At 61.6% G+C, this 43,213-nt stretch carries 38 protein-coding genes and 7 pseudogenes; 29 read left to right on the plus strand and 16 right to left on the minus strand.

Annotated features, from left to right (window positions below):
- Positions 1 to 120 precede the first annotated feature (120 nt).
- The 3 genes and pseudogenes from BN2476_RS39395 to BN2476_RS39410 all read left to right on the plus strand — a co-directional run bounded on the left by BN2476_RS39395 (position 121) and on the right by BN2476_RS39410 (position 2,968).
- Positions 121 to 1,598: pseudogene (locus BN2476_RS39395) on the plus strand (ISNCY family transposase).
- A 695-nt stretch (positions 1,599 to 2,293) separates the two neighbouring features.
- Positions 2,294 to 2,380, plus strand: a pseudogene (locus BN2476_RS47515) (2-hydroxycarboxylate transporter family protein); the annotation flags it as partial.
- 258 nt (positions 2,381 to 2,638) lie between these two features.
- Positions 2,639 to 2,968: a DUF3579 domain-containing protein gene (locus tag BN2476_RS39410; protein WP_087739590.1), complete on the plus strand. Its 330-nt coding sequence runs from the start codon at positions 2,639 to 2,641 to the stop codon at positions 2,966 to 2,968.
- Between the two features lie 302 nt (positions 2,969 to 3,270).
- Here the strand turns inward: BN2476_RS39410 and BN2476_RS39415 are convergent, their stop codons facing one another.
- A complete protein-coding gene (locus tag BN2476_RS39415) occupies positions 3,271 to 3,510 on the minus strand; it encodes a YncE family protein (protein WP_143811153.1) in 240 nt (79 codons plus the stop codon).
- Positions 3,511 to 3,727: 217 nt separating this feature from the next.
- A complete protein-coding gene (locus BN2476_RS46820) occupies positions 3,728 to 3,892 on the minus strand; it encodes a hypothetical protein (protein ID WP_218274589.1) in 165 nt (54 codons plus the stop codon).
- A 65-nt stretch (positions 3,893 to 3,957) separates the two neighbouring features.
- Here BN2476_RS46820 and BN2476_RS46020 point away from each other — a divergent pair, with 65 nt between their 5' ends.
- Complete coding sequence (locus BN2476_RS46020) at positions 3,958 to 4,314, plus strand: hypothetical protein (RefSeq protein ID WP_143811154.1); 357 nt, start codon at positions 3,958 to 3,960, stop codon at positions 4,312 to 4,314.
- 69 nt (positions 4,315 to 4,383) lie between these two features.
- On the opposite strand, the gene BN2476_RS39420 is transcribed toward BN2476_RS46020, so the two are convergent.
- From BN2476_RS39420 to tnpA, 3 genes and pseudogenes are all read right to left on the minus strand, one after another.
- Positions 4,384 to 5,196 (minus strand): EAL domain-containing protein, encoded by an 813-nt coding sequence (locus BN2476_RS39420; protein WP_087739592.1) that lies wholly within the window; start codon positions 5,194 to 5,196, stop codon positions 4,384 to 4,386.
- Positions 5,197 to 5,295: 99 nt separating this feature from the next.
- Positions 5,296 to 5,649, minus strand: a pseudogene (locus tag BN2476_RS39425) (acetyl-CoA C-acetyltransferase); the annotation flags it as partial.
- A 5-nt stretch (positions 5,650 to 5,654) separates the two neighbouring features.
- Positions 5,655 to 6,110 (minus strand): annotated as a pseudogene (gene tnpA, locus BN2476_RS39430) (IS66-like element accessory protein TnpA); the annotation flags it as partial.
- An 841-nt stretch (positions 6,111 to 6,951) separates the two neighbouring features.
- Between tnpA and BN2476_RS46825 the strand changes: the two are divergent.
- Positions 6,952 to 7,152: a hypothetical protein gene (locus BN2476_RS46825; RefSeq protein ID WP_160111839.1), complete on the plus strand. Its 201-nt coding sequence runs from the start codon at positions 6,952 to 6,954 to the stop codon at positions 7,150 to 7,152.
- Positions 7,149 to 7,739, plus strand: a complete 591-nt coding sequence (locus BN2476_RS39445; RefSeq protein ID WP_087739594.1) for a MarR family winged helix-turn-helix transcriptional regulator — start codon at positions 7,149 to 7,151, stop codon at positions 7,737 to 7,739. Before BN2476_RS46825 ends, BN2476_RS39445 begins: the two co-directional genes overlap by 4 nt.
- A gap of 76 nt (positions 7,740 to 7,815) precedes the next feature.
- Here the strand turns inward: BN2476_RS39445 and BN2476_RS39450 are convergent, their stop codons facing one another.
- From BN2476_RS39450 to BN2476_RS39465, 4 genes are all read right to left on the minus strand, one after another.
- Positions 7,816 to 8,784, minus strand: coding sequence for a PDR/VanB family oxidoreductase (locus BN2476_RS39450; protein WP_087739595.1), 969 nt, complete (start codon positions 8,782 to 8,784; stop codon positions 7,816 to 7,818).
- Positions 8,785 to 8,984: 200 nt separating this feature from the next.
- On the minus strand, positions 8,985 to 10,805 hold the full coding sequence (locus BN2476_RS39455; protein ID WP_087739596.1) for an acyl-CoA dehydrogenase C-terminal domain-containing protein: 1,821 nt from the start codon (positions 10,803 to 10,805) through the stop codon (positions 8,985 to 8,987).
- 2 nt (positions 10,806 to 10,807) lie between these two features.
- On the minus strand, positions 10,808 to 12,481 hold the full coding sequence (locus BN2476_RS39460) for a 3-hydroxyacyl-CoA dehydrogenase NAD-binding domain-containing protein (RefSeq protein ID WP_087739597.1): 1,674 nt from the start codon (positions 12,479 to 12,481) through the stop codon (positions 10,808 to 10,810).
- Positions 12,482 to 12,486: 5 nt separating this feature from the next.
- Positions 12,487 to 13,656, minus strand: a complete 1,170-nt coding sequence (locus tag BN2476_RS39465; protein WP_087739598.1) for a thiolase domain-containing protein — start codon at positions 13,654 to 13,656, stop codon at positions 12,487 to 12,489.
- Positions 13,657 to 13,898: 242 nt separating this feature from the next.
- On the opposite strand from BN2476_RS39465, the gene BN2476_RS39470 reads away from it, so the two are divergent.
- The 17 genes from BN2476_RS39470 to BN2476_RS39550 all read left to right on the plus strand — a co-directional run bounded on the left by BN2476_RS39470 (position 13,899) and on the right by BN2476_RS39550 (position 34,972).
- On the plus strand, positions 13,899 to 15,746 hold the full coding sequence (locus tag BN2476_RS39470) for an AMP-binding protein (protein ID WP_087739599.1): 1,848 nt from the start codon (positions 13,899 to 13,901) through the stop codon (positions 15,744 to 15,746).
- 33 nt (positions 15,747 to 15,779) lie between these two features.
- Positions 15,780 to 16,592, plus strand: a complete 813-nt coding sequence (locus tag BN2476_RS39475) for a crotonase/enoyl-CoA hydratase family protein (protein WP_087739600.1) — start codon at positions 15,780 to 15,782, stop codon at positions 16,590 to 16,592.
- Between the two features lie 56 nt (positions 16,593 to 16,648).
- Entirely contained in the window at positions 16,649 to 17,866 is a 1,218-nt protein-coding gene (locus BN2476_RS39480) for a Rieske 2Fe-2S domain-containing protein (protein WP_235851162.1), read from the plus strand.
- Positions 17,863 to 18,546, plus strand: a complete 684-nt coding sequence (locus BN2476_RS39485; RefSeq protein WP_087739602.1) for an RraA family protein — start codon at positions 17,863 to 17,865, stop codon at positions 18,544 to 18,546. The genes BN2476_RS39480 and BN2476_RS39485 overlap by 4 nt, the downstream gene beginning before the upstream one ends.
- A 3-nt stretch (positions 18,547 to 18,549) precedes the next feature.
- The gene (locus BN2476_RS39490) at positions 18,550 to 19,206 is read left to right on the plus strand and encodes an RraA family protein (RefSeq protein WP_087739603.1); all 657 of its coding nucleotides are present in this window, start codon (positions 18,550 to 18,552) and stop codon (positions 19,204 to 19,206) included.
- Positions 19,203 to 19,877 carry a 4-carboxy-4-hydroxy-2-oxoadipate aldolase/oxaloacetate decarboxylase gene (locus BN2476_RS39495; RefSeq protein ID WP_087739604.1) on the plus strand — a complete coding sequence of 225 codons (675 nt, stop codon included), beginning with the start codon at positions 19,203 to 19,205 and terminating at the stop codon, positions 19,875 to 19,877. Before BN2476_RS39490 ends, BN2476_RS39495 begins: the two co-directional genes overlap by 4 nt.
- A 39-nt stretch (positions 19,878 to 19,916) precedes the next feature.
- Positions 19,917 to 20,912 (plus strand): DODA-type extradiol aromatic ring-opening family dioxygenase, encoded by a 996-nt coding sequence (locus tag BN2476_RS39500; RefSeq protein WP_087739605.1) that lies wholly within the window; start codon positions 19,917 to 19,919, stop codon positions 20,910 to 20,912.
- A gap of 59 nt (positions 20,913 to 20,971) precedes the next feature.
- Positions 20,972 to 21,970 carry an amidohydrolase family protein gene (locus tag BN2476_RS39505; protein WP_087739606.1) on the plus strand — a complete coding sequence of 333 codons (999 nt, stop codon included), beginning with the start codon at positions 20,972 to 20,974 and terminating at the stop codon, positions 21,968 to 21,970.
- A 224-nt stretch (positions 21,971 to 22,194) separates the two neighbouring features.
- On the plus strand, positions 22,195 to 23,349 hold the full coding sequence (locus BN2476_RS39510) for a porin (protein ID WP_087739607.1): 1,155 nt from the start codon (positions 22,195 to 22,197) through the stop codon (positions 23,347 to 23,349).
- 227 nt (positions 23,350 to 23,576) lie between these two features.
- Entirely contained in the window at positions 23,577 to 24,968 is a 1,392-nt protein-coding gene (locus BN2476_RS39515) for a spinster family MFS transporter (protein ID WP_160111840.1), read from the plus strand.
- Between the two features lie 93 nt (positions 24,969 to 25,061).
- Complete coding sequence (locus tag BN2476_RS39520; protein WP_162849294.1) at positions 25,062 to 25,955, plus strand: fumarylacetoacetate hydrolase family protein; 894 nt, start codon at positions 25,062 to 25,064, stop codon at positions 25,953 to 25,955.
- Complete coding sequence (locus BN2476_RS39525) at positions 25,952 to 26,902, plus strand: cupin domain-containing protein (RefSeq protein ID WP_087739609.1); 951 nt, start codon at positions 25,952 to 25,954, stop codon at positions 26,900 to 26,902. Before BN2476_RS39520 ends, BN2476_RS39525 begins: the two co-directional genes overlap by 4 nt.
- A gap of 24 nt (positions 26,903 to 26,926) precedes the next feature.
- Entirely contained in the window at positions 26,927 to 28,117 is a 1,191-nt protein-coding gene (locus BN2476_RS39530) for an FAD-dependent monooxygenase (RefSeq protein ID WP_087739610.1), read from the plus strand.
- An 11-nt stretch (positions 28,118 to 28,128) separates the two neighbouring features.
- Positions 28,129 to 29,334, plus strand: a complete 1,206-nt coding sequence (locus tag BN2476_RS39535; protein WP_087739611.1) for a CaiB/BaiF CoA transferase family protein — start codon at positions 28,129 to 28,131, stop codon at positions 29,332 to 29,334.
- A gap of 10 nt (positions 29,335 to 29,344) precedes the next feature.
- Positions 29,345 to 30,163: a citryl-CoA lyase gene (locus BN2476_RS39540; protein ID WP_087739612.1), complete on the plus strand. Its 819-nt coding sequence runs from the start codon at positions 29,345 to 29,347 to the stop codon at positions 30,161 to 30,163.
- Positions 30,164 to 30,188: 25 nt separating this feature from the next.
- Positions 30,189 to 32,819, plus strand: a complete 2,631-nt coding sequence (locus BN2476_RS39545) for an aconitate hydratase (protein WP_160111841.1) — start codon at positions 30,189 to 30,191, stop codon at positions 32,817 to 32,819.
- Positions 32,820 to 33,013: 194 nt separating this feature from the next.
- On the plus strand, positions 33,014 to 34,972 hold the full coding sequence (locus tag BN2476_RS39550) for a methyl-accepting chemotaxis protein (protein WP_087739614.1): 1,959 nt from the start codon (positions 33,014 to 33,016) through the stop codon (positions 34,970 to 34,972).
- Between the two features lie 67 nt (positions 34,973 to 35,039).
- Here the strand turns inward: BN2476_RS39550 and BN2476_RS47070 are convergent, their stop codons facing one another.
- Complete coding sequence (locus tag BN2476_RS47070) at positions 35,040 to 35,183, minus strand: hypothetical protein (RefSeq protein WP_162497907.1); 144 nt, start codon at positions 35,181 to 35,183, stop codon at positions 35,040 to 35,042.
- 21 nt (positions 35,184 to 35,204) lie between these two features.
- Between BN2476_RS47070 and BN2476_RS47075 the strand changes: the two genes are divergently transcribed.
- Together BN2476_RS47075 and BN2476_RS39560 are read left to right on the plus strand one after the other, a co-directional pair.
- Complete coding sequence (locus BN2476_RS47075; RefSeq protein ID WP_162497908.1) at positions 35,205 to 35,363, plus strand: hypothetical protein; 159 nt, start codon at positions 35,205 to 35,207, stop codon at positions 35,361 to 35,363.
- Positions 35,364 to 35,616: 253 nt separating this feature from the next.
- Positions 35,617 to 35,934 (plus strand): hypothetical protein, encoded by a 318-nt coding sequence (locus BN2476_RS39560; protein WP_087739615.1) that lies wholly within the window; start codon positions 35,617 to 35,619, stop codon positions 35,932 to 35,934.
- Positions 35,935 to 36,098: 164 nt separating this feature from the next.
- Here the strand turns inward: BN2476_RS39560 and BN2476_RS46025 are convergent.
- Positions 36,099 to 36,271 (minus strand): annotated as a pseudogene (locus tag BN2476_RS46025) (IS30 family transposase); the annotation flags it as partial.
- A 69-nt stretch (positions 36,272 to 36,340) separates the two neighbouring features.
- On the opposite strand from BN2476_RS46025, the gene BN2476_RS47805 reads away from it, so the two are divergent.
- Complete coding sequence (locus tag BN2476_RS47805) at positions 36,341 to 36,778, plus strand: type II toxin-antitoxin system RelE/ParE family toxin (protein WP_218274590.1); 438 nt, start codon at positions 36,341 to 36,343, stop codon at positions 36,776 to 36,778.
- Positions 36,779 to 36,869: 91 nt separating this feature from the next.
- On the plus strand, positions 36,870 to 37,211 hold the full coding sequence (locus tag BN2476_RS39575) for a hypothetical protein (RefSeq protein ID WP_087739617.1): 342 nt from the start codon (positions 36,870 to 36,872) through the stop codon (positions 37,209 to 37,211).
- A gap of 385 nt (positions 37,212 to 37,596) precedes the next feature.
- Here BN2476_RS39575 and BN2476_RS39580 read toward each other — a convergent pair whose 3' ends face one another.
- Positions 37,597 to 37,812 (minus strand): hypothetical protein, encoded by a 216-nt coding sequence (locus BN2476_RS39580; RefSeq protein WP_087739618.1) that lies wholly within the window; start codon positions 37,810 to 37,812, stop codon positions 37,597 to 37,599.
- Positions 37,813 to 38,560: 748 nt separating this feature from the next.
- On the opposite strand from BN2476_RS39580, the gene BN2476_RS39585 reads away from it, so the two are divergent.
- Positions 38,561 to 38,998 carry a hypothetical protein gene (locus BN2476_RS39585; RefSeq protein WP_235851163.1) on the plus strand — a complete coding sequence of 146 codons (438 nt, stop codon included), beginning with the start codon at positions 38,561 to 38,563 and terminating at the stop codon, positions 38,996 to 38,998.
- Positions 38,999 to 39,237: 239 nt separating this feature from the next.
- A pseudogene (locus tag BN2476_RS46830) lies at positions 39,238 to 39,399 on the plus strand (Tn3 family transposase); the annotation flags it as partial.
- Positions 39,400 to 39,869: 470 nt separating this feature from the next.
- On the opposite strand, the gene BN2476_RS39595 reads toward BN2476_RS46830, so the two are convergent.
- The 4 genes and pseudogenes from BN2476_RS39595 to BN2476_RS39610 all read right to left on the minus strand — a co-directional run bounded on the left by BN2476_RS39595 (position 39,870) and on the right by BN2476_RS39610 (position 43,050).
- Entirely contained in the window at positions 39,870 to 40,196 is a 327-nt protein-coding gene (locus BN2476_RS39595) for a hypothetical protein (RefSeq protein ID WP_087739623.1), read from the minus strand.
- 245 nt (positions 40,197 to 40,441) lie between these two features.
- Positions 40,442 to 40,684: a hypothetical protein gene (locus BN2476_RS39600; RefSeq protein WP_087739620.1), complete on the minus strand. Its 243-nt coding sequence runs from the start codon at positions 40,682 to 40,684 to the stop codon at positions 40,442 to 40,444.
- A gap of 145 nt (positions 40,685 to 40,829) precedes the next feature.
- Positions 40,830 to 41,632: pseudogene (locus BN2476_RS49815) on the minus strand (DUF29 domain-containing protein).
- A 398-nt stretch (positions 41,633 to 42,030) separates the two neighbouring features.
- On the minus strand, positions 42,031 to 43,050 hold the full coding sequence (locus tag BN2476_RS39610) for a TGS domain-containing protein (protein WP_087739621.1): 1,020 nt from the start codon (positions 43,048 to 43,050) through the stop codon (positions 42,031 to 42,033).
- Between the last annotated feature and the right edge of the window lie 163 nt (positions 43,051 to 43,213).

Genomic DNA, 43,213 nt, shown 5'->3' on the forward strand with positions numbered 1-43,213 from the left:
CGAAAAGGACGGATACCCCAAATGGGAGGCGACCATATAAGAAATGTCGGGTTTCCGCTAAATAGAAATGTCGTGTTCCGGGTAGGTTGAGCGCCGGACAGCCATCAGGGAGCGCCGGCGATGAACGCGACTGGGACGATCACGATGACGATGCGCGAGCTGGACCGGTACAAGGTGATTCAGGCCGTGGCCGATGGTGTGCTCAGGCCGTGGCGTGCCGCCGAACGGCTCGGACTGACGACACGACAGATCCGGCGGCTGGTGGGCCGGCTGCAGGAGCACGGCCCAGGTGGTCTCGTATCCGGCCGGCGCTCGAAGCCGAGCAACAACCGGCTGGACGCAGCGACGGCCGACCGGGTGCTGGCGATCATCGTGAGCGCTACGCCGATTTCGGGCCGACGCTGGCCTGCGAGAAGCTGTACGAGTGCCACGGCATCCGCCTCGCGAAGGAAACGGTGCGCCGGCTGATGACGGATGCCGGGCTGTGGGTGCCGCGCCGGCAGCGTCCGCCGAAGGTGTACCAGCCGCGCGCGAGGCGCGCATGCCTGGGCGAACTGGTCCAGATCGACGGCAGCGAGCATGCGTGGTTCGAGCAGCACGCACCGCAATGCACCCTGTTGGTGTACGTCGATGATGCGACGAGCCGGCTGATGCACCTGCACTTCACGGCGAGCGAATCGACGTTCAGCTACTTCGAGGCCACGCGCGCGTATATCGAGCGTTACGGCAAGCCCGGCGCGTTCTACAGCGACAAGGCGAGCGTGTTCCGCAATACATCGTCTGGCAGGACGGGCAACCGTGTGACGCACTTCGGCCGGGCGATGTATGAACTGAACATCGACACGTTCTGCGCGAACTCGAGTTCGGCCAAGGGGCGCGTGGAGCGCGCGCACCTGACGCTGCAGGATCGCCTCGTGAAGGAGCTGCGCCTGCGCGGGATCTGCACGGTGATCGACGCCAACGCGTACGCACCCTGCTTCATCGCTGCCTATAACGCGCGCTTCGCGAAGCCGCCCAGGAGCACGTTCGACGCACACCGGCCGCTGCGTGACGATGAGGATCTCGATCTGCTGCTGACGTGGCGCGAGCCGCGCCGTGTCACAAAGTCGCTCACGGTGCAGTACGACCGGGTCATGTACCTGCTGGAGGACACGCCGGATAACCGCAGGCTGGTTCACCGTTATATCGACGTGTGGGAGTACCCGGACGGGCGCATCGAAATCCGGGCGGATGGCCGGGTATTGCCCTGCCGGCAGTACGACCGGCTGGCGGAAACCGATCAGGGCGCGGTGGTCGAGCACAAGCGCCTGGCTCACGTGCTGCAGGTCGCGCAGGCGGTTCAGGCACAGCGCGACAACCGGCGGGCATCCGGCTCCCCTTCGCGCACGAACCAGGGCATCGAAGTGCGCAAGCCCGGGCGCCCACCGGGTACAAGGAAACAGCGCGAGGTCACGCAGGCCGACGTCGAGCACGTGGTCGTGGAACTCTCGCAACGCAGAACGGCGCCGCCGCACAAACCTGGCCGGCGGTCTGCAAGGGACAGCGGAACAGGCGTAAGCGCCTTGCCGGTTCAGGCGCCATCCTTCGACACTGCGTGAGCTGAAACCCTGAGAGACAGATTTCCAACCTCGCAAAAGCGGACATTTGAACTTGGCTGGAACCCGGGCATCGAAATCTGGCGAATTTGAATGGCCAGTTGCGTTGGAGCGCTAATGAAAAGGCATTTATTTTCCTCACCGTATTCTCGCGCACCAGTGTGCCGAGAGAATGTTCAACGTGGCTCGACGTTCCTTGAAGCATTCGCGGAACATCTTGGTCTTACGGCACCTCCGTTTCAGCAAATTTTGTCCGAATCCAAATCCCGCCAAGCCCTGGGTACGCGAGGCGCTGCGCGATCGGTCAGGGTTTAGACCATCGTCGGGGTCCGGGTGGTGCCATCTGGTGAGCTTGCATTTCAACGACACATGGGGAGGCAAACCGGACGATGGTAGTGAATGGCTGGAATGTCAGCCAAGTCTCGGCGCAGATGCTGAATTCTCAGAACAACGCGGGCCGCCCATATTCGCTCAATCGATAAAACGTCCATTAAATCAGCATATTAGCTGTGATGTGCGCGGCTTTGAATTCTGGCATAGCCCTTGCTCAAGAGGTGTCCACTGGCCGCCAAGGCCATCAAATGCGCGACGCCTCGATGCAGTCCGCGCACGCAAATCAAGGAGACATGCGCTTTGCAAACCATTTCGCACGCCCTGACCCATTCGAGGCGAGATATCGATGGCGATCGCCGTGCTCGCTGATGCCGTTCGCGCAGATCACCCCGCGTATTGGCGGCGCGATCGTCGTCACGCTGACGCTGATCCTGCTTGCGCATTTCGGTTGATGCTGTCACGCCCCAAGTGAGGCGACAGCGTGGCGCCATCCGTCATTGGGTACCAATGAGATTGAACGCGCGCGTAGGACCGCGCTCTCGATGAGATCGACGAGGCCGGCGCCCACCGGCCGGAGCTTCACGCGGCGAGCCTCAACAGCGAACTCGACCGCTTCGAGATGATGCAGATTGCCGCGCGGGATGCGCAAGACGAAGAGATTGACAAGTAACGACTCGACAGATAATCGGCAACGGGAGCGCAGCGCAAGCATGGATCGCATCAGACTGACCAGGCAAGACGATATCGAAGGCTATTTGATCAGGGGCATCACGCATCGACGGAATGTGTTCCGGCCCGGCGACTGGACAGAGCGGCTGATGGGCGTCATCACGCTGTTCGTCGGTGAAAAGCGGCCGGGTTTTCACGTTGCATCGACGCACCTCGCGATGCCCGTCATCGATGCCGGCATCCGATGCCTTTTCGTTTGCGCCGAATTGCGTGATATCTGTCCGGGCGCATTCGACTTCGTTATTCGCTTTGCGGAAGACAACGAGTTGCCCGTGAACTTTTGCACCGCGCCTTTGTTCTCCGCGCGCTGAGCCTGGCGCCCTGCACTAACGCCTTTCTTGTCTCTTTCTATTTACGCGCAGAAGCGAGTCCGTCTGGCGCAGGAAGCGGAGCAGACCGATCTCGCCGACGTTCTCGTCATGCGCGTCGCGCAGCGGCAGTTTCCCCAAAAGTTTTTTTAACGAGGTCGTCCTAACCTAACGATGCGTGCGCAGATCGACGAGCGTGTGCTGCAGCTCCTCGTCGACGATGTCATTGCGTCCCGCGCTGATCGGAATGCCTTGCTCGTAGAGTGGTGCTCTCGGATCAGTCCTGGCTGCGCTCGCCGCGCAAATCAGATCACTTTCGAGACGTCTGGCTCGCGCTGCGTACGGATGTACGCCTCGAAGCGCCTCGTTTGCGTATCGAACAATCCCACGCGGTCATCGTCCTGCAACACGAATGCGATGCCTCTCGCGTGATCGAACGACAAGGCGATCGCTCGCGCGGACATCGGGACATGGTCGGTCTCTTCGAGGGTGTCTGGATTGACGAGGGACAGGCTGCGCTCGCCGTAATTCGTGACGATGAGCATGTCGTCGCTCCAGCGGTGAATGCGCGTGAGGTCGTCACGCGAAGCCGCTGAGTGGCGCGTTTGCATTGTCCCCGTATCAATTGCGCTCAGCGCGTGTTGCTCCAGCGGTTGCTGACAAACAGTGTGCGCTCGTCGCTACTGAGACAGCAGCCCTCCGGCTTCTCCCCTGGATGACATGCCACAGGAAGCGCCAGAGGATCCCATGGGCGGACTTTTCTCACAGTAACGGCCCCAGCAGGTTGCGGATGCGGTGATTATCGTCGGTGAGCGTTTCACATACGCTGGCTGGGTGACTTGCCGGCGGCCTGTCTGTGACGCGCAGGAAGAAGGTCAGCTCGATGGTACGGGTCGACGCCTTGAGTTTGCAGACCCGAACGATCATCGTCACTCTCACCGCATCGTACTTCCCCAGCTCCTGCGCGTACCGTATCCCTGGTTCGTCGCCTTGTGATCATCGAAGAAGGCTTGTTCGCCGCCTCGCCTGCTGCAATCACAAGCGCTTCATCGTTCCGTACTGCTTTCCACGTTTTCTTTTCGGTGGATCGGACGCTGCCGGTACTGCTGCATCTCTACTTCTGCGGCATTTGTCCGACCTCACTCGAGGGTATCAACCTGCGCGACACCTTCGACTTTCCGATTGCCGACTGCGCGGAGCGACTCATGCCAAGCCTGAATCCCAGCATGCTATTCCTTTCTAAGCGCACCGGCTCCAGGCGATGCCCGGGATGCGCATTTCTTCCCTTGCTGGACAGCGTTAAAGAGAATTCACGTTCAGCTGATTGTCAACGTGTATTGTCATCCTGATGAGTTGACGCTTTATTGTATAGACACCGTCTCCTCGAGACACGCCTGCCTGCTCCAGAGCCACGAATGTTAAGCCGACTGGGTATCGATCAATGCCGCGGCCTTCTCCAACAACATAGGGCGGGCAAACAAATAGCCTTGCACCATTTTGATGTCCAAAGACCGCAGCATGGCCAGTTCGGCGGCAGTCTCAACGCCCTCAGCGATGAGGACGCTATCCGTCTCCCTGGCAAAGACGAACATTGCCGATGTCAGGGCACGCTTGCTCGAGTCGTCTTCGATGCCACGAATCAGACTTGCGTCAAGCTTGATGAGATCGGGATGCAGGCGCAGGACATGACGCATGCTGGCGAAACCCGCACCGGCGTCATCAACCGCGACGCGTACTGACGCCGCCCTGAGCGGCGCAAGGGCTTCGATTAACGCCCCATAGTCCGCCACATGACTATGTTCCGTGAGTTCCAGCACCACACGCCCGCCCGGCATTCCTCTCAAAACCCTGGTGAGCTCGCCGCACAAAATGGTGTCAGGGGAAACATTGACGGCCACGTAAGCCGGTTGAAGTCGTGGTAACCCTTCCAGTGCCTGGCGAATTGCAGCGAGCTCAAGCTCTTTTCCCAGACCGACTTTCGCGGCGCTCGCAAACCATTCGTCTGGCGACCCATGACGGAAGCGGGCAAGCGCTTCGAAGCCGATCACGTGTTCATCGTCCAGCGAATAGACAGGCTGATACACGACCGACAGTTCATGGTTGGTCAGGACCTGGCGTATGCGTGCGACCATTTCGTCATGCTCGTGGGTGGCGTCCCACTCACGCTCGACAGCGGCGGCCACTTCCTTCAGAGCTTCGACTGCCTCCTGCTGACCGGCTGCTAGACGCAACGATTCGCGCCTCTTGCGGGCGCGTAAGACACTGCGAGTAAGTCACGACGCGTTCGCCGGCGCAGACGCGTGAAGTTTCGAACAATGCGTAATGACGAATCAGGGCCGCTCGAGCGCGAGCGCCACGCCCATGCCGCCGTCGATACACAGCGAGGCCAGACCCCGCTTCGCGTCGCGCTTCTGCATTTCGTGCAGCAGCGTGACGAGAATACGGCAGCCCGATGCGCCGATCGGATGGCCGATCGCGATTGCGCCGCCGTTCACGTTGACCTTCGACGTGTCCCAGCCCATCTGCTTGTGCACAGCCAGCGCCTGCGCGGCGAACGCCTCGTTGATTTCCATCAGGTCGAGATCGTTCACGCTCCAGACAGCGGCGCGATGCCTGCCCGGAAGTCGATTGGCTCGCGGTACAGGAACACCTTCAGATCGGCCTCGAAGTGAAACATCAGTGCCCGTCTCAATGCCGCGATCATGGCGAACATGAGGGCGGCGTCGTGCTCCGAGCATTCAAGCTCCAGCTTCACGCCATTGGGCAACTGGGCCGACAGCCATGCTGATGTCGGCGACCGCGAAGACAGATGCGACGACTGATGTTGTTGCTGCGCGCGTGCAGAGAGCATCGAAGCAGGCGCCGGTGCGGGATTGGCGATCGCGACGACCGGCACAAACGCCGACGCTGAAGCGGCCATGTCGTTGTTGCTCACGGGCATTTCCGCCTGCCGATGCAGCCGAACCCATTTACGCAGCTGGTTGGCGTTCACCCCTGCCTTCAGCGCCAGACCAGACAATGACGCACCCGGCTGCTGGCAAGCCTCGATCAGTCGCCGCTTGTCCATAGGATGGAAGCTGCGCTTGCCATCCACCCCAACGCGTGTCACCCGCAAAGGCAAAAATGAAAGGGCATCCTGGGTCATAAATTGCGTCCGCAAGTTGTTTGCGGACGCAATCGTGGATCTTGCTCGACGCAAAAGCTAGGTGGGGGAAATCGCACGCTTACGCCGCTTTATGTCATGGCCGGGGTATAGCGGTAGTGTTCCGTTTGCTTCGCAGTTCATTTTGGGCTTCTCATCGTAATTGAGACCCTGTATATCTTCGTCTGTTCACGACCACTGGTCGTGCTGCTGAAATTGACTCCGACCCAGGATGGTCCCTTAAAGTTCTATCCCTTACAGGCAAACCAGTCAGAGGGCTGATTCGGTCTTTAGCCTCCGAGTGCTTCGGCCAGACCCTCGTCGATCTTCGAGACGTCGATTGTCAGGCGTGTGCTATCGGGCGGAAATACACACCACGAGCCGTCGTCGTGCCTAAAGAAATCAAAGTCGAAGTTCCTTGATGAACCTCTCGCCTGGTCGCAGACATATCGCCACTGCTTGCGACGGGTATGGCTAAACCGCGTCACCCGCGCGCATGCAGCTAACTCGGCGCCTAGCCATTTTTCCACTAGGGATCGCAAGGAAGCCTCGCGAAAACTCATCGTGCATCACCATTCATACGCTCTTGACGCATTGGACACGCCAACGCCGCGGTCTTTGAAGCCTTTCGCATTGTGTGGGTGTTTCGATAGCTGCTCGCAAAAGAGCCGCGAAACCCCTGCATCTGACAAGGACGCGCTGTCGTGGGCGATCCTCCAGCGCGTTTCGCCCCCGCGCAGATGTATGTCAACTCAAACTCCGCTATACGATGCGTCATATCGGAAGCTCGTCGTTCGACTTTTCGTCGGCGCCTCGACTGCGGCCGTCTGGCGGTCCGAATTGCGTGATCGAAGGTTTCATCTGTGGCGACGTGACGGTGGTCGACGCTTACAAACCAGCTACCATCCGCAAAACACCACCGAATGCGTCGTTCCTCCACCAGGCCACCAAACCATCTCCAGATATCCTCATCCTCGGCATTGGCCGCGTTCGCAGCGCTTTGCCGGACATGTTTTGCGAAATCCAACAGTTCCTCCATCAATGAAAGTGACCGGCCATTCCGGAGTTCAAACGCTTTCCATGCTCGTTATCGTCACCAAAACGACGTTATACTCACCACATCCAACGCTCGGGCTGAGCCCGAACCGCAAGACAACACGTGGGAATCCGATGTCCGTTAGCGCTCGCACCTTCTTCTATATCCAGCAAGTCGAGCAATTGATTCGTCGTAGACTCGACGAATGTCTGCTGGCCATCGACATTACGGCTGGTCAATACATGGTCCTGAACCTGATTGCGCACCACGAGCCCATATCGTCGGCCGATCTGGCGCGCAAGACGATGATGACGGCGCAGTCGATGGGCGAGTTCATTCGGGCGCTTGAGGCTAAAAAACTCGTCGAACGGCAATCGACCCAGCTCAACAAGCGCACCATGCTGATTTCGTCGACTGCAGCTGGACGTAAGGTTCTCATCCGGTGCGAATCGAAAATCGACGAAGCCGAACGTGACTTCTTCAGTTGCCTCAGCGGTGAAGACGTCGCCAGCCTGCGCATCCTGATGAGCCGGGTGCGCAGCGCACAACTCGGAAAGCACGCCAAGGAAATCGACTCAACAACGCCTTCCATCTGACAATGCACCAGACTGACGGTGTCTGCGCGCAGCACGTCAGTCAATCCGTCTTCGGCCTTTCTAATCGATGTGACGTTTACGCATCCAACGTCAACACGGGCGTCGCGCTGCGCGAGCAGCAGATGAGCATGCTTTGCCCGGCAGTTCGAGCTTCAGTGGACAACAGGCTGTCTCGATGATCCGGCGTCCCGCCCAGAACACGCGTCTCGCAGAGCCCGCAGGCACCCTGCATGCAGCCAAACGGCACGTCGATGCCATTTTCAAGCAGCACGTCGAGAATCGAGCTGTCAGGCGGAACTTCGAATGACTGACCTGATTTCGCCAACACAACCGTGAACTCCTGACTGGCACCCTCATGTTGCGCAGGCGCGAACCGCTCCAGATGTACGGTTTCCACGGGCCGGCCTGCAGTTGCCGCCTCGAACGCGCCGAGCATCGACTGAGGGCCGCAGCAGTATACGTGTGCGTTGCTCGGGATTTCGCGAAGGACCGTGGCGATATCCAATCGTTGTCCGCCAGGTTCGTTGTCGAAATAAGCATGGAGTTCGCCATTAGGCGAAGCCTCAGAAAATCGTTCGATATCCGATATATAGGCTGCGCGGCCGTGGTCACGCGCCGCGTAGTGCAGCACCCACGAGCGTCCCAGTGTTTCGAGCCGTTGCACCATAGACCAGAGCGGCGTAATACCAATGCCACCTGCGATTAGTACGCTCAGGCTCGCGTCCTCTACGAGCGGGAACAAATTGCGAGGCACGCCAATCTGCAAAACGTCGCCGACGCGCAGCGTTTCGTGAATATGCCGCGACCCGCCGCGGCTGCTGGCGTCCTTCGCGACTGCTATTTCATAGCGTTTCGGCGTGCCGTCCCAGCGTACGACGGAGTAGCTGCGCGAGAGCTTCCCGTTCAGGTTGACATCGATATGCGACCCGGCGTCTGCAGCGGGCAAGTCGCGTCCGTCCAGCGCTTCCAGCACGACGCTAACGACGCTGTCCGCCAGCAAGGCCATCGATTTGACGCGGACATTGGTCAGCGGTAATTCGCTCATAAAATACCTGATTCGTTCATAGGGTAAACAAAATCATCGACTCGGCGACGAGTGCGCACCGCGCGCCCTGACTGCAGCCCGGTGTTCGCTGATCCAAACCGATGCTGCGTTCGCCAAGCTCACGCCGCGCCCAAGACGCGAACCCCGGCGTGCTCGGCACGCAACATGCCGAGGTTCGCGAACGCAGATAGACCGCGTTATCAAATCCAGTCGTCGGGCATGGAAAGAAGACTGTCGTTGCCACATTCGATGCGCCGACACATAGCTTCCAGCAGCGGCATCTGTCTCTGCATCCACGCCTTTGCCAATGCCAGCTTGGTCGCGCGTGTGGTCTCGTCGACGTACCGGCATCTCGTGCCGTCGAGTACTATCGCGGCGATTTCACCCCAGGTCCAACCGACGTACAAGATACCCATTGCGGTGAGAACATCGTATGAAGCGGCGTCGACGCGGCCGTAGTTCGCGGAGCCGTCTGTATTCAGCCATGCAAAGGACTTGCTCAGGCGTTGCAGTCCGTCGTCCAGCGGCACTGTATACGGCTTGAGTTGCACATCATCTGAGTGACGTTCGATGAAATCGGAGATCGCTCGCGCAAAGTGTTTCCATGGGCGACCTTCGTGCGAGAACAGCTTGCGGTGTACAAGGTCAGTGGCCTGAATTCCGTTTGCGCCTTCGTAAAGCTGACCGACTCTGGCATTACGCACGAACTGTTCGATGCCGTAGTCCTTGATATAGCCGTGTCCGCCGAGCACCTGCTGGCACGCGACTGCGGCGTCGAAGCCGCGGTCAGTAAAGAATGCTTTCATCACGGGAGTCAGGATGTCGAGCATGTCGGCGGCTGCCTGTCGTTCCTCCGCGTCGGGTGCCGACTGGGCAATCGACTGCCACATCGCCGCTCGCATGGCGCCAGCGCGCGCGCCCTCGGCGAAAGAGCGTGCTTCGAGCAACAGGCGCCGCACGTCGGCATGCGCGATGATCGGGTCCGCCACTTTCAGCGGGTCGCGCAGCTTCGGGCCCGCACGCCCCGAGCGCCGTTCGCGCGCATAGTCCGCCGCGTTTTGCCGCGCAATTTCTGCGTAACCGACCCCGGACACAGCTGTGCCCACGCGGGCGTAGTTCATCAGGTGAAACATCGGCGCCATGTTGGCCGCCGTGCCGCGGCCGCCCGTCTCGCCAATGCGCCATGCCACCGCACTTTCGAAATCGAGTGCACAGGTCGCGCTGCCCTCGATGCCCATCTTGTGCTCGATGGAGCGTGCAAAGACGTTGTTGAGCTCGCCCGGATCGCCGGTGTGCGGATCGATGATCCGCTTGGACACCATAAAGACGTGCACCGACGAAAGGTCGGCCGGTACGCGTCCTTCCGCGTCAGGCACCTTGGCGAGCACGATGTGAACGATGTTGTCAGCCATGTCGTGATCGCCACCGGATATGAAAATCTTGCGTCCGGTGATCCGCCACGTCCCGTCAGGCTGGCATGTCGCGCGTGTCGAAATCTGTCGCAGATCGGTGCCCGCTTGCGGTTCCGTCATGCACATCGTCGCGGTCCAGTCGCCGTCCGAGAGGCGCGGCACGACATGACGCTTGATCCATTCCGGCGCAAGCGCGGCCAGCATGCTGGCCGCCGGCGCACAAAAACTGCTGTACATCGAGAACGATTGGCCAGTGGATGCCCGCATCTCCGACAATGGCACCGACATCACGGGCGGCAGTCCGGCCCCGCCCAACGCTTCTGCGAGGCTCAGTCGGTGCCAGCCCGCTTCGCGATACGCATCCCAGGCGGCCTTGAAGCCGTTGGGCGTGCGAACCTGTCCATCGTGAAACTGGGCGCCCTGGCTGTCGCCGGGTTGATTGAGCGGATGCAGCACCTCCTCGTGAAATTGAGCGGCGGCTTCGAGGACGGCCGAAGTCAGATCGGGAGTGAGCTCGGCAAAGCCGGGCACCTGCTTGCGTTCCTCCACCCGCAGGAAGTCGTGAAGAATGAAGAGCCAGTCTTTGACTGGCGCGCGATAAGTCGGCATGGTTAGCGTGATGTTCTGACGTTGGAGATGCGTTCCGAAGCCTCGGCGAGCTGCACGAGCAGTTCCGCCGGCCGGAAAAGGTCGCCATGGCGAGCGCGAAGCGCGGTGAGTTTCGTAACGACGGATTGGAGTTCGAGCATGTCGGCGTAGTACATGGGGCCGCCTTTCCAGTCCGGCCAACCATAGCCGAGCTGCCAGATGAGATCGATGTCGCTGGCACGCTCGACGATGCCTTCGGCGAGCAGTTTTGCGCCCTCGTTGATCATCAGCAGGATCAGGCGGTCGTGAACTTCTTCGTCCGAAATCACACGTCGCTCGATGCCCTCGACGCGCGAAGCTTCCTCGATCAACGCCGTCACCTCCGGATCCACGAGCGGCCGCCGCTTTCCTGGCTCATAGCGGTAATAGCCGCGCCCGGCGCGCTGCCCGGTACGGCCGCGCGCATGCAGCTGCTCGATGAGCCAGTCTTTCTCCCCTGCCCGCTGGCGCGCGCGGAAAGTCAGCTCTATCCCGCCAGCCATGTCCTGCAGCTCGAACGTTCCCATCGGCAGGCCGAGCTTGCGTAGCACACGATCGATCTGGTCAGGCAGCGCACCTTCGAGCAGCAGACGGGCGGCCTGGCGCTCGCGGGCGATCATCATGCGATTACCCGCGAAACCGTCGCACACGCCAACCACGATCGCGACCTTGCCGATCGACGAGGCGAGATTCCGCGCGGCATCCAGTGTCTCAATCGATGTCGACGATGTGCGGACCACCTCGATGAGTCGCATTACGTTCGCGGGATTGAAGAAATGAAGCCCGACGACGGAATGCGGACGTTGCGTCGCGGCCGCAATCAGGTTGATGTCGAGAGTGGATGTATTGGTCGCAAGCAACGCCTCGGGCGCCGCGTGTCGATCGATTTGAGCAAACAGTTGCTGCTTGAGCGCCAGGTCTTCCCATACGGCTTCGATTACCACGTCGGCCGTTGCGATCTCCGCCATGTCCTGACCGGACGTCAAGCGTGCGAGCCGGGCATCGCGCTCGACTGGGGCAAGACGCCCGCGCTCTACATCGCGCCCGTACGACTCGCGGACCCGCTCCATCGCGACGGCAAGCGACGCTTCCGACTGATCGATCAGGTGCACCGAAAGGCCGCCCGCCAACACGGCCATTGCAATGCCGACACCCATGTTGCCGGCGCCGATCACCACGGCGCGACGGAACACACGCTCGCTGCGTAGCGCCTGCGCTTCCAGCTCCGCGCGTGCCGCTTGCGAATACGTCCTCGCGGCCTCGGCGCGAGGTGTGGTGAAGACGGGCACGTGCTGCCCATCGTGCGTCGGCACGAAATGCAGCGTAACCGGGTCGCCAATGTTCAGAGAGTTAACGTCCGCGTCGAGGATCACGGAATTCAGACGCAACCCTTCTTCCGTTTCGATAATGACCGGCGCCGTCGGCCGGGGGCTACGCTCGACGATCGAATACGAATAGATCGTGCCGCGCCCCGACAAACGCCGCCACGACAATTCCCGGCTGCCGCAGAACGGGCAATGCATTCTTGGGTAGTAGTGCAGCGTGTCACAGGCATTGCAATGCTTCGCTTGCAGGATTCCTAAACGTGTCGCCTCCCAGAAAGGTTCGTCGCCGGGAAACAAGACGGGTGCCGGAGGAAATCCCCGATTCTGTTTCATGTTGTTTACTCCGCTGCCAGAATTAAGGTGCCCGCCGCGTGCGTGCCAGCCAGATTGCCGCCCGTGCCGTGCGCCAGCACGAACTCGTGGCGCGCCACCTGGACAGCCGGATGCGCCTCGCCTCGACATTGCCGCACGGCTTCGAGGATCTTCGTCATTCCGCCTTTGTTGCCCGGGTGGTTGTTGCACAAGCCGCCGCCATCCGTGTTGAATGGCAGGCGGCCCTCGCCTGCGATCAGGTTGCCATCGGCGGCGAACCACCCGCCCTTCCCTTTGGCGCAAAACCCGAGGTCTTCGAGCTGCACGATCACCGTAATCGTGAAGCTGTCGTACAACGACGCATAGCCGATGTCCGCCGGAGTGATGCCGGCCTCGGCAAACGCGGCCGCCCCGGAACGTGCGCCGGCCGAGGTCAGTAGATCGATACGTCCGCCATCGGGGTGTTTCACCGCCGTGCCCGTCCCGATGACCTTGACCTTGGGGCGCGCCAGTCGCTTCGCGATTTCCGGGCGCGTGACGACCACGGCGCCACCGCCATCCGTCACGACACAACAATCGAGACGGTGCAGCGGATCGGCGACGAGCGGCGAATCGAGCACATCCCGCACCGACACGACTTCGCGGTGCACGGCGTTCGGGTTGTGCCGGGCATGATGCGAGGCTGCGACGCGGACCCAGGCGAGCTGCTCAGGCGTCGTGCCGAATTCATGCATATGGCGCCGTGCCACCATCGCGTACCCATACATCGGATGCGGTGGCACTGCGGCCTGGAACGGCAGGTTCGGCATCGTGTCGCGATCGACGCCGGCGAGCTTCGTGCCCGCACCTGCCGCGAGCGGACGATCAGCCATCGTGATCAGCGCCACATTGCAATGCCCGGCCGCGATTGCCTCCACCGCGTGCGCGACGTGCAAGAGATACGCCGAGCCGCCCGATTCCGTGGTGTCGACATGACGCAGATTGCGCAGGCCGATGTATTCGGCCATCGTGAGGGCCCCGAGCCCGGGCGCGTCGGCGCCGCAAAAATAGCCGTCGACGTCATCAAGCGACAATCCAGCGTCTTCCAGTGCGCCGAGCGCGACGTCCGCATGCATCTGGGCGGTCGACAGGCCCTCGGCCCGGCGAACAGGATGTTCGTAGATCCCCGCGATATATGCGGCGCCTTGGATACTCATGGTGAAGAATCCCTCCGTGGTAAGCGCGCGACATCGAACCAGTGTTAGCCGGCGTGTCGCGCTTTGAGGTGCAATACATCCGATATAGTAAGGCTACCTTATATCATGCATCGCGAAGGAACTCCAAAAAACGAGGTAGTAGGGTTTGTACCATGTGGATTCAGCCCTGAAACATATATAAGGTAGCCTTATTACGTGATCCGGTCGTGCGGTTGCTCGATCTCTGAGATGCTTTCTTGAACATGATTGCCAAGTTCCCTTTCATCAATCTGCCCTTCCTCGAGCGCAACCTCGAGGTCGTCGAGCGAGACGACGGCGCGGTGCTTATGCGCAGCAAGGTGCCGCTCGGTCCCGTCGAGGCGCATCTGCCAGCCGTGCTGAGGCGTCGTGCGCTGGAACGTCCCGAGCGGCCATGGCTGAAACAGCGCTGCCCGCAGACGGGCGACTGGCGCACGCTCAGCTACGGCGAGGCCGCCCGCCAGGTCGACGCCGCGACCCAATGGTTGCTGTCGCAACGTCTCGACGGACGCAACCTGATGGTGCTGAGCGGCAACACCCTGGAACATGCGGTCATCGAACTCGCCGCCATGCAGGCGCGCATGCCTTATGTGCCGGTGACCCCCGCCTATTCGCTGCTGAGCACCGATTACGCCAAGCTCAAGGCGATGGTCGCCTTGATCAAGCCCGCAGTGATCTTCGTGCAGAGCGCGAGCCAGTTCCGTGCGGCGCTGCACGCCGTCGATTCATGTGACGCGCGCGTCATTTACGTCGACGATCCGGCGGATGACGTCGACGCCACGGCGTGGCAAGCGGTTCTCGCCACGCCAGTCGGCCCGGAGGTGCAGGCGTCGATCGACATCATTACGCACGATACGGTCGGCAAGTACCTGTTCACATCGGGCTCGACGGGCGAGCCCAAGGCCGTGCCCGTCACGCAGCGCATGCTTTGCGTATCGATGGCCATGCACGCGCAGACTGTGGGCCACGATCCCGTCGCTCCGGAACCAGTGCTGCTCGAATGGCTACCGTGGAGCCACGTGGCCGGCGGCACGGCGATCTTCAACAGCATCCTGAACGATGGCGGGACGATGTACATCGACGACGGACGCCCCGTGCCCGGCGAGTTCGCGAAGACGCTGCGCAACCTCGAGGAGGTTTCGCCGACCCGCTTCAGCAGCGTGCCCGCAGGCTACGCCATGCTTGCGGATGCGCTGGAAGCGGACGAGACGCTCGGCCAGCAGTTTTTCCGGCGCCTGCGCCGCCTCACCTCGTCCGGCGCCAAGCTACCTGACAGTCTCTACGAACGTCTGCAAACCCAGGCCGTCCGCCACCTTGGGCACCGCATTCCGTTCGTGGCCAGCTATGGCTCGACCGAGACGTGCGCCGCCACCACGGTGGTGCATTGGCCTACCGGGCAGGCCGGGCTGGTTGGCCTTCCGCAGCCTGGCGTCGAGCTGAAGCTGGTGCCGCTCGATGAAGAACGCTATGAAATCCGCGCGCGTGCCGCCTCTGTCATGGCGGGCTATCTGCAACAGCCGGAGCTGACACGACTCGCCTTCGACGACGAAGGTTATTACCGTCTGGGCGACGCTGTGACCTTCGTGGACCGGACAAAACCGGAGGAAGGACTCGCCTTTGCCGGTCGCGTCGCTGAAGAATTCAAACTGCAGTCGGGCATCTTCGTGCGTGTCGGCACGCTGCGCGTCGAGGTGATCAGCAGCACCGCCCCCCTGCTGCGCGACGTGGTCGTCGCGGGCGCCGATCTGCCTTATGTGGCGCTTCTCGCATGGCCGAATCCGGAAGCATGTCAGGAACGTTTCGGCCTGCGCGACGCGCAGGCTCTTTCCTGCCACGCGCCATTTCACGACGCGCTGCGTGAATCGCTGCTGCGGCACAACGGACGTCACACCGGTAGCAGCATGCGCATACGCCGTGTGATGCTGTTGAGCGAACCGCCGTCGAGCGATGGCAGTGAGATCACCGACAAGGGCTATATCAATCAGCGGGCCGTGCTCGCGCGGCGGGCGAGCGCAGTCGCAGCGCTATACGCGGACAAGCCCGACGCCAACGTCGTGACAATCGAAGCGTAGTGTCCTGAAGAGATTTTTTTCCAACAAAGATCCATGACCACCGATATTTCCACCGCAGCCGAGCGGCTGATCGAGATCCAACGCGAAGATGAGATCGCGCTCGTCAAACTGAATCGTGCTGACAAGCGCAACGCCATCAACGACGCGCTACTCGCCGAACTCGCGGCCGTGTTCTCCGATGGACTCGAGGGCGCGCGCGCCGTCATTCTCCACGGTGACGGCGAGCACTTCTGCGCAGGCCTGGACCTTTTCGAGCTCATGAGCAAGCGCAGCCCCGATGTGCTCGCAGGCATGCGTCGCTCCCGGGCATGGCACCGTACCTTCGACCTGATCCAGTATGGTGAGCTACCCGTCATCAGCGTTCTGAAGGGCGGCGTTATCGGCGGCGGCTTCGAGCTTGCCGCGGCGACGCACGTTCGCGTCGTCGAACGATCGGCGTTCTTTCAGTTGCCCGAAGGCCAGCGCGGCATTTTCCTCGGCGGCAGCGGCTCCGTGCGGATTCCGAGGCTCATTGGCGCCTCGCGGGTAACCGAAATGATGCTCACGGGCAGCGTGCTCAATGTGAACGAGGCGCATCAGATCGGCCTTGCGCATTATGTCGTCGACGATGGTGCAGGCCTTGCAAAGGCGCGCGAGCTGGCGCAGCGCATCGCCGGCAACGCGGCGGCCACGAACTACGCAATCATCAACGGCATCAACCGGATCTCGGAGATGCCAGTCGGCGAGGGACTGTTCGCCGAAACCATGATCACGGCGATGACCCGGTCCGCCAACACGGACGCAGCAAAACGGATTGCCGAATTCTTCGACGGCCGCCGCAACCAGTCTGCCCCCTCGGCAACCTGACGAACCTTACTCTTCGGGATATCTGGTTAAGCAAGCCACGTTATAAGGACACCGAAATGCTATCTAAAGAAGACAACGAGCTACTGACCCGCGTCAGCAATGGCGCGCCGATGGGGCAGATGCTCAAGCAAAACTGGTGGATTCCGGCGGCCTTGTCGGACAAGCTGGAAGCCGGCGGCAAACCACTGCGAGTGCAACTGTTCGGAGAGCAATACGTCGCCTTTCGCGCAACCAATGGCAAGGTCGGTTTCTTCGATGAAGCCTGCCCGCATCGGCGCGCTTCGCTCGCGTTGGGGCGCAACGAAGACAACGCACTGCGCTGCATTTTTCACGGCTGGAAATTTAACGTCGACGGCGTGACGGTGGCCGTGCCGACACAGCCGAACAATGAAGCGGAGTACTGCAAGCACGTACCGCTCAAGCACTATCCGGTGCGGGAGGAAGGCGGCATTGTCTGGGTGTGGCTGGGCGAAGGCGACACGCCCCCGAAATTCCCTGAGCTGCCGCTCGTCGGCCTGCCGCGCGAAAACTTCATCGTATTCCGGCAGAAGGTCAATTCCAACTGGCTGCAGGGCGTGGAGACCACCATGGACTCCGCCCATCTCGGCGTGCTTCACCAGAGCTGGCTCGTCGGCTTCGGCGACATCGAATTCTCGTCGGAAAACATGGCGCCCGTGTATCACATTGCGCAAAAGCCGTTCGGCTTCCGCTATGCGGCCGTACGTGCGCTCAAGGACGGTCGCGCGTACGTTCGCACGAACTCGTTCGTCATGCCGTGGTTCGGCATTGTTTCGCCCAACCAGTCCGACATCCAGGGCGGCAGCATCTTCTTCTCGGTGCCAATCGACGACGAGAACATCTACTACTGGCAGATCACCTATCGCGTCAACGAAAAGCTGGTGCCCAACAAGACGCACGCGTACGAGGACCCCGATTCGTGGCCGCCTTTGCCGCCAGGCCCGCCCGAGGACAACTGGGGGCAGGACCGCGAAGCCATGAAGCAAGGACACTTTACCGGCTTTACGCAGATGCTGGGCACGGAGGACTTCGCTGTCATGGTCAGCATGGGGCCGATCGTGGATCGATCGAAGGAATATCTCGGCGCCGGGGACGGTGCGATTCTGGCGGTGAGGCGCTGTCTTTTGAAGGCTGTGCGCGAATTCATGAACAAATCCGTGCCGACTCTCGCACGCCATGAAGAGATCGACTATCTGACCACTGGCCCGATTTCGGGCGTATTCAACAACGAAGCTGAGTGGCGCGCCCTGCTATGAAAAACGATCTCATACAACGCCTGAAGCGGCTTGACACGTGCGCTGTCTCCGATGCGCTCGATCGTCTCGGCATTACCGGACAAGTCACGACCAGTTTGCCGCGGCGAGCCTCGAATCTGAAGATTGCCGGCACTGCCGTGACCTGCCGGCTCGTACGCGCAGGCGAAGCGGTGCGCAGCGACACGCCCGTTCGCCACCTTGGCACCACGGCCATCGAACTCGCCAACTCCGGCGACATCATCGTCGTCGAACAGCGCACCGGCATCGACGCAGGCTGCTGGGGCGGCATTCTTTCGCTCGCGGCGTCTATCAAGGGTATCGCGGGCGTCGTGGCGGATGGCCCCGTGCGTGACATCGAGGAAGCGCACGAATACAACCTGCCGGTGTTCTGCAGTGCCCTCACGGCACGGACCGCGCGCGGACGGGTCGAGGAAGACTCGGTCAACGCGCCAGTCTGCGTGGGCGGAGTGATCGTGCAGGCCGGCGATCCGGTCATCGCCGACAGCAGCGCGGTTGTGTTCCTGCCTGCAGCCAGGGCGGCCGAGATCATTGCAATGGCGGAGCAGATCGCAGCGCGGGAAGCGGCCATGACGAAGGACCTGCTGGCGGGACGCGCCGTCACCGAGGTGATGGGCAAAGACTACGAGCACATGCTCGTCGGCGACGCAATAAAAGGATGAGTCGTGAGTGACACTAATCTGCAACGCGTCGGCAAGCTGGACACGGCGACACTGAGCGATGCGCTCGATCGATGCGGAATCAACGGCCAGTGCCATCGCATCAAGCCGAGCTCCCCCGATTTTCGCATGGCCGGCCGCGCCTGGACGCTTCGCTACGGCCCCGCAGGCAAACCGGCGGGCACGGTTGGCGACTACATCGATACGGTGCCGGACAACGCCGTCATCGTCCTCGATAACGGCGGCCGCGATGACGCGACTGTGTGGGGTGACATTCTGACCGAAATCGCCCATCGGCGCGGACTCGCGGGCACGCTCATCGACGGCGTCAATCGCGACGTCGCGCTGTGCCGCGAACTCGGCTATCCGGTATATAGCCGCGGCAACTACATGCGTACCGGCAAGGACCGCGTGCAAGTCGAAGCGACTCAGGTTCCCGTCAATATCGGCGGCGCGCGTGTCGTGCCTGGCGATCTCGTGCGCGGCGACGCGGATGGCGTCGTCGTGATTCCGCGAGAACACGAGGCGCGCGTGCTCGACTTGGCCGAGACCATCGAAGCCGCGGAAAACGCCATTCGTGAAGCTGTACGCGCGGGCATGAGCCTGCGCGACGCAAGAGACGCGCATGGCTACCATCAACTGCAGACGCGCGAGGAATCATGAGCGCATCCTTCATCTGCGCGCCGGAACAATTCCCGACCGTCCGCACATCGATCGAGCGTCCGGAAGCACACCTCGTCGCACAAGCATCGGGAATGCCGTCGTCGACGCTGCACGAGGCGCTCGGGCGCATCGGCGCGCTCCCCTCTTCGATTAAACCCGTAGCGCCCGCCATGCGGATCTGCGGACCCGCCGTCGTAGTGCACTCGCCGGGTGGCGACAATCTGTGGCTGCATCGCGCGCTCTACATTGCCGAGCCGGGCGACGTCCTCGTCGTTCACGTGAGCGGCAAGCCTGATTTCGGGTACTGGGGGGAAATCATGTCCACGGCTGCCTGCGAACGCGAACTCGGCGGACTCGTCATCGACGGCTGCGTGCGCGACGCGGATCAGCTCGAAGCGCTCGGTTTCCCGGTGTTTTCGACTGGGCTCAGCATTCGCGGCACCGGCAAGGACCAGGGAGCGCGCGGCTGGATCAACCATCCGGTGCGACTTGGCGACGTCATCGTCCAGCCGGGCGATCTGATCGTCGGCGACCGCGATGGCGTCGTGGCCGTGCCGCGCGAACGAGTTCAGGAAGCGGTGTCCAGCTCCGCCGCGCGCGAAGCCAAAGAGATCACGGTGATGCAGCGCCTGCGCTCGGGCGAGCGCACGCTGGAGCTCTACAACTTCTGAAGCCGGACCGCGCGGTCCGCTCTACGTGGGAAATCTGATATGGCCTGCATCACCCTTGGCATCGGCACTTCGCACAGTCCGATCCTGAATTTGCCCGGCGACAACTGGCAGCGACGCGCTGAAGACGATCTTCGCAGCCGGGCGCTCTACATGCTGGACGGCCGCAAGCTCACTTATGACGAACTCGTCTCGGAGCGCGGTACGCCGTACACCGAAGAGAGCGATCCACGCGACTTTCCCCGGCTCGCCGGCGAAGCCGAAGCCGCCCTGGACCGGATCGAAGCCTATTTGCACGCTGCGCGCCCCGACGTCGTCCTCGTGATCGGTGACGACCAGGATGAACTCTTCGGCTATGACAACCTGCCCGCCATCTCCGTCTATCGCGGCGAGGAGATTGTCATGAAGGAAACGGAGTTGCCTCACCCGAAGCTGACCTGGAGCGACAAGGCGTTCTGGGCGGGCTATGCAATGGATCTGCCTCGCCGCTTCCCCGGCGCACCGAAGCTGGCCGATGATCTGATTCGTGGGCTCATCGCTCGCGGTGTCGACGTCGCGACCAGCAACGATGTGCCTGATCCGCGGCGCCGTGCGTTTGGTCATGCCTATGGTTTCGTCTATCAACGGCTCGTGAAGAACCTTCAGGTGCCGATGTTGCCCGTGCTCCTCAACACGTACTTCCCGCCGAACAACCCGACCTCGGCCCGTTGCCATTACATCGGCACTTGTATCGCCGAGGCGTTGGCCGCGTCCCCTATCGACGCGAAAGTGGCGATCGTCGCCTCGGGCGGCCTGAGTCACTTCCTCTGCGAAGCGGCGTTCGACCGAAAGATCATCGACGCCATCAAGAACCGCGACAAAGACACGTTAACACGTATTCCGCAAGAATCGCTCTGCTCGGGATCGTCCGAAATTCGCAACTGGATCACGATGGCCGGCGCCCTCGGAGAACTCGATTGCGTCTACGACCAGTACATCCCGGTCCACCGCACTCCCGCCGGCACCGGTATCGGCCTCGGGTTCGCGGTCTGGCAGTGACTGCCGCGCCAAACGAACCGCCGTCCACCTGACAACACTATTCTTTATACAACACAGTCATGATCATCGATTGCCACGGCCACGTCAGCGCTCCCGCCGAACTCTGGGTCTACAAAGCCAATCTGCTTTCGCATCTGGGCGCGCACGGACGCCGTATGCCCGAAGTCAGCGACGAGCAGATCGTCCAGGCGATGAATCGCCGGGAAATGGGCCCCTGCGGCCATGTGGAAGCGCTCGACCGGGTCGGCACGGACATGCAGATGCTCTCGCCCCGCCCTTTCCAGATGATGCACAGTGCCAAGCCGGGCAAGCTCGTGCACTGGTTCACGGAAGAGACCAACAACATCATCGCGCGGACCATTGCACTGATCCCCGGCAGATTCGTGCCCGTGGCCGGGTTGCCGCAGGTGGCGGGCGAGCCGGTTGTTCACGCGCTGCCGGAGCTGGAGCGCTGCGTAAAGATGGGCTTTCGCGGCGTGCTCTTCAACCCGGACCCGTACGAGAATACAGGCACCGAAGCGCCGCCGCTTGGTGATCGCTATTGGTATCCGCTTTACGAAAAGCTCTGCGAGCTCGACATTCCAATGCATATTCACGCCACGGGCTCGCATTCGGAACGCTCTCCCTACACCCTGCACTTCGTCAATGAAGAATCGATCGCCGTCTACGGACTCGTGCATTCGAACGTCTTCAATGACTTCCCGTCACTGAAAGTCATCTGCTCGCATGGCGGCGGCTCGATTCCATATCAGATCGGGCGCTTCCAGTCGAGCGCGGGCCGTCGCGGCGTCAATTTCCTCGATGGGATGCGCAATCTCTACTACGACACGGTGCTCTATTCCGAAGAGGCGCTGCGCCTCCTCATTAAAACCGTGGGCTCCGATCGCTGCCTTTTCGGCTCGGAGTGTCCTGGCGTCGGCTCCACGGTCGACAAAACCACCGGGCGCGCACTCGATGACATCCGTCCGACCATCGCAGGTTTCGACTGGCTCAGCCAGAGCGACAAGAAACTCATCTTCGAGGACAACGCACGCAAAGTATTCGGCCTCGCGTGCTGATGGACCGCCAGGTCCGGGTGCGCCAGGCGACAAGGCGCTCACCCTAAGGCCGGCTCAATAGTCCAGTTCTTTTCGGATAACTGATGTTTTTGGATGACGGAAAAGCTGATGTCCTCTAGCAGCGCTTTTTGAACCGGCTCAGTCATGGCAGCCACCGCTTCCAGGCAAGCCGTTTTTTTGCTTTGCACTGCCCTCATAAAACTACGCATACATCGGAGACACGTTTGAAAACCACGCTACTCAATACCACCCTGCGCCGGAGCGCGGCATTGGTATCCTTCGCCGCCCTGCTCGCGGGCGCCTCGACTGCGCACGCGCAGAGTTCAGTTTCACTCTACGGCATTCTTTCCACGGGAGTCGCCTGGGTAAGCAACGTGGGTGGGCACTCGGCCGTCCAGATGATTCCAGGCACCATGCAGAATAACCGTTGGGGCTTGCGCGGCGTTGAGGATCTGGGAGGCGGTCTCAACGCTATCTTCGTGCTCGAAAACGGCTTCGACAGTACCAACGGCAAATTCCAGCAGGGTGGGCGCATGTTCGGACGCCAGGCCTACGTCGGACTTAGCGGCAGGTCGTGGGGTACGGTGACGCTCGGTCGCCAGTACGACATCCCCTTCGATTATCTCGACCGTTTCGAAGCGCCCGTTGCTGCGCTGGGCTTTGCGACACATATTGGCGATAACGACAATGTGTTCGGCAGCTACCGCTATAACAATTCGATCAAGTACCAGTCGCCAACGGTGAACGGCCTGCGTGGCTCGGTGATGTACGCGATGAGCAACGCGCCAGGCCAGTGGGGCCTGAATCGTTCGGTGAGCGCTGGCGCTGCCTACGAAAACGGGCCGCTCAAGCTGGCGGTAGCCGGATTGAATACCAATTATCCGGGCCCAACGCTGAACCCCGGCGGCGCGGTCACTGACGATTACGTCGGGGCGCCGTTCCTGCTGTTCCATACCAGCCCGATCAACAAGAATGTGGGCGTGCGCCGTCAGCGCGAATTCGGCGGCGCCGCGCAGTACAACTTCGGCCCCGTGCGCGTGAACGGAATGATCACGGACGTCCGGTACGATTATCTCGACAACACGTCGCTGCATCTGGACAACTTCGATGTCAACGCTTCGTACTCGGTCACGCCTTATATCGCGCTGGGCGCGGCGTATGTCTACACGAAGGGGCAATATGGCGGCGGAATCAGTACTGCTCCGCACTGGAACATGGGGCAACTCAGCTTGAACTATCTGTTCTCGAAGCGTACGAACGTCTACGTTTTTGCCAACTATCAGCATGCCACCAACGCGACCGCCGACACTTATCTGCTCGCGCCCTCGAGCGGCGCGAATCAGACGGTGGTCGTGGCGGGAATTCGTCACCTCTTTTAGAGCGGCCCCTTTGTCGTATCGCGCCTGCTTCACCAGCTGAAGGACGACGCCTCCGTATTGTGCTCATGAACGGCCGAACGGATGCGTCGAAGTCGTGAAGCGCGGCCATCCCCAAATGAATTGCCGATGCTCTGGAGCACACCATGTTGCCCCGTAATCTCGCTGAAACCACTGCCGACCCGCACGTGAACTCACGTGCGGCCGTTTCCCGACCATACGCAATCTGGGTGCTGTCGCTCACGACATTGATCTACGCGTTCAGCTTCATGGATCGCGTGTTGATGTCGATCGCCGCACCTGCGTTGAAGGCGGAAATGCACCTGACCGACGGCCAGCTTGGCTTGTTGATCGGCCTGGCGTTCGCGCTGTTCTACACCATCCTCGGCATTCCGATCGCGCGGCTCGCCGAGCGTTTCAGCCGGGTGATGATCATATCCGTCACCATCGTCCTCTGGTCGTTGATGACGATCGGATGTGGAACCGCGACGAACTATGCCCAGCTGTTCGCCTTCCGCGCCGGCGTGGGCATCGGCGAGGCCGGTTCAGCACCCGCCGCCTATTCGCTTCTTGCCGACTATTTTTCAGGCAAGCGGCGTTCGTTGATATTCGCACTTTATGCCGGCGGCGTGCCGATCGGCGTGCTGATGGCATCGTTCATCGGCGCACCACTCATCAAGAACTACGGTTGGCAGCACGCGTTTTTCTACGTCGGAATCCCGGGCGTAGTGCTTGGCCTGCTCGCGTTCCTGACGATCAGGGAGCCGGCACGCGGCGCCGCTGGCGCGACCGCGACCGCGACCGCGACCGCGACCGGCGACAGCGTGCCGCGACTCACCGAGGTAATCCGGAGAATGGTGAGCAACCACGCATCGCGCAACATGCTCTTCGCCGTCATGCTGGGCATGTTCGCCATGTCCGCGATCTTCCTCTTTCTGCCCGTCTATTTCGTACGCGTCTACGGCATGAATTTCGGGCAGGCAGGTCTTGCCTTCGGGATCATCGGCGGAGTGGGCGGTCTCACCGGCAACATCCTGAGCGGCTATCTCTCCGACAGGCTCGGAAAACGCAACGCTGCCTGGCATGGTTATGTTCCCGCGCTTGGGTGTATCGCGGCGGCACTGTTGTCGGGCATCGCATTCCTGCAGCCCGTTGCTGCCGCAGGCGTGGCGCTTCTGGTCGGCTTCGCCGTTGGCATGAACTTCTGGAACGGACCGGCCTTTTCGGTGATCCTCTCGCTGCTGGAGCCCCGCATGCGCGCCACGGCATCCGCGTTGACGCTCTCCGCCATGGCACTGGTCGGACAAGGTCTCGGCCCCGGCTATCTCGGCTTTCTCAGCGACTTCTTCGCGAAACGCATCTTCGATCGACCCGATTTCTCGCAGCTCTGCGTGGTCGCGAAGCACGGCGCATCGGCAGGTGCCCATGCGACGGGCGACGTGCCCACGAACATCACCGCGCTGTGTGCTTCCGCGAGTGCCACGGGCCTCAAGTATGCCCTGCTGAGCGCAGTTCCTATCCTGCTCTGGGCCGCCGTTCACTACTGGTTGGCGGGCAGCAAATACGCCAGGCTCAAGGCCGCTGAACAGCAATACAGTCTGCAGGCCAGCCAGAGCGCATGATTTCCGGCCGCCTGACATGACTGCTGGCATCCACAGTCATGTCAGGCGGCACCAGGCAAGCACTAGCGCTGCCTCTTATTACTTTCGACAGCCATGAAAATTGCGCGCTTTAATGAAGGACAACTAGGTATCGTCGTCGACGATCGCTACCTCGTCGATATCACGACTACCGTCGGAGAGGATGCGGCCATGTGGCCGCCCATTGGCGCTACGCGCCTTATCGCAAACTTTGGGCGACTGAAGCCGGTCATCGAGGCCGCGCTCAAACAGCTTCCACGCATGCCGATCGAGGATGTGAAGCTGCTCACGCCGGTGCCATGGCCGAACAAGGTCATCGCCTTTCCGGTGAACTATCACGACCACGGACGGGAAATGCAGGCCAGTTATCGGGCCACGCATCAGGGCTTTTTCCTGAAACCGAACTCGTCGCTGTCCGGCGCGAACGAACCCGTCGTCCTGCCGAACGTACCCACTCGCGAGGTCCATCACGAGTCTGAACTCGCGATTGTCATCGGCAAGCAAGGTCGTGACATTGCGCGCGACGACTGGCAGCAGTACGTGTTCGGCTACGCCTGTCTGCTCGACATGGTCGTGCGCGGACGAGAGGAACGCGTATTTCGCAAGGCTTACGACACCTTCTGCCCCGTTGGCCCATGGATCGTCACGGCTGATGAAGTCGGCGACCCGGCCAATCTGGAAATGAAGCTGTGGGTCAACGACGATCTCAAGCAACACGCCAACACGCGTGACCTTGTGCTCGACATTCCCGGCATGATCGAGATGGCGTCCGCGGTAATGACGTTGTATCCCGGAGACATCGTGGCCACGGGCACGCCAGCGGGCGTCGGGAAAGTCAGCGATGGCGACAAGGTGCGAATCAGGATCGAGCGGGTCGGCGAGATGACCGTTGACATCGTGACGGGCACCGGTGGCGCAACCGAAGTGTTCGCGCAGCCCTACACTCCCGACATCATCAAGCAAAAATGAACGACCACACTGACCTCGACGAACTCTACGCCGCAATCGACGGCCTCCACATGGAGGGCGGATGGCATCGCAAGGCGCCCGCACTGTGGAGCGAACCCCGCGAGAACTTCTTGCCTGCGCTCTGGCGTTATGCCGACGTAAAACCGATTCTCGAACGTGCCGGCGACCTGGTCGATCACCGAATGGCGGATCGTCGCAACCTGACGCTAAGGAACCCCGTGGAAGGGAACCTGTATGCGACGGTACGCACGCTCGTCGGCGCCTATCAGTCGATCAGGCCGGGCGAAGTCGCGGACGCTCACCGGCATACGCCCAATGCGCTGCGGATCATTCTCGAAGGGCACGGCACCTATACGGTCGTCGATGGTGTGCGGGTCGAAATGCGGCCCGGGGACGTTCTCCTGACGCCAGGCTGGTGCTGGCATTCGCATGCGAATGCCGGTCCGGACGACTGCTTCTGGGTGGACGTACTGGACGTGCCGCTCGTCCACCTGCTCGAGCCGATGTTCTTCGAGCGCCACCCCGATAAATTGGAGCAGGACGTAGTGACCGTCGCGGAGTCGCCGATCGCGTTCAGGTGGGAGGCGTCGCTCGAGGCGCTCGATAAGGCCTCGGCGCCCGCGAACGGCATGGCGCAGCGCGAGATCGAACTGGGCGCGCCGGCGATGATGAGCACGGCGATCCACGTTCAACGCATGGGAGCGGAATTCGTGTCGCAACGATACCGCACCACTGCCAATGCGATCTTCACCGTTGTCGAAGGCCGTGGTACGACGCGCTGCGGCGACACGGAAATGCAATGGGAAAAAGGCGACATGTTCGCCATGCCGGCATGGCGCACTTATCAGCACAAGGTAGACGGCGACGCGCATCTCGTACGTGTCAGTGACGAGCCGGTCATGCGCGCCCTGGGCGTTTTGCGCGACGAAGTCTCACCCGCCGTCTAGCCACGTAATACGAGGGGAAATTTCATGCATATCTTGCTAGCAGGTGGTGGAATTGGAGGCCTTGCCGCAGCAGTCGCGTTGCTGCAGCGAGGGATCGACGTCGACGTCTACGAGCGGGCACCCGAGTTGCGGGAAGTCGGCGCGGGTATCCAGATCAGTCCGAATGGAAATGCAGTGCTCGACTCGCTCGGCGTGTTCGAGGAGTTGAGGTCCCTCTCCTGCGATCCGGCGCGCAAGGAGTTTCGCCTCTGGAACACGGGCAAGCCTTGGCCCATGTTCAGTCTCGGCAAGTCCGTAATCGAGCGCTATGGTTATCCTTACCTGACCGTTTACCGGCCGGATCTGCATCAGACGCTGGCTGATCGCGTACGCGCGCTGAAGGCCGACGCGATTCATCTCGACAGCGCGGTGACCGGTTGTGAGCAGAACGACAGCAGCGCGACCTTGATCCTGCAAAACGGGCAGCGCATCACGGGAGACGCGTTGATCGGTGCCGACGGTGTGCGTTCGGTCGTCCGCAACGCATTGTGGCCCGACACCGATGCGGCGTTCTCAGGCATGGTGACGTGGCGGGCGTTGATCCCGATGACGAGTTTGCCCGAGCATATGCGCGAATCGGTCGGGTCGACCTGGATCGGACCGGGCGGCCATGCCGTCAATTATCCGCTGCATCGGGCCGAAATCATGAATTTCGCTGCCACGATCGAAGGCAAACGCTGGACGGCTCAAGCGAGCTTCGAACAAGGCACCGTCGAAGAGTGCCTCGACGATTTCAAGGGTTGGCACGAGGACGTGCAGACCATGATCAAGCTGGCGCCGAATCTGCTGAAGTGGGGGCTAATGAAACGCGAGCCGATCCCGCAATGGACGCAAGCGCGCATTTCGCTGCTTGGCGATGCCGCACACGTGACGTTGCCGTTCCTCGCGCAGGGGGCAGTCCACGCTATCGAGGATGGCATGGTACTGGCGCGTTGCCTCGCGGGTGCGAAGCCGTCAGACATTCCGGCGGCGCTATTGCGTTACGAACATGCACGAATCGAACGCACAAGCCGGATGGTGCGAGGCGCGACGGACAACACCGAGCGCTTTCACAGTTCAGAACTCGCGACTGAAGCTTCGGCGGCCCAATACCTGGAACGGGAATGGAGTGCCGCGCCGATAGCCGAGCGCTACGACTGGCTCTATTCCTACAACGCGAATACCGTCGAGATCTAGTTAGGACATTCATGAGCAGCAAACTACTGACGGGCGTCAGGGTGCTCGATCTGACCAACGTGCTGGCCGGCCCGTTCGCCGGCTATCAGCTCGCATTGCTCGGCGCCGACGTCATCAAGGTCGAGACACCGGACACCGGCGACCTCGCACGCCAGCTCGGCGCCGACACCGCGCTGAACCAGCGCGGGATGGGCACGTCCTTCCTCGCGCAGAATGCCGGCAAGCGTTCGCTGTCGCTGAACCTGAAAAGCGAAGGCGGCAAGGCGATTTTCCGGCGCCTCGTGGCCAGCGCGGACGTCGTGCTGGAAAACTTCCGGCCCGGCGTGATGGACCGGCTCGGCCTCGGCTACGACGCGTTGCGCGAAGTGCGCGACGACCTCATCTACTGCGCGATCTCCGGCTTTGGGCAGAGCGGGCCGCTCGCGTCGGCGCCCGCGTACGACCAGATCATCCAGGGGCGCTCCGGCGTGATGAGCGTGACGGGTGACGCGCACTCGGCACCGCTGCGTGTCGGCTATCCGGTATGCGACACGATCGGCGGCATCACCGCCGCGTTCGCGATCGCGAGCGCGCTCGTGCGGCGCCAGCGCGACGGCGTCGGCGGCTTTATCGACGTGTCGATGCTCGATTCGGCAATCGTCACGATGGGCTGGATCGTGTCGAACCAGTTGATCGCCGGACGCAGCCCGATCCCGATGGGCAACGACAACTTCACCGCGAGTCCGTCCGGCACATTCCGGACTAAAGAAGGATTACTCAACATTGCGGCGAACAAGCAGGAGCAGTTCGAAACGTTGTGCCGGCTGCTCGGCGCGCCGGAGCTCGTTTCCGACCCGCGCTTTGCCGAACGCGAGGCGCGCAAGCTGAACCGCGCGGCGCTCACCGAGGCGATCGAGGCGCATCTCGCCGCGCACGACGCGCAATGGTGGGAAACGCGCCTGAACGACGCCGGCGTGCCCGCCGGTCAGGTGCTGGACATATCGCAGGCGCTCGCGCAGCCACAGGTGTCCCATCGCGAGCTGACGATGACATTGCCAATCAACGATCCTGAGCGGGACAGCATCACCGTCACGCGCAGCGGATTCCAGGTCGACGGCGCGCCACAGTCGGTCGAGCACGGGCCGCCGACGCTCGGACAGCACAGCGACGAAATCCTCCTCGACGCGGGGTTCACGATGGACGAGATCGCGCTGTGGCACAAGAACGGAACGATATAGGCGAGACGACATGAACATCCCGTATGAGAAAGCCTTCGACTTGCTGGCGCAGGTCAAGGCGTGGTGGACCACGCGAATCATCGATATCCGGCCCGGTGTCATCCGCATCAAGGGCCGGCCGATCGAGACGCTGATCGGCAACGTCGGTTACGCGCAGATGGTGTGGCTAATGCTGCGCGACGACGAGCCGACGCCCGCGCAGCTCGCATTGCTCGAAGCGGCGCTGGTGGCGGCTGTGGATCACGGTCCTCAGGCGCCGTCGATATCGATCGCGCGGATGAGCGTGACGTGCGGCGTGCCGCTGAACGCCGCAATGGCGTCGGCGATCAACGTGCTCGATGGCGTGCACGGGGGCGCCGGCGAGCAGTGTCTGCAACTCTACAAAGACGCCCTTGCGAAGGCTGCGACGCAGCCGCTCGAACAGGCGCTCGACGCGGCACTCGCGGAATTCACTGCGGCGCACGGAAAGATGATTCCCGGCTTCGGCCATCGCTTTCATCCCGTCGATCCGCGCTCGGTGAGGCTGCTCGCACTCGTGGACGATGCGCAGCGTCATGGCGTCGTCGCGGGCCGTCACGCAGAAGTCGGGCGTTTGATCGAACGCACGCTCGAACGGCGCACCGGCAAGCAGCTTCCGATGAACATCGACGGCGCGACCGCGGTGATCTACGGCGAACTCGGCTTTGAACCGGCGCTCGCGCGAGGGCTGTTCATCCTGTCGCGCTCGGTCGGCATCCTCGCGCATGCGTGGGAGCAAAAGCAGCAAGGCGGCCGGATCAAAGGGCCGCTGCCGCCCGCGCTCGGCTACACGTACGCCGGCAAGCATTGAGCACTTCTCTACTCTGGAACCCGCCATGCCCGTTTTGCCGCGCCGTTGCGCGCTGGACTCGTTCGGCTGCCGCCGATCGCTGCCTGGTGCGGGTGGCTTCGACTTCTTCTCGCTTCCTGCGTTTGCGCAGCGCTATCCGGGCGTCGCGCGCTGGCCGCTGACGAAGCGCCTGTTCCTCGAAAACCTGCTGCGCCATGAAGACGGCGAGCTGGTCGACAAGGCGCTGATCGAGCGCTTCGTCAACGCAGCGAACAGCGACGACATCGCCGTGCCGTTCTTTCCTGCACGCATCGCAATGCAGGATTACGCCGGCATCTCCGCGCTGGTCGATTTCGCGGGGCTGCGCGACGAACTCGTCGCCCGCGGCCGGAGCGCCGACACGCTGATGCCGGCCGTGCCCGTCGACCTCGTCGTTGATCACTCGCTTCAGGTCGTCGCGCACGGCACGCCCGACGCCGCCGCGCGCAATCTCGCGCTCGAATATCGCTCGAATCACGCACGCTACGCATTCCTGCGCTGGGCAGAACAGGCCTTCGACGGGCTTTCGATCGTGCCGCCGGGGCGTGGAATCCTTCACCAGATCAACGTCGAGGCGCTAGCGACGGGCGTGCGTCGCAGCGGCAACGTCATCCATTTCGATTCGGTCGTCGGCACCGATAGCCATACGCCCATGATCAACGGCCTCGGCGTCCCGGGCTGGGGCGTCGGCGGCGTCGAGGCGCTCGCGGTGATGCTCGGCCAGCCTGTGTGGCTGCCGAGCCCACGCGTGGTCGGGGTCCGTCTGATCGGCCGGCTACGCGCGGGCGTGCACGCGGCCGACGTGGCGCTGTCGCTTGCGCACTTCCTCCGCGAGGCGGGCGTAGTTGGCACGTTCCTCGAATTTTACGGGTCTGGCGTCGACGCATTGTCGCCGTACGACCGCGCGACCATCGCGAACATGACGCCCGAGTACGGTGCGACGATGAGCCTGTTTCCGTTCGACAACGCGAGCATCGTGTTCGTCGAACGTGCGCATCCCGACCATCCGGACGCGCGACTGCTGCGCGAGTATCTGAGCGCGCAGCAATACGATGGTGCCTCGCGGCCCGACTTCGAACGCGAGCTGACGTTCGATCTTGGCGATGTACGTTCGTCGGTGGCGGGCCCCCGCCGCCCACACGATCTGCGCGCGCTGTCGCACCTGCACGCGGCGTTCCGCGAAGCGCTGCCAGCGGACCGCGCAAACGGCATGGTGCAGGCGGCTGCCGACGAAGCGCCGAGCGATGGCGCGATCGCAATCGCCGCCATCACGAGCTGTACGAACACTGCGAACCCGAAGAGCATTCTGGCCGCCGCACTGCTCGCGCGCAATGCGGCAGCGCGTGGGCTGCGCGTGCCCGATTACGTGAAGCGCTCATTCACGCCTGGGTCCGTCGCGGTCGAGCGCTATCTGCGGCAGCGCGATCTGCTCGCACCGCTCGAAGCGCTCGGTTTCCATATCGCGGGGTTCGGCTGCGCGACCTGCGTCGGCAATTCTGGCGAACTGGAGCCGGCCATGCAGCGCGCCATCGCCGAGCGCGGGATCGTCGCCGCGGCGGTGCTATCGGGCAACCGGAATTTCGACGCGCGGATCCATCCAGCTGTCCGCGCGAACTTTCTCATGTCGCCGCTGCTCGTGATCGCACTCGCGATTGCCGGGCGCGTGACGCTTGCGCCCGACGAAGACCCGCTCACACACGACGCGGCCGGGCAGCCGGTCTGGTTGCGCGACCTGCTGCCCGAGGACGCCGAGGTCGAGCAGCATTTCGCCGCGCTCGCCAGTGCGAACGCGCTGAATGCGACTCGCGCGGAGCTGTTCAGCCCGAACACGACCTGGCTTGCGATCGAGCAAGTCGCGCGGCCGACCTTCGCGTGGCGCGACGACGACACGTATTTCCAGCGGCCGGCGTTCCTCGGCGAGCTGATGCGGCGCAAGGCCGGTGGACTCGCATTTGCGCCGATGCGGCCGCTCGTCGTGCTCGGCGACGACATCACCACTGACCATATCTCGCCCGTCGGCCGCATCGCCGCGACTTCGGAGGCGGGACGCCTGTTGCAGCGGCAAGGCGTTGCAGAGTCGAACTTCAACACGTATGGCGCACGGCGCGGCAACGCGGAGGTGATGGTGCGAGGCGTATTCGACAACCCGCACCTTGACAATGCGCTCGCCGATGGCCGCGGCCCGCATACCCGCGTGGCGGGCTTGGCCGAGCCATTACCGGTGTTCGCAGCCGCGCAGCAGATTCGCGCGAAAGGCCATGCGGCCGTCGTAGTCGCGGGCCGCAATTACGGCAGTGGATCAGCACGCGACTGGGCGGCGAAAGGGCAGCGACTGATCGGCATCGACGCGGTGATCGCCGGCAGCTTCGAACGGATTCACCGGACCAACCTGGTCATGTTCGGCGTCGCGCCAATCGTGATGCGCGAGGACGTGCTCGCGCGCCTGAAGGCGACGGTACAACCCGATTCGGTACTGACTGTCGCGCTTGCGAGCGGCGAAGCGCTGCGCCCGAAGCTGCGGATCAGCGTTACCCGCGCTGGCGACACACAGACCTTCGACGCGCAACTGCAGGTCGAGACAGGCAACGAAAGAAAGCTACTCGAAGCGGGCGGCCTGCTGGGCGCGGTCGAACTGTAGCGGGCGCCGGGGGACTAGCGGGTGTCGGTCACTTTCAGCCATGCCTGGCATCATGGCGGCATGAAAGAACGCACGCCATACCCGACGGACTGTTCGGACAAGGAATGGCGCTTCGCCGCTCCGTACCTGACCTCGGGCGTTAGTCGCCGATAAATGCTTTCGCCACATTAAATAAAAACCGGACTGAAGCAATCATGATATCGATGACGTCGTTTATTGATCGCCTGCCTATCGCCCGCAAGCTTCTCGTGTTGGGCATTGCGATTCTTCCCACCATAGGCGTACCGACGTACCTCCAGTTCAAGTCATCGTTGAACGCCGTCAGTACCGCCAGCACCGAACAGGCGGGCCTGGAGTCCGCGCGCGGACTCCTGTCGTTGATTCAACTGACACTGCAGCACCGGGCGCTTTCCGCAACCATGCTCGGCGGAGACAACTCCGTCTCCGGGACACGCGAAGATACGCGGGCAGCCGTGGACCAGGCCCTCGTCAAGATCGATCAGGATCTGAAAGCACGGGCGCTTCCTCCTGATATGGCGCACGCCTGGGAAAGCACTGCCGCAAACTGGCGCGAGCTTGCAGCGGCGGTCGATGCGCGCAAGCTCAGCGACAAGGAATCCACCGTGCGCCACATGGCGGTTATCGGACAGTACCTGTCGATTCTCGATCTCTTGCTTGACAACACCGGCTTGGCGCTCGATTCCGAGGTGGGAACACACTATCTCGTAAGAGCGGCACTCGTGAATTTGCCGAAGGCCACCGAGACGCTGAGCCAGACGAGGTCGCGGGGCGCCGGCCTTCTGGCCAGGGGAGAAGCCAGCCCAACGGATCGGGCCTTGCTTGCCTCATTGTCGAAGGTGGCCTCGGATCAGGTTGAAGATCTTGGAAAGGCTTTCGACAAGGTCTTCCGCGCGGAGCCCGAACTCAGGACCGCACTCGCAGCCGGGCTGGATCGCGCCAATGCGCCGATTCGCGAGGCACTTGATCTGGCAACCAGAGAGATCGTCAATGCCGAGGCCATGCATTACGCAGCAATCGACTACGTCAAAACGTTCACTCGTGCGATAGACCAACTCTTTGCGCTCGATGCCCGCGCGCTGGACAGTCTTCAAGCCCGTCTGGACGCGCGCTCGAACCGTGCGCATCGCACGATGCTGGTCCAGGCCGGCTTGCTCAGCTTGATGCTCATCGTCGTGATCGTGCTTTCCAGTATCGTAGTACGCCGCATCACGGGGCCCCTCAATCGTGCCCTGGCCCTGGCGAATCGTGTGGCCCACGGGGATCTCACCGCCCACATCCAGGTGGCCACTGCTGACGAAACCGGCCAACTGCTGCAAGCCCTGAAGGCGATGAACAGCAGCCTCGCCGCCATGGTTTCCCGGATTCGTACGGGAGCGGAGACCATTTCCACCGCTTCCGGGCAAATCGCGGCGGGCAACACCGATCTGAGTTCGCGAACGGAAGAACAAGCCGCGTCGCTGGAAGAAAGCGCGGCGAGCATCGAACAACTGACCTCAGCGGTGCGTCATAACACCGAAAGCGCGAGACAGGGCAACATGCTCGCGGCCCATGCATCCGAAATCGCCGCGCGCGGTGGCGAGGTGGTCGGACGTGTGGTTCACACGATGCGCGATATATCGAACAGTTCGACGAAGGTCGCCCACATCACCAGTACGATCGAAAGTATCGCGTTCCAGACGAATATTCTCGCGCTGAATGCGGCGGTGGAAGCCGCACGCGCCGGCGAACAGGGGCGCGGTTTCGCGGTGGTCGCGAGCGAAGTGCGCGCGCTGGCGCAACGCTCGGCGACGGCCGCGAAGGAGATCAAGGACCTGATCAATGAGTCGGTGGACCGGGTGACGGCCGGTACGGAACAGGTAGACGAGGCCGGTCGCACGATCGACGAGGTGGTTTCCGCCGTGCGCCGCGTGGCGGATCTGATGGGAGAGATCGCTGCCGCATCGGACGAGCAGCACAAGGGCATCGAGCAGGTAAGCTCAGCGATGGTCCAGATGGACCAGGTCACGCAGCAAAATGCGGCGCTGGTCGAGCAGGCCTCAGCCGCTGCCCAGTCGATGAGCGAACAGGCACTGGTTCTCAAGAGCGCGGTTGATGTGTTCAAGGTTTCAGACGAAAGCCAGGTCGCATCATAGAAATCACTACAAGGGTATCGATATTATCGAGCGCTGGCATTTGCCGCTCCTTCGAGGGGATGTCGCCTCATGTCTCGTCCATTTCCGCATCGCTTATTGCCAATCGCAATGCGCGCTGCTTCTTTACTCCTCCGACCACGTTCATGCGTGGCGAAATGATCGCATCAGAGCAGTTCGCGGGTTTTCGGTGCTGCACCTTGCGCGTTGCCATATAAGTGTCGAACAGAGCTGGATGCAGGCGACTGAACTCCTGGCGCAGGCTGACCAGTTCGTGCTGGTCGCCTTCGTGCTCCCGACGCAGGATTTACCAGGCATAGTCTTCCGTCTCGCCGATGCCGGAAAAATCGGCATCGATGCTTCCCGCAGAAAACACGTCAGGCATACTAATTGAATGAATTTCTTCCGTGCGCGGACCTGGTCTCCTTGGCCGCTGCCCTGGCCACCGTTTGCCTGATGTCGCCACCGCGCCACCAATCGGCATCTATTCCGAGGCCATCCCAGGCACACGTTTCAGGAACAGAAACGGCGTTCGTTCAGCGTGCAGTCGTGCAAGCGGACAGCACGATCAATACACAGTCTGATCGTTAAGGACACTTGACCACAACAGCGCTACACTGAGGCAGGAGAAATCGCGGAGCATAATCATGGCCGACGCCACCCCTCGAAGCACTTTTCGCGGTCTTCCGTTGACGGCGGAGCAGGATGCGGAAGTCAGGCACTACATAAAGAAGAAAATGCAGAACGGCATGCCGTGGGACACGCCAGAACTGGCGGCAATGCTTCACGACATGTTGGACCCTCCGGTCAGCGACGAAGAAGAATCCAATGAGGCCGTCGAAGATGCCCGGGCAGTCACGGAGCGCGCATCAGCTTCTGTCGAAGAGAGCATGGACCGCATAGAGGCAAGCGAGGAGCGCAATGCCGCAGCGGAAACTGAAGGCATGAAGGGGCCAAGACGCTGAATCCCGGCGGCCGCACACACGAGGAGGTGCTCGGGTACATACGACAGCAACTCCCACCGGTCGGCGGCAACGACCAGCAAACACGGCAGATGTCGCCTTCGCCGGCAACGTGCTTTCGCCGGTGCCCGCTGAATAGTTACCTTTAGGGAAGCATTCTATAACCGCCGCACATGGATACTCAGCATGTCGGCAATCTGGCCCTGCCGGTCATTGCCGCGACTGCGCGGCATGCGCGTGCTGGAATCTGGCGCAGACATGAGATGAGTTGGCGACGCAGTTCGCCGGGCGGCTGGGCGTAGATCGCGTTGTAGATCGTCTCGCGCGAGACTCGAGACTCATTAGCTTTCCTGTCGTAGTGCCTGTTACTTACAAAATACGCATATGAAAGAAGCGTTCATGAGTGGGGATGGTATCCACACGCCCGAGGGCACGCAGGGACCTCACAGCGCACTACGTCTATCTAGCCGAAAATGCCTCCCTCGCGGTTGCCGATCGTTTTCTCGATAAGTCCCGCGACACCTTTATCGCATTGGCAGAGCGTCCATTGAGGGGCCCGGCGTTTCGATCGTATCCTGCATGCGACGCAGTATTGGTGGGCATTGTTTGGAGTGCAATGACGCTCTTAACAATGGCGAGAGCTAAAAAGCTGAGCGTCGGCGTTCTCAGCCTTGACGCCTGCGAGGCCCGGACCATGAAAATTGGGCTCGGCGAGTATATGTGCCCCGCCCAGTGTGCCCGGGCTCTGGTCCAACTCGATCACCAACTACGTCACCTGACCGAACGACTCACCCGCATGGAAACGCTCCAGAGGGTCGCTTCGCGAAGACGGGTGCGCCCGACGTGATGAATCGCGACGAGCCGACCTGCTACCGAAACTACCGAAGGCGGACGAGCGCATTGCTGTATCCTGACGCGCTTGTTCACAAGGAGCACGCATGAAGCTTTCGAAATGCCTGGCGCTGGCAGCGCTGCCGCTGTCCATCACCGCATATGCGCAAACCTCACAGACCTACCATTTCGGCGAAGGCCAGACGTCCCTGCAGACCGGCAATGCACATCCGGCAACGTCCGCGCAGCCGGCGCAAGCGCAGATGCAATCCCCGCCGCCACTGCCTTCTGGCGAGCCCAAGGAACAGGCCAACCCGACGCCCACGACCGGAAAGGCGAAGAGCAAGACCAAAGCCAAGCACAAGGCAAAATCGAAGCGCCCGACGCATCATCATCGGCGCCACACTACGCACCGCGCGCCGCATCAGGATATGTACTCGCATCCGTAACACCCAGCAAAAGTGCGTCAAGTAACAATTTCGCACTGGACAACTTAACCACAAGACCGCGCGCCTCCGCGGCCGGAAGTGCAATACAAACCGACCCAGTATCTACCTGCATTCTGGGACGATGAGCGGCATCGCAAGACGGTCAAGTGGCACGGGATGTCGTGGGGCTCAGCGGATCCCCGTCTCGAGGCCGAAAATCCCTGATTTGTCTCCTCGCCTGCGTTCCACTTGAGGCAGCAGGTTAAGACAGCGTGCGCAGAGCACCGGTCCGGCAAGCAATGACACTGAACGCATTCCGGCGAGTCGATGCGCCAGATTCAGAGTCGGCTGGCTACGCTTGCCATTCCCGAAGCAGTCTTCTCAGGATGTATGCGGACACATCCGGTCATGGCGCTACGGGTGGCTCGATTGGTCCAAGCCAGCGTGCATCATTGAAGATCTTATCCTCGAGCACGATAGGCTCGGCGATCCCGAGGAACACGACCTCCAGAAGCTCCCCATATGCGCCTTCAATGCGCACCTCAACCGGCACCACCTCGCTATCACTCAGCCGCAGCCAATAGTAGCCCGGGGCAGCCGGGCTGTGAGTCTTCCAGTCCATGCGAGTCCTCCCGTGACTCGGAGTCCAAGCAGCAGATCATCCACCTGGTTCCGATCTCGCGTGAATAACACGCGCGGGATTGACCCAGATCCTGTTGCCAATTTGCGTCCTTGAGCGGCACAAGCTTTCGGCTCATGGTCCGCTCCTTTGGAATAATAGATCTCCGGCAGATCTCCGAGACTCCTGGAAATCCTCACCTTTGCCGCTTCAGCGATCGGTTTCGCCGTGGGCGGTTTCACCCGCAACGCTGCGAAGGAGCAAAAACGACTAGGCCATCACTTGTCTCCTTAATATACCGTTGGTTACAACGACGTTTAGGAACTTGGAAGCCGGGTATTAAGTTGACGAGACGAGCGCAGGTCAATCGCATTTCATCTGACAATGATTCCGGGGCGTGTGCGCGCCGGCTGCCCTACCCGTCAGCGCGTCGGCAAAGATGCTGCTGCTCAACGCGAGATGATCGCGCAAGAGGTGACGCCGTCGGAGCCGGCACGGCTCCGACCGCAGGACGTCAATCGGATCGTCGACTTGCGCCACACGACGAAGATCGACACGTCGCGGCGGCACTCAAGGCGCGGAAGCGGCTGCAGGTCTCGGTTGCGTGACACGCCAGACCCTTGCCAATTACAAGGGATCGCGGGATCGGGTACTTTCGATGCTAGGCTAAGGGCGTAGATCATCGAGGTGGATCATGGACACTGATCCGTTTATTCGCCGCGCGGTTCAGCAGGCAGCAGACAATCGTCTCGTGCTGAATGCACTGCAAGCGGCGCTGCGGACGCTCCAGCAACATAGCGGCATTACCTGCCACGCAGAGAGGGAGGTGTTTCGGCTGGACTTCGAGCCGGAGATTCGCCTTGTGTCGTCTGCCGTCGAGCTGGTGAAGAGCGGCGTCGTTTCCGTTCCGCCGCCGCGCGGGCTTGAAAAGACCATCGACCTCGACGAGGACGAGCAGCCAAGCGACGAAGCCAGGGTTCTGCACGCATTGCATGTCGCCCGGTACGTGCTCTCGATACATAGCGGTATGGGATGCGTGTTCGACGGCGAAGAGCACATTCTCAATTTCAGGCTGCAGACCGATCTGCTGACGGACGCCATGGAGATGATGGGCGTAGACATGTCGAAGCTCCTGCACGCGCCCATGCCACGAGGCGACCCACACGAGGACGACGATGACGACGCGTGAACGCTTCGAAGAGCACGTTGCCGCGCTGCTGCAGCGGCATCCCGTCGGCATGACCACCGATCTGAGCGATTGCATCGTCGCATACCGGAGCGGGCACGGCGTCGTCTACACGTTCCTCTGCGAAGACGGAAGCGGCCAGGTCGACGAGGAATTCGACCTCGATGACAAGGCGTGGGAAGAATGGCGCCCGTCGTTCGAACGTTGGCTTGATCAGCCGAAGTTCAGCATGCGAACCGAGGTCCTTCAATGGCTCGTTGACGCTATTGACGAATGTGGTCGTCGCCTGGAACACGCAGCGTATGCAGGCGGTCGTCGACCGCTGGCGTAGCAACGGAAGCGATGTCGGTGATGACTGGCTTCGGCGAATGGGGCTAGCGCACTTTGCGCCCTTGAACTTTCGGTAAGCGCGAATTTCCGCCCACCTAACGTTCGAGTTTGAGAAGGTCCACGATTGCGTCCGCAACCCACGCCTTGCCTTATATCGTTTCGCGAGTAAATTGTTTGATAAGGATAACTAGTTTTACAAACAGACCAGCCTGACTGAGCCGTCCGTTCCAGCCGCCCCCAGCGCATATGCTGGATTCGTACAGCAGATTCCGGTGGCGCCCTGGCGGCATCCGGGTGAGCAGCTCTGCATCGACCCGCCTGAGCGTGGCCCTCTGCGCTCCATCTACGACGACCGCCTCGACACACTCTCGATCACCAAACAATCGCCTATCGGGCGCTCGGTTCCACGCCGATCCCCGAGCGTCAACGGCGTAATCGTTCGTTGGCTGAGGGAGAGACTGATAAGTCGGCCGGAGCGGGCTAACCGCCTCGTGACGGCGAAGTGAAACCTGCCCCAGCGGTTGGACCGGGGCAGTCAGTCATGTCAGTGGAGTTGTCGCTTCAGGTCGGAAAGTTCCGAATGCATCGAACTGACCGCATCCTTGACCCTGGTGTCGAGGCTTCCGGCTTTCTGGCAGGCCCGCTCCGCACGATCACCAATCCGTTCGAGATCATCGACACACTGCCGGATCCGATCTTCATCGTTGGTCGACATGATCTTTTTAGCCGACTTGCATTCCTTATCAAGCTCATCCATCCAGTTCATCAAGTCTGCTGGAATCGTCTTGTCGGCATGGCAGGTCCGTGATGCATCGCTGACGGTTTGCTGCAGATGAGTAAAACGCTTTTGGATTTCACTGGCTTGCAACATGATGCCCCCTTGCTTGAACATCAGTTCCAGATGATTTCAGACAGCAGATAATAATGTGTTGCCTGCGCCATCGTCATTCGCCCGCTTCAATCGGCTCCCAGTGACGTTGCATTGCGTCAAAGCGGGCCTCGAGCACGCGAAAGACGCCTCTCTAGTGTAGGCCATAATCGCTTGCCTGCTCCGATGTGTCCCTGATGCCCGTGCGTTTCACGATCGACGATCAATAGCGACACTTTCCGGATAGATCATGCGCCGTCTGAATCCGGGAACTCGACCAGGTTGCCAATACGCCTCGCCTCGGAAAAACGCTGTTCCGTCAGACAGGTGCGCGTGACCGCCTCCCACGCAAGATATGCACCGAAAGCGTAGTCGCGACACGTATTGCGCGTTACCTCGGACAACGCTGAATCAGCTTTCCTGAGTTGGAGCCTGATTTCTTCTTCGACAGCAGCTGTCACTTCTTCACACGTCCACAGGCACTTGCTCATTCCACCTCCTCGTCATTGAAATGGTGAAAGTCCCGCCTCTTGCCACGTGTACCGAATCGGGTCATCAGGCGATATTCAGTCGGTCAATTCCTGCATCCTGCCGGCGCGCCGCAATGTAGCCGGCTCGGTGGCGCAGCCGGGGAAGTCATGATTCGCAGGGTGTGCCTGTGTCCCTGCCCAACTCCGGCCAGAACATCGGATCGAGAACCTGCTCCATCGGCCACGGGCAGTGCTCAGGAAAGAACGCAAAACCGATACTCGTCTGCTTGCTCGCTTCCTGGCGGGCGTCCGCCCACACGTCCTTGATCCACTCGTCGTCGGCGAGAATCGGCTGCAGACTGGGTGTGCGCCTCAACTGCGCCTTCAACCGCTCGCGCTGCACACGGATCATCGAACGCAAGCTCGGCGAGCGCTGCTCCGGCTGGTACTGCCACCTGAGAAGCCACACGGTAAGGCCCGCATGCGGCGAGCCATGTCGCGCACTTCCGCTCTGGCTACGTCCTCGATTTCGTCGGCGATGTGCCCGACGTCGATTTCCTCGAACCGCCCGGTGCGCAGCAGCGCTGCCTGCTCCCTGGCCCATGCGATAACGTCCTGATCGTAGCTTGTCATGATCGTGGTCCTCCGAAGTCCGACGGTCAGTGGATCCTGGAAATTTACGGCGCGAGCGCTGCCATGCCGGTAGCGCGCGCGACGATGCTCCAGACGACCAGGAGCCGGTGGAACGTTCAACTGTGGACGAGCCGGAAGCGCTCGTAATTCCGTCGCTTCGCATTGCTCTTCAACAGGTAATGTAGCACCCGGTGGTCTCCAAAGTAGGGACGCGACGCAGAGCCTCAACGGGTTTGTATCCACGCTCACGCTGCTGACGCCGATTGGCGAGTGGCGCTCGCCGAATGTCAGCGTCAACTTGACACCCAGATGATGGCGGGTGCGGCGGAGCAACATGTATCCGCGCAGTTCACGCTCGGCTGGTGTTATCTGGGCGACTCGTTCGGCGTGGATACGTTAGTGCGGTACATAATCGGTGTCGATCCCTAGCACCGGTATTGGCGATTGCGGACCAGCTCGAGCCAGGCTTGCATCTCGCGTTTTGCACCAGCAATCCCGAGGGCGCCCGGCGCGATCTGGTGCCCATTGCAACGGAGATCCGCGCGGAACTGGAAAGCAACGCTAAAGTTATTTAAGAGGCTTTGTTTAGATTCCCAGAAAATCGTTACTTCAGCAGCCGAGGATCCGTGACGGACTTTGGTTTGCTTACAGCGACAGTTGAGTCAGGCAAACAGCCGGCCGGCACTTCCAGGTAGCGTGTCAAAGGTCACTGGCTGCAATCTTCCCAGCTTGAACTACGAATGCAGTTCCACGACGTCTGTATCGGCCACCGGATGGTCGGCGCCCACCTGTTGGCCGCTGAACTGACCGCTCCCCCAAATGCGGGCGAACCTGAACGTGCGTGCGAGATCAGGATGCACCCGCAGGGCGACATCCAGCACGGTGTCGCCGCGACGCATCGTAAAGGGCCGACTCCGATCGACGGATTTCCCGGGGGCTTTGGTGTAGATACGCACGATGCCCAGAGCACTGAAAAGAAATGGTCCGATCTCAGCCAGTCCACGTCCGCTGGTGGCCGAGGTTGCGAGCAGCGGAAAGTGTACGCCGAGCAGCTCTTCGAGCACGGCCGCGTCTTCCGGGTTGGCGAGATCGGTCTTGTTAGCCAGCAGCAGCGTAGGGAGGTAAACGCTGAAGGGATCATCTGGCGACAATACCGCGCTCCTCGCGGGGTCGCTACCCTGACCCGGCCAGCGCTCCGTCAGGATGATCTTTGCTGCGGCGAGCCGCCTTAGAATCAGCGCCGATTGTTCTGTACAGTCTGGCGCGCTCAGATCGGCCACGAGCAGTGCGCCGTCAGTCGAGCGGAGTATGCTGGTGAGTTCAGGCTGCATGAATTCGGCCGAGACGGGTGGCAGATCAACCAGTTGAAGAGAAATGTCCTCGAACGGCAACATGCCGGGAATCGGCAGCCTGGTCGGGCGGTGGTAGCGCCCGAACTCGCTGTTCCATCCTGTCAACCTCGCGTGCAGGCTGGATTTTCCGGCGCCGGGCGGGCCGATCAAACAGAGTTGGGCCGCGCCGTCGGGATGAACCGCATGTGACGGCCCTCGGTGGGCGGCTTTCCTGTGGCCCACCGATTCCTGTGTGAGTTCTCTAATCCGCGACTTTATATCGGCTTGCAGATGCTCCGTTCCCTTGTGCTTTGGGATGGTGCGGAGCATCTCCTTCAGGCATTCGAGCTGCTCGCGCGGCTCGCGTGCCGCCCGATAGGCTTGTTCGGCCCGCTTGTACTCGGGAGAGAGGTTTGCTGGCATGGGTCCGTCAGCGCAGAGAATCATTCGCGCCGACAGAGAAACACTAGCATGGCGTCAGGCGGTCCGGCGGTTCACTATTCTGGCCGCTCTTGTGGCTGCCACCGCAACGGCGCTGCAAGAGCGGCGTATGCCCTGGTCGCGCAAGGGCTACGCTGCATTCTCA

Origin of the sequence: Paraburkholderia piptadeniae (assembly GCF_900007165.1) — a bacterium.
Taxonomy (GTDB): domain Bacteria; phylum Pseudomonadota; class Gammaproteobacteria; order Burkholderiales; family Burkholderiaceae; genus Paraburkholderia; species Paraburkholderia piptadeniae.

What these genes read in the sequence shown, in the direction of transcription:
- BN2476_RS39410 (WP_087739590.1), top strand. Translation starts at nt 2,639, where the DNA reads ATGGATCGCATCAGACTGACCAGGCAAGACGATATCGAAGGCTATTTG.
- BN2476_RS39550 (WP_087739614.1), top strand. Translation starts at nt 33,014, where the DNA reads ATGATATCGATGACGTCGTTTATTGATCGCCTGCCTATCGCCCGCAAG.
- BN2476_RS39520 (WP_162849294.1), top strand. Translation starts at nt 25,062, where the DNA reads ATGAAAATTGCGCGCTTTAATGAAGGACAACTAGGTATCGTCGTCGAC.
- BN2476_RS39450 (WP_087739595.1), bottom strand. Translation starts at nt 8,784, where the DNA reads ATGAGCGAATTACCGCTGACCAATGTCCGCGTCAAATCGATGGCCTTG.
- BN2476_RS39575 (WP_087739617.1), top strand. Translation starts at nt 36,870, where the DNA reads ATGAAGCTTTCGAAATGCCTGGCGCTGGCAGCGCTGCCGCTGTCCATC.
- BN2476_RS39445 (WP_087739594.1), top strand. Translation starts at nt 7,149, where the DNA reads ATGAAAGTGACCGGCCATTCCGGAGTTCAAACGCTTTCCATGCTCGTT.
- BN2476_RS39470 (WP_087739599.1), top strand. Translation starts at nt 13,899, where the DNA reads ATGATTGCCAAGTTCCCTTTCATCAATCTGCCCTTCCTCGAGCGCAAC.
- BN2476_RS39610 (WP_087739621.1), bottom strand. Translation starts at nt 43,050, where the DNA reads ATGCCAGCAAACCTCTCTCCCGAGTACAAGCGGGCCGAACAAGCCTAT.
- BN2476_RS39505 (WP_087739606.1), top strand. Translation starts at nt 20,972, where the DNA reads ATGATCATCGATTGCCACGGCCACGTCAGCGCTCCCGCCGAACTCTGG.
- BN2476_RS39480 (WP_235851162.1), top strand. Translation starts at nt 16,649, where the DNA reads ATGCTATCTAAAGAAGACAACGAGCTACTGACCCGCGTCAGCAATGGC.
- BN2476_RS39600 (WP_087739620.1), bottom strand. Translation starts at nt 40,684, where the DNA reads ATGAGCAAGTGCCTGTGGACGTGTGAAGAAGTGACAGCTGCTGTCGAA.
- BN2476_RS39525 (WP_087739609.1), top strand. Translation starts at nt 25,952, where the DNA reads ATGAACGACCACACTGACCTCGACGAACTCTACGCCGCAATCGACGGC.
- BN2476_RS39545 (WP_160111841.1), top strand. Translation starts at nt 30,189, where the DNA reads ATGCCCGTTTTGCCGCGCCGTTGCGCGCTGGACTCGTTCGGCTGCCGC.
- BN2476_RS46820 (WP_218274589.1), bottom strand. Translation starts at nt 3,892, where the DNA reads ATGATCGTTCGGGTCTGCAAACTCAAGGCGTCGACCCGTACCATCGAG.
- BN2476_RS39560 (WP_087739615.1), top strand. Translation starts at nt 35,617, where the DNA reads ATGGCCGACGCCACCCCTCGAAGCACTTTTCGCGGTCTTCCGTTGACG.
- BN2476_RS39495 (WP_087739604.1), top strand. Translation starts at nt 19,203, where the DNA reads ATGAGCGCATCCTTCATCTGCGCGCCGGAACAATTCCCGACCGTCCGC.
- BN2476_RS39535 (WP_087739611.1), top strand. Translation starts at nt 28,129, where the DNA reads ATGAGCAGCAAACTACTGACGGGCGTCAGGGTGCTCGATCTGACCAAC.
- BN2476_RS39460 (WP_087739597.1), bottom strand. Translation starts at nt 12,481, where the DNA reads ATGAAACAGAATCGGGGATTTCCTCCGGCACCCGTCTTGTTTCCCGGC.
- BN2476_RS39465 (WP_087739598.1), bottom strand. Translation starts at nt 13,656, where the DNA reads ATGAGTATCCAAGGCGCCGCATATATCGCGGGGATCTACGAACATCCT.
- BN2476_RS39415 (WP_143811153.1), bottom strand. Translation starts at nt 3,510, where the DNA reads ATGCTCATCGTCACGAATTACGGCGAGCGCAGCCTGTCCCTCGTCAAT.
- BN2476_RS47070 (WP_162497907.1), bottom strand. Translation starts at nt 35,183, where the DNA reads ATGGCAACGCGCAAGGTGCAGCACCGAAAACCCGCGAACTGCTCTGAT.
- BN2476_RS39530 (WP_087739610.1), top strand. Translation starts at nt 26,927, where the DNA reads ATGCATATCTTGCTAGCAGGTGGTGGAATTGGAGGCCTTGCCGCAGCA.
- BN2476_RS47075 (WP_162497908.1), top strand. Translation starts at nt 35,205, where the DNA reads ATGCAGGCGACTGAACTCCTGGCGCAGGCTGACCAGTTCGTGCTGGTC.
- BN2476_RS39475 (WP_087739600.1), top strand. Translation starts at nt 15,780, where the DNA reads ATGACCACCGATATTTCCACCGCAGCCGAGCGGCTGATCGAGATCCAA.
- BN2476_RS39485 (WP_087739602.1), top strand. Translation starts at nt 17,863, where the DNA reads ATGAAAAACGATCTCATACAACGCCTGAAGCGGCTTGACACGTGCGCT.
- BN2476_RS39455 (WP_087739596.1), bottom strand. Translation starts at nt 10,805, where the DNA reads ATGCCGACTTATCGCGCGCCAGTCAAAGACTGGCTCTTCATTCTTCAC.
- BN2476_RS39580 (WP_087739618.1), bottom strand. Translation starts at nt 37,812, where the DNA reads ATGGACTGGAAGACTCACAGCCCGGCTGCCCCGGGCTACTATTGGCTG.
- BN2476_RS47805 (WP_218274590.1), top strand. Translation starts at nt 36,341, where the DNA reads ATGGTATCCACACGCCCGAGGGCACGCAGGGACCTCACAGCGCACTAC.
- BN2476_RS39500 (WP_087739605.1), top strand. Translation starts at nt 19,917, where the DNA reads ATGGCCTGCATCACCCTTGGCATCGGCACTTCGCACAGTCCGATCCTG.
- BN2476_RS39540 (WP_087739612.1), top strand. Translation starts at nt 29,345, where the DNA reads ATGAACATCCCGTATGAGAAAGCCTTCGACTTGCTGGCGCAGGTCAAG.
- BN2476_RS39595 (WP_087739623.1), bottom strand. Translation starts at nt 40,196, where the DNA reads ATGTTGCAAGCCAGTGAAATCCAAAAGCGTTTTACTCATCTGCAGCAA.